At 40.8% G+C, this 57,671-nt stretch carries 61 protein-coding genes and 1 pseudogene (2 of these 62 only partly in view); 46 read left to right on the forward strand and 16 right to left on the reverse strand.

The window, feature by feature from the left end; all coding sequences use genetic code 11:
• A protein-coding gene (locus LQ188_RS15770; protein ID WP_230177367.1) for a DegV family protein crosses the window boundary here: on the reverse strand, positions 1-81 show its 5' end (the start). The gene continues 786 nt to the left of window position 1, outside the view; only the first 81 of its 867 coding nucleotides appear in the window; it begins with the start codon at positions 79-81; the stop codon falls past the left edge of the window.
• A gap of 157 nt (positions 82-238) precedes the next feature.
• Here LQ188_RS15770 and LQ188_RS15775 point away from each other — a divergent pair, with 157 nt between their 5' ends.
• Positions 239-1,081: a YitT family protein gene (locus tag LQ188_RS15775; protein ID WP_230177369.1), complete on the forward strand. Its 843-nt coding sequence runs from the start codon at positions 239-241 to the stop codon at positions 1,079-1,081.
• 135 nt (positions 1,082-1,216) lie between these two features.
• Positions 1,217-1,465 (forward strand): annotated as a pseudogene (locus LQ188_RS15780) (general stress protein); the annotation flags it as partial.
• Between the two features lie 47 nt (positions 1,466-1,512).
• On the opposite strand, the gene LQ188_RS15785 reads toward LQ188_RS15780, so the two are convergent.
• From LQ188_RS15785 to LQ188_RS15795, 3 genes are all read right to left on the reverse strand, one after another.
• Positions 1,513-1,704 carry a DUF3813 domain-containing protein gene (locus LQ188_RS15785; protein ID WP_101224136.1) on the reverse strand — a complete coding sequence of 64 codons (192 nt, stop codon included), beginning with the start codon at positions 1,702-1,704 and terminating at the stop codon, positions 1,513-1,515.
• Positions 1,704-1,856: a hypothetical protein gene (locus tag LQ188_RS15790; protein ID WP_202190617.1), complete on the reverse strand. Its 153-nt coding sequence runs from the start codon at positions 1,854-1,856 to the stop codon at positions 1,704-1,706. Before LQ188_RS15790 ends, LQ188_RS15785 begins: the two co-directional genes overlap by 1 nt.
• A 102-nt stretch (positions 1,857-1,958) precedes the next feature.
• Positions 1,959-2,774 carry a Cof-type HAD-IIB family hydrolase gene (locus LQ188_RS15795; RefSeq protein ID WP_101224135.1) on the reverse strand — a complete coding sequence of 272 codons (816 nt, stop codon included), beginning with the start codon at positions 2,772-2,774 and terminating at the stop codon, positions 1,959-1,961.
• 230 nt (positions 2,775-3,004) lie between these two features.
• Between LQ188_RS15795 and LQ188_RS15800 the strand changes: the two genes are divergently transcribed.
• From LQ188_RS15800 to moaA, 3 genes are all read left to right on the forward strand, one after another.
• Positions 3,005-3,793, forward strand: a complete 789-nt coding sequence (locus LQ188_RS15800; RefSeq protein ID WP_230177371.1) for an alpha/beta fold hydrolase — start codon at positions 3,005-3,007, stop codon at positions 3,791-3,793.
• 95 nt (positions 3,794-3,888) lie between these two features.
• On the forward strand, positions 3,889-4,197 hold the full coding sequence (locus LQ188_RS15805; RefSeq protein ID WP_034314562.1) for a metal-sulfur cluster assembly factor: 309 nt from the start codon (positions 3,889-3,891) through the stop codon (positions 4,195-4,197).
• A gap of 107 nt (positions 4,198-4,304) precedes the next feature.
• A complete protein-coding gene (moaA, locus tag LQ188_RS15810) occupies positions 4,305-5,318 on the forward strand; it encodes a GTP 3',8-cyclase MoaA (protein WP_230177373.1) in 1,014 nt (337 codons plus the stop codon).
• Between the two features lie 228 nt (positions 5,319-5,546).
• Here moaA and LQ188_RS15815 read toward each other — a convergent pair whose 3' ends face one another.
• Positions 5,547-6,236, reverse strand: coding sequence for a Crp/Fnr family transcriptional regulator (locus LQ188_RS15815; protein WP_230177375.1), 690 nt, complete (start codon positions 6,234-6,236; stop codon positions 5,547-5,549).
• A gap of 232 nt (positions 6,237-6,468) precedes the next feature.
• On the opposite strand from LQ188_RS15815, the gene argC reads away from it, so the two are divergent.
• The 8 genes from argC to LQ188_RS15855 all read left to right on the forward strand — a co-directional run bounded on the left by argC (position 6,469) and on the right by LQ188_RS15855 (position 16,227).
• The gene (gene argC / locus LQ188_RS15820; protein ID WP_230177377.1) at positions 6,469-7,506 is read left to right on the forward strand and encodes an N-acetyl-gamma-glutamyl-phosphate reductase; all 1,038 of its coding nucleotides are present in this window, start codon (positions 6,469-6,471) and stop codon (positions 7,504-7,506) included.
• A gap of 16 nt (positions 7,507-7,522) precedes the next feature.
• Positions 7,523-8,755 (forward strand): bifunctional ornithine acetyltransferase/N-acetylglutamate synthase, encoded by a 1,233-nt coding sequence (gene argJ / locus LQ188_RS15825; RefSeq protein WP_101224130.1) that lies wholly within the window; start codon positions 7,523-7,525, stop codon positions 8,753-8,755.
• Positions 8,756-8,767: 12 nt separating this feature from the next.
• Entirely contained in the window at positions 8,768-9,541 is a 774-nt protein-coding gene (argB, locus tag LQ188_RS15830) for an acetylglutamate kinase (protein WP_230177379.1), read from the forward strand.
• Positions 9,538-10,689 (forward strand): acetylornithine transaminase, encoded by a 1,152-nt coding sequence (locus tag LQ188_RS15835; protein ID WP_230177381.1) that lies wholly within the window; start codon positions 9,538-9,540, stop codon positions 10,687-10,689. The genes argB and LQ188_RS15835 overlap by 4 nt, the downstream gene beginning before the upstream one ends.
• Positions 10,690-10,770: 81 nt before the next feature.
• Positions 10,771-11,853: a carbamoyl phosphate synthase small subunit gene (locus tag LQ188_RS15840; RefSeq protein ID WP_101224127.1), complete on the forward strand. Its 1,083-nt coding sequence runs from the start codon at positions 10,771-10,773 to the stop codon at positions 11,851-11,853.
• Complete coding sequence (locus tag LQ188_RS15845) at positions 11,846-14,965, forward strand: carbamoyl phosphate synthase large subunit (protein WP_230177383.1); 3,120 nt, start codon at positions 11,846-11,848, stop codon at positions 14,963-14,965. The genes LQ188_RS15840 and LQ188_RS15845 overlap by 8 nt, the downstream gene beginning before the upstream one ends.
• Positions 14,962-15,921 carry an ornithine carbamoyltransferase gene (argF, locus tag LQ188_RS15850; RefSeq protein ID WP_048686903.1) on the forward strand — a complete coding sequence of 320 codons (960 nt, stop codon included), beginning with the start codon at positions 14,962-14,964 and terminating at the stop codon, positions 15,919-15,921. The genes LQ188_RS15845 and argF overlap by 4 nt, the downstream gene beginning before the upstream one ends.
• 126 nt (positions 15,922-16,047) lie before the next feature.
• Positions 16,048-16,227, forward strand: coding sequence for a YjzC family protein (locus tag LQ188_RS15855; protein WP_034314546.1), 180 nt, complete (start codon positions 16,048-16,050; stop codon positions 16,225-16,227).
• A 53-nt stretch (positions 16,228-16,280) separates the two neighbouring features.
• Here LQ188_RS15855 and LQ188_RS15860 read toward each other — a convergent pair whose 3' ends face one another.
• Positions 16,281-17,039, reverse strand: coding sequence for an IclR family transcriptional regulator (locus tag LQ188_RS15860; RefSeq protein WP_101224125.1), 759 nt, complete (start codon positions 17,037-17,039; stop codon positions 16,281-16,283).
• Between the two features lie 392 nt (positions 17,040-17,431).
• On the opposite strand from LQ188_RS15860, the gene LQ188_RS15865 reads away from it, so the two are divergent.
• The 5 genes from LQ188_RS15865 to clpB all read left to right on the forward strand — a co-directional run bounded on the left by LQ188_RS15865 (position 17,432) and on the right by clpB (position 24,261).
• Positions 17,432-18,379, forward strand: a complete 948-nt coding sequence (locus tag LQ188_RS15865; RefSeq protein ID WP_101224124.1) for a fumarylacetoacetate hydrolase family protein — start codon at positions 17,432-17,434, stop codon at positions 18,377-18,379.
• A gap of 1 nt (position 18,380) precedes the next feature.
• Entirely contained in the window at positions 18,381-18,872 is a 492-nt protein-coding gene (locus LQ188_RS15870) for a DinB family protein (protein WP_230177385.1), read from the forward strand.
• A 30-nt stretch (positions 18,873-18,902) separates the two neighbouring features.
• Positions 18,903-20,015: a cupin domain-containing protein gene (locus LQ188_RS15875; RefSeq protein WP_101224122.1), complete on the forward strand. Its 1,113-nt coding sequence runs from the start codon at positions 18,903-18,905 to the stop codon at positions 20,013-20,015.
• 123 nt (positions 20,016-20,138) lie between these two features.
• The gene (locus tag LQ188_RS15880) at positions 20,139-21,341 is read left to right on the forward strand and encodes an FAD-dependent monooxygenase (protein ID WP_353616232.1); all 1,203 of its coding nucleotides are present in this window, start codon (positions 20,139-20,141) and stop codon (positions 21,339-21,341) included.
• Between the two features lie 331 nt (positions 21,342-21,672).
• The gene (gene clpB, locus LQ188_RS15885) at positions 21,673-24,261 is read left to right on the forward strand and encodes an ATP-dependent chaperone ClpB (RefSeq protein WP_101224120.1); all 2,589 of its coding nucleotides are present in this window, start codon (positions 21,673-21,675) and stop codon (positions 24,259-24,261) included.
• Between the two features lie 82 nt (positions 24,262-24,343).
• Here clpB and LQ188_RS15890 read toward each other — a convergent pair whose 3' ends face one another.
• Positions 24,344-24,535, reverse strand: a complete 192-nt coding sequence (locus LQ188_RS15890) for a YjzD family protein (RefSeq protein ID WP_048686917.1) — start codon at positions 24,533-24,535, stop codon at positions 24,344-24,346.
• 296 nt (positions 24,536-24,831) lie between these two features.
• Between LQ188_RS15890 and LQ188_RS15895 the strand changes: the two genes are divergently transcribed.
• The 3 genes from LQ188_RS15895 (at position 24,832) to LQ188_RS15905 (ending at position 26,890) form a co-directional block, all read left to right on the forward strand.
• Positions 24,832-25,554: a hydrolase gene (locus LQ188_RS15895; RefSeq protein WP_101224119.1), complete on the forward strand. Its 723-nt coding sequence runs from the start codon at positions 24,832-24,834 to the stop codon at positions 25,552-25,554.
• Between the two features lie 102 nt (positions 25,555-25,656).
• Complete coding sequence (locus tag LQ188_RS15900) at positions 25,657-26,490, forward strand: hypothetical protein (protein ID WP_230177388.1); 834 nt, start codon at positions 25,657-25,659, stop codon at positions 26,488-26,490.
• A 217-nt stretch (positions 26,491-26,707) separates the two neighbouring features.
• On the forward strand, positions 26,708-26,890 hold the full coding sequence (locus LQ188_RS15905) for a ComZ family protein (RefSeq protein ID WP_034314525.1): 183 nt from the start codon (positions 26,708-26,710) through the stop codon (positions 26,888-26,890).
• A 44-nt stretch (positions 26,891-26,934) separates the two neighbouring features.
• Here LQ188_RS15905 and LQ188_RS15910 read toward each other — a convergent pair whose 3' ends face one another.
• Complete coding sequence (locus tag LQ188_RS15910) at positions 26,935-27,156, reverse strand: hypothetical protein (protein ID WP_230177390.1); 222 nt, start codon at positions 27,154-27,156, stop codon at positions 26,935-26,937.
• Positions 27,157-27,357: 201 nt separating this feature from the next.
• Between LQ188_RS15910 and LQ188_RS15915 the strand changes: the two genes are divergently transcribed.
• The 4 genes from LQ188_RS15915 (at position 27,358) to LQ188_RS15930 (ending at position 31,355) form a co-directional block, all read left to right on the forward strand.
• Positions 27,358-28,293, forward strand: a complete 936-nt coding sequence (locus LQ188_RS15915) for a beta-ketoacyl-ACP synthase III (protein ID WP_101224116.1) — start codon at positions 27,358-27,360, stop codon at positions 28,291-28,293.
• A 51-nt stretch (positions 28,294-28,344) separates the two neighbouring features.
• Complete coding sequence (fabF, locus tag LQ188_RS15920; RefSeq protein WP_101224115.1) at positions 28,345-29,583, forward strand: beta-ketoacyl-ACP synthase II; 1,239 nt, start codon at positions 28,345-28,347, stop codon at positions 29,581-29,583.
• Between the two features lie 137 nt (positions 29,584-29,720).
• Positions 29,721-30,491 (forward strand): DUF2268 domain-containing putative Zn-dependent protease, encoded by a 771-nt coding sequence (locus LQ188_RS15925; protein ID WP_230177391.1) that lies wholly within the window; start codon positions 29,721-29,723, stop codon positions 30,489-30,491.
• Between the two features lie 108 nt (positions 30,492-30,599).
• A complete protein-coding gene (locus LQ188_RS15930) occupies positions 30,600-31,355 on the forward strand; it encodes a YjbA family protein (protein ID WP_034314514.1) in 756 nt (251 codons plus the stop codon).
• A gap of 33 nt (positions 31,356-31,388) precedes the next feature.
• Here the strand turns inward: LQ188_RS15930 and trpS are convergent, their stop codons facing one another.
• Entirely contained in the window at positions 31,389-32,375 is a 987-nt protein-coding gene (trpS, locus tag LQ188_RS15935) for a tryptophan--tRNA ligase (protein ID WP_101224113.1), read from the reverse strand.
• Positions 32,376-32,941: 566 nt separating this feature from the next.
• On the opposite strand from trpS, the gene LQ188_RS15940 reads away from it, so the two are divergent.
• Entirely contained in the window at positions 32,942-34,087 is a 1,146-nt protein-coding gene (locus LQ188_RS15940) for a putative glycoside hydrolase (protein ID WP_230177444.1), read from the forward strand.
• A gap of 51 nt (positions 34,088-34,138) precedes the next feature.
• Here the strand turns inward: LQ188_RS15940 and LQ188_RS15945 are convergent, their stop codons facing one another.
• On the reverse strand, positions 34,139-34,327 hold the full coding sequence (locus LQ188_RS15945) for a hypothetical protein (protein ID WP_101224111.1): 189 nt from the start codon (positions 34,325-34,327) through the stop codon (positions 34,139-34,141).
• A 96-nt stretch (positions 34,328-34,423) separates the two neighbouring features.
• Between LQ188_RS15945 and LQ188_RS15950 the strand changes: the two genes are divergently transcribed.
• The 6 genes from LQ188_RS15950 (at position 34,424) to pepF (ending at position 42,837) form a co-directional block, all read left to right on the forward strand.
• A complete protein-coding gene (locus LQ188_RS15950) occupies positions 34,424-35,005 on the forward strand; it encodes a GNAT family N-acetyltransferase (RefSeq protein WP_230177392.1) in 582 nt (193 codons plus the stop codon).
• A 1,339-nt stretch (positions 35,006-36,344) separates the two neighbouring features.
• Complete coding sequence (gene spxA / locus LQ188_RS15955) at positions 36,345-36,740, forward strand: transcriptional regulator SpxA (protein ID WP_034314502.1); 396 nt, start codon at positions 36,345-36,347, stop codon at positions 36,738-36,740.
• 494 nt (positions 36,741-37,234) lie between these two features.
• A complete protein-coding gene (mecA, locus tag LQ188_RS15960; protein WP_034314498.1) occupies positions 37,235-37,903 on the forward strand; it encodes an adaptor protein MecA in 669 nt (222 codons plus the stop codon).
• 113 nt (positions 37,904-38,016) lie between these two features.
• The gene (gene cls, locus LQ188_RS15965) at positions 38,017-39,525 is read left to right on the forward strand and encodes a cardiolipin synthase (RefSeq protein ID WP_230177393.1); all 1,509 of its coding nucleotides are present in this window, start codon (positions 38,017-38,019) and stop codon (positions 39,523-39,525) included.
• A 98-nt stretch (positions 39,526-39,623) separates the two neighbouring features.
• Positions 39,624-40,832: a competence protein CoiA family protein gene (locus LQ188_RS15970; RefSeq protein WP_230177394.1), complete on the forward strand. Its 1,209-nt coding sequence runs from the start codon at positions 39,624-39,626 to the stop codon at positions 40,830-40,832.
• Between the two features lie 187 nt (positions 40,833-41,019).
• Positions 41,020-42,837, forward strand: a complete 1,818-nt coding sequence (pepF, locus tag LQ188_RS15975; protein WP_101224107.1) for an oligoendopeptidase F — start codon at positions 41,020-41,022, stop codon at positions 42,835-42,837.
• Between the two features lie 928 nt (positions 42,838-43,765).
• Here pepF and LQ188_RS15980 read toward each other — a convergent pair.
• From LQ188_RS15980 to LQ188_RS15995, 4 genes are all read right to left on the reverse strand, one after another.
• Positions 43,766-44,632: a ClpXP adapter SpxH family protein gene (locus tag LQ188_RS15980; protein ID WP_230177445.1), complete on the reverse strand. Its 867-nt coding sequence runs from the start codon at positions 44,630-44,632 to the stop codon at positions 43,766-43,768.
• A 23-nt stretch (positions 44,633-44,655) separates the two neighbouring features.
• Positions 44,656-45,060 (reverse strand): globin, encoded by a 405-nt coding sequence (locus LQ188_RS15985; protein WP_048686552.1) that lies wholly within the window; start codon positions 45,058-45,060, stop codon positions 44,656-44,658.
• Positions 45,061-45,292: 232 nt separating this feature from the next.
• Positions 45,293-45,949 carry a lytic transglycosylase domain-containing protein gene (locus tag LQ188_RS15990; protein WP_230177395.1) on the reverse strand — a complete coding sequence of 219 codons (657 nt, stop codon included), beginning with the start codon at positions 45,947-45,949 and terminating at the stop codon, positions 45,293-45,295.
• A gap of 30 nt (positions 45,950-45,979) precedes the next feature.
• The gene (locus LQ188_RS15995; RefSeq protein ID WP_101224105.1) at positions 45,980-46,558 is read right to left on the reverse strand and encodes a CYTH domain-containing protein; all 579 of its coding nucleotides are present in this window, start codon (positions 46,556-46,558) and stop codon (positions 45,980-45,982) included.
• Between the two features lie 318 nt (positions 46,559-46,876).
• On the opposite strand from LQ188_RS15995, the gene LQ188_RS16000 reads away from it, so the two are divergent.
• From LQ188_RS16000 to LQ188_RS16010, 3 genes are read left to right on the forward strand one after another with little or no spacing between them, the layout of a single operon-like run.
• Complete coding sequence (locus LQ188_RS16000; protein WP_034314484.1) at positions 46,877-47,497, forward strand: GTP pyrophosphokinase family protein; 621 nt, start codon at positions 46,877-46,879, stop codon at positions 47,495-47,497.
• A gap of 49 nt (positions 47,498-47,546) precedes the next feature.
• Positions 47,547-48,341: an NAD kinase gene (locus LQ188_RS16005; protein ID WP_053534153.1), complete on the forward strand. Its 795-nt coding sequence runs from the start codon at positions 47,547-47,549 to the stop codon at positions 48,339-48,341.
• A 17-nt stretch (positions 48,342-48,358) separates the two neighbouring features.
• A complete protein-coding gene (locus LQ188_RS16010; protein WP_230177396.1) occupies positions 48,359-49,252 on the forward strand; it encodes an RluA family pseudouridine synthase in 894 nt (297 codons plus the stop codon).
• A gap of 95 nt (positions 49,253-49,347) precedes the next feature.
• On the opposite strand, the gene prpE is transcribed toward LQ188_RS16010, so the two are convergent.
• Complete coding sequence (prpE, locus tag LQ188_RS16015) at positions 49,348-50,091, reverse strand: bis(5'-nucleosyl)-tetraphosphatase PrpE (RefSeq protein WP_230177397.1); 744 nt, start codon at positions 50,089-50,091, stop codon at positions 49,348-49,350.
• Positions 50,092-50,213: 122 nt separating this feature from the next.
• Between prpE and mgtE the strand changes: the two genes are divergently transcribed.
• The 11 genes from mgtE (at position 50,214) to LQ188_RS16070 (ending at position 57,368) form a co-directional block, all read left to right on the forward strand.
• Positions 50,214-51,584, forward strand: a complete 1,371-nt coding sequence (gene mgtE, locus LQ188_RS16020) for a magnesium transporter (RefSeq protein WP_230177446.1) — start codon at positions 50,214-50,216, stop codon at positions 51,582-51,584.
• Positions 51,585-51,718: 134 nt separating this feature from the next.
• Positions 51,719-52,492 carry an enoyl-ACP reductase FabI gene (gene fabI, locus LQ188_RS16025; RefSeq protein WP_101224102.1) on the forward strand — a complete coding sequence of 258 codons (774 nt, stop codon included), beginning with the start codon at positions 51,719-51,721 and terminating at the stop codon, positions 52,490-52,492.
• Positions 52,493-52,798: 306 nt separating this feature from the next.
• On the forward strand, positions 52,799-53,113 hold the full coding sequence (locus LQ188_RS16030; RefSeq protein ID WP_101224101.1) for a hypothetical protein: 315 nt from the start codon (positions 52,799-52,801) through the stop codon (positions 53,111-53,113).
• Between the two features lie 11 nt (positions 53,114-53,124).
• A complete protein-coding gene (locus LQ188_RS16035) occupies positions 53,125-53,697 on the forward strand; it encodes a hypothetical protein (RefSeq protein WP_101224100.1) in 573 nt (190 codons plus the stop codon).
• A 14-nt stretch (positions 53,698-53,711) separates the two neighbouring features.
• Positions 53,712-54,077, forward strand: coding sequence for a DUF1360 domain-containing protein (locus LQ188_RS16040; RefSeq protein WP_101224099.1), 366 nt, complete (start codon positions 53,712-53,714; stop codon positions 54,075-54,077).
• A 351-nt stretch (positions 54,078-54,428) separates the two neighbouring features.
• Positions 54,429-54,866, forward strand: coding sequence for a YhcN/YlaJ family sporulation lipoprotein (locus LQ188_RS16045; protein WP_363320595.1), 438 nt, complete (start codon positions 54,429-54,431; stop codon positions 54,864-54,866).
• Positions 54,867-54,883: 17 nt separating this feature from the next.
• Positions 54,884-55,354, forward strand: a complete 471-nt coding sequence (gene spoVAC, locus LQ188_RS16050; protein WP_230177400.1) for a stage V sporulation protein AC — start codon at positions 54,884-54,886, stop codon at positions 55,352-55,354.
• 3 nt (positions 55,355-55,357) lie between these two features.
• Complete coding sequence (spoVAD, locus tag LQ188_RS16055) at positions 55,358-56,383, forward strand: stage V sporulation protein AD (RefSeq protein WP_230177402.1); 1,026 nt, start codon at positions 55,358-55,360, stop codon at positions 56,381-56,383.
• Positions 56,384-56,399: 16 nt separating this feature from the next.
• On the forward strand, positions 56,400-56,756 hold the full coding sequence (gene spoVAE / locus LQ188_RS16060; RefSeq protein WP_063577046.1) for a stage V sporulation protein AE: 357 nt from the start codon (positions 56,400-56,402) through the stop codon (positions 56,754-56,756).
• Between the two features lie 102 nt (positions 56,757-56,858).
• Positions 56,859-56,999: a YjcZ family sporulation protein gene (locus tag LQ188_RS16065; RefSeq protein WP_101224097.1), complete on the forward strand. Its 141-nt coding sequence runs from the start codon at positions 56,859-56,861 to the stop codon at positions 56,997-56,999.
• Between the two features lie 114 nt (positions 57,000-57,113).
• Positions 57,114-57,368 (forward strand): stage VI sporulation protein F, encoded by a 255-nt coding sequence (locus tag LQ188_RS16070; protein ID WP_034314458.1) that lies wholly within the window; start codon positions 57,114-57,116, stop codon positions 57,366-57,368.
• A gap of 197 nt (positions 57,369-57,565) precedes the next feature.
• Here LQ188_RS16070 and LQ188_RS16075 read toward each other — a convergent pair whose 3' ends face one another.
• Positions 57,566-57,671, reverse strand: partial view of an ATP-dependent helicase gene (locus LQ188_RS16075; RefSeq protein ID WP_101224096.1) — the 3' end only. It continues 2,168 nt past the right edge of the window; the window shows 106 of its 2,274 coding nt (coding positions 2,169-2,274); the start codon falls outside the window, past its right edge — the gene reads right to left on this strand; the stop codon is at positions 57,566-57,568.

A 57,671-nucleotide genomic window follows, 5' to 3' on the forward strand; every position in this document is an offset into this window, starting at 1 on the left:
AGGGATTAATGAAACATTGTTTTCCTTATAGAAAGACAACGGCAAATCACATGCACTATCTGCAAGAATTGTGATAGCCATAATACACCTGCTTTCTTTTTACAATTTTTAGAAAAATGAGTGGTCACTCTACTTTTTAGTGTAGCACGTAACGGTGAAAATTCAATCTCTACGTAAATAGAATAAATAATTAAGGGTAAAAAGATAATAGAATAAGGGTGAAATGGAGGTTTTTAGAATGTTTAGTGGTGAAATGAAGAAAATTATCATAGTTGTGGTCGGAGCATTGCTTAATGCCATTGCAATGAACTTTTTTCTAATACCGGCAAACGTATATGCAAGCGGCTTTACGGGAGTTGCCCAGCTTCTATCAAGGATGATTGGTTCTTTTGCTCCTTTTAATGTATCGACAGGTATTCTATTGCTTTTATTGAACATTCCAGTAACGATCATTGCTTGGCGAAAGGTTGGAAAGTCTTTCACTTTTTATAGTTTCCTCAGTGTTGCCTTGATGTCCTTCTTTATGGAAATCATTCCGATTACACGCTGGTCACCTGACATATTATTGAATGCGGTATTTGGCGGAGTCATTGCTGCAGTAGGTGTGGGGATCACATTGAAATACGGTGCATCGACTGGAGGAATGGATATTATCGCCATGCTTCTTTCACGTAAGAAAGATAAACCTGTAGGTACTTATTTATTTCTGCTGAATGGCGTGATCATTGTTACGGCAGGTGCTGTTTATGGACCGGAAAAAGCTTTGTATACACTTGTTACCCTTTATACATCGACACGTGTCGTGGACGCGATACATACGCGTCATGAAAAGCTTACGGCCATGATCATTACAAAGAAAAGCGAAGAGCTTAAACAGGCAATCCACGCTAAATTAGTTCGCGGAATTACAAGGGTTCCCGCAAAAGGTGCGTTCACTAACGAAACTAAGGAAATGTTATTGATTGTCATTACAAGGTATGAACTGTATGACCTTGAACGGATCATCAAGGAAGTGGATCCACACGCTTTCACAAACATCATAGAAACGTCAGGCATTGTTGGAACTTTCCGCAGGGAATGATATTAACAAAAAATCTAGGCCATTACACTTCTATTACAAAAGGGAGTATTTGGGCGTAATAAGTTTATTGCCTGTACAAAACGGCTAATTCTTATATTGTAGCGCCAATTTAAAATCTTAGAAGGAGTGATGAAAATGGCCAATGACGAAAAAATGAGCAGACAGGAAGCAGGCCGTAAAGGCGGGGAAGCCACATCTAAAAATCACGACAAGGATTTTTACCGGGAAATTGGGCAAAAGGGCGGAGAAGCCACATCGGATAATCATGATAAGGAATTCTATCAAGAAATTGGACAAAAGGGTGGGGAAGCCACTGCTGATTCCCATGGTAAAGACTTTTATAAAGAGATCGGTGAAAAAGGCGGTAAGGCACGAAATAACAATTGAAACAAGCGAAAGCCTCCAGGAATCCTGTCCTGGAGGCTTTCACGTTATTTAGAGTGGTTTTCCAGCTCTTCCTGAAGTTCTCGCAGTTGTTCTTTTTCGGCCTCGTTCGTATTGGCAAAGGCTGATGAAAGAGCGTTTTTAGCGATTTCCTCTGTCTTTTGCTGGTCACCGTCATGCTCAGAGTGGAGAGCTTCTTCAACAAATTCCCTTGCCTTTTGAAATAATTTGTTTCCCATTAGAAGCCACCATAGCTTTGTTCAGACATAATTCTTAACCTGTCTTTTTCTGCTTCTTCAAACGTAGTGTGATAAGGGATTTTTTCAGCATGCTTGGCAACACTTTCTTTGCCCTGCTGTACAAATCGTTTAGATTTACTGCTTTTACCCATTCTTATCTCCTCCGATTCTGAGCGTTTCGACAACGGAGTGGATCTGTTGTCCATATTAGTTTGGCTTGAAAGGTCGATATTATGAAGGTAAAAAATGACGTATTAGGCTTTTATATTGAATTTTTCTTCGAGGAAGACGGCTATACCATCTTCTTCATTCGTCAATGTAGTCGTATTTGCTACCGTTTTTACTGGTGAGATCGCATTTCCCATGGCCACCCCGGTTCCCGCGTATTCAAGCATTTCCAAATCATTATCTTCATCACCGAAGGCGATTATCCTATTTTGAGGAATTTCCAGATAGTTGGATACCCGTTTAAGCCCTACGGCTTTACTTAACCCGCTTTTTATTATTTCGATGATATGAAAAGGCTCTGCCCAGCGGCGATGATCGACCAATTCTGCATGAACATCGGATAAATGCTGGCGAATCTGTCCTACGAATTCACTATCTGTGTGAATTAGCATCGAAGTTGGGGAATCCTGAAGGTAATTGCGCAAGTCACCTGTCTTCATGATCGGATTTCCTACATTGAACATGTTCATCAATTTTTCATCATGATAATGGACATAAACTTCATCCCGGACTTCTGCGATGATGTTGTGATATTTAAACTGATCACATGCTTCGACAATCTCTTTCGCAACATTTATATCCAGTGGAGAGTGGTATACCCCCCAGCTTGTATGTAATGGGTGATGGACGAAAGCACCATTGAAATTAACGATTGGTGTATTCAACCCCAATTCCCGGTAATAAAGTTCACTTGAGCGAAAGGGACGCCCGGTGGCGATCATAACTTCGTGTCCATCTTCTTTTAATTTCAGGAGTGTTTTTTTAGTCCTTGAAGAAATTGTTTTGTTATCTGTAAGTAAAGTACCATCAAGATCCAATACGATCAAATGTTTCTCAGCCATGTACACACCTTCTGTTCTTTTTGATTTCATTATATGTGAATATTGTTAAGCCTATTTTAAAGTAAATGTAAATCTTTTTCATTCTTTATGCATTCCTGTATGATATTACTATATCCAGGATTAAGATAATTAAAGCGAAGCTCAGGTTTAAAGGAATGAAATGATGAATGCCAATGCCATTTTGATAATGGTATTGGAAAGACCGGAACAAATTATTCGGAGGGGTTAACTTGATAATAATTGAAAAAGAACTAATTGGAAATATTCCTGTCTTGCACCTAGGTGAAGAAACCACTTTCAAACAGGAATTGCCGCTTATTATTTTTATACATGGTTTTCAAAGTGCAAAAGAGCACAATCTACACTATGCTTATTTATTGGCTGAAAAGGGGTTTCGGGTGCTTCTACCCGATGTGATTCATCATGGGGAAAGGGAAGCCGGTTTAAGTGATTCTCAAATGATGCCCCGTTTTTGGGAAATGGTTTTACAGACAATCCAGGATTTATCTTTGCTGAAGGATGATTTATTATCCCGAAAATTAATTGATCCCGACAGAATTGGCGTAGCGGGTACCTCCATGGGGGGAATAGTGACTAATGGGGCCCTGGCTGCTTATGAATGGATTTCCGCCGGAGTCAGTTTAATGGGTAACCCATCATATGTCGCGTATGCAGAGCTCCAAATGGAGGAGATTAAGAAAAGGAAAGTTAATTTCCCAGCTACTGATGAGGAAGTTGCCAAGGTGATTGAACAGCTCAAGCCATTTGATTTGAGTCTTAATCAGGATAAGCTTTGCAACCGTCCGCTTCTTTTTTGGCATGGTGCCAAAGATCCGGTTGTGCCTTATCAACATGCATACCGTTTTTATGAAGGGGTCAAACCAGGGTATGATAAGGCAGATGAAAAAATTGATTTTATCCTTGACCCCAAGGCTGGACATAAGGTCAGTAGAGAAGGAGTGCTAAAGACAGCAGACTGGTTCGCGAAACATTTACTGTCAGCTGTGCAAAATGCTTAAGTACTTACACAAAATCTGTTATGATGCTTATACGGACATAATGATGAAACCGATAATCTAAAACGAAGAGATTATCCATAAAAGGAGTGATCGAAGTGGATCAAGATACAAAAGACATTATTTTGGGAGCTTTGGAGCAGGTCATTGACCCTGAGCTTGGTATAGATATCGTTAATTTAGGCTTGGTATATGATGTGGATATGGATGAGGAAGGTCTGACTACGGTGACGATGACATTGACAGCAATGGGCTGTCCGATGGCTGGGACGATCGTAGATCAAGTTAAATTGGTTCTGGAAGATATCCCCGAGGTCAAGGAAACGGATGTGAAGATTGTCTGGAGTCCGCCATGGACGAAAGACAAAATGTCCAGATATGCTAAAATTGCATTAGGTATCAAATGATAACTCTGTAATAGAAATAAAAAGCCAGTCAAAAAAAAGTGAATCCATTCAAGGAGCCACTTTTTATGGTCTGGTTTTTTCTAATACTTTCGGCTAGGAGTGGTTAATTGAACAGTCAAATTAAAGATTCATTGGACAGGCCACTAAGGGATTTAAGGATTTCAGTCATAGATCGCTGTAACTTTCGCTGCCAGTATTGCATGCCTGCTGAAATTTTTCACGATAATTTTCAGTTCCTGCCTAAAAGTGAGCTATTATCTTATGAGGAAATTGTAAGGCTTTCTAAAATATTCGCAAGCTTAGGGGTAAAAAAACTAAGGTTGACTGGCGGGGAACCATTACTACGGAGAGATCTTACCACTCTGATTTCAAGTCTCGTTAAAATTGAAGGTATTGAAGATATTGGACTGACCACAAATGGGGTCTTCTTGAAAAAACATGCCGTGAATTTGAGGGAAGCTGGTTTGCAAAGGGTGAATATCAGCTTGGACAGCCTCGATGACGACCTTTTCAAGAAGATGAACGGCAGGGATATCGGCATAAAGCCAGTTATTGAAGGCATCGCTGCTGCCAAGGAAGCAGGGCTTGGCGTAAAAGTGAATATGGTTGTGAAAAAAGAAACCAATGAATCTCAAATCCTGCCGATGGCCCGATTTTGTAAAGATGAGGGCATTCAATTACGCTATATAGAATTCATGGATGTCGGACATACAAATGGCTGGCAGTTGAAGAATGTCATTACGAAAAAAGAACTGCTTGCGATGCTCCAAACCGAATTCGATCTTGAACCGGTTGAAGAAGATTATTTTGGAGAGGTGGCAAAACGCTACCGTTATAAAGGCACTAATGCAGAAGTGGGCTTCATAACCTCGGTATCCGAGTCTTTTTGTTCAAGTTGTACACGTGCACGTCTTTCTGCTAATGGAAGTTTATATACATGCCTGTTTAATGGAAAGGGAAATGACTTGAGGTCATTGCTCCGTTCCGACATGACAGATGAAGAATTGACCGGGTTCATCATTTCACTTTGGAACCGTAGGGACGACCGCTATTCGGATGAGCGGGCAGCGGGAACGGTGAAGAAACAGGAAAAAATCGAAATGTCATTCATTGGCGGGTAATCCGTCCGAATGAGTAAAAAAAGGGATGGCAGTTATGCCATCCCTTTTTTTGAATAGTTGTCAGGAACTGATGTCAGTCATTTTATACTTTTTTTATGCATTTTTATATAGGACACAAGGCAATGAAAATAATTCAATGGTCCTAGGGATGGATTTAGCGTGAAATAAACTCCAATCATTTTAAGAACAGTAAGGCATTATGTATTGCTGCTTTTTTATGGGAAGGATTCAATCGATGGTACAGATTTCTATTGGACAGTTTTCACAGTCGATTTCCTGTTTCAAATAGTCAAAGTTAAGAATCGTAATGCGTCCCTTTTTAATGGAGATGACATTGTTTTTCCTTAATTGAGCAAGCATTCGATTGACCACCTCGCGGGATGTGCCGCAAAAATTGGCGAGTTCTTGGTTTGTAAAGGGAAGGTTGATAACTTTACCGTCTTCTGCTTCAGTGCCATAGCTATTTGATAAACGGATGAGGGTTGAGTAAAATGCACCTTTCTTACCGTGCAGGAGCATATCGCGGAATTTAGCCTGGTTTTTACGGTTTTGAGCGGATAACCATGTCATCATCTCGACTGCAAGATGGCTATCGGAGGCGATTTTATCTTCTAATGCTTCTTTGGAGATAACCGCAACAGTTCCATCTTCCATCATTTTTGCATTCATCATATATTTAGGATTTTGAGAAAATAAGACGGTTTCCCCAACCAAATCATTCTCCGAACTAATGCGTATAGTCAATTCCCGACCATCGGGAACAACCTTGCTCACTTCCACTTTCCCTTTAATAATGTAATACAAATCACTTGCTGGGGTGCTCTCCTGAAAAAGGTAGCGCCCTTTTTCCATATGTTTAACTTGTTGTTTATTATCTAAAATTGCATGCATCCGATTAGATAACGATAATTCATTCATGCATATGACCACCTTTCAGATAGCGTTATTACTCAATTACTACCTTTGATTTAAACGGAAAAAACCCTAGTAGTCAACAAGTTTGGATAATTCTAGGATTTTCGTTGGATAATTTTTCATGTAAAATTTATGTTTTAAATTTTATAAAAATACATTTGATTTTATTTTTATTCAGTCATATAATAATAGAATCAAAGAATGACAGGGACCTGAAATTATAGGAGATGGTTTTATGAACGTATCAATAGTAGGTGCAACGGGTTATGGAGGAATGGAACTAATAAGATTTTTGAATAATCACCCGCAATTTAAAATAAAATCATTGCATACTTCATCCCAATTTGGTCGAAGTTTATATGAAGATAATGCACATTTAATGCATATGAAAGATACATTAGAAAAAATTGATCCGGAAGCGATTGCAAAAAAATCCGATATTGTATTTCTTGCAACTCCTTCCGGTGTTTCCTCGCAATTGATTTCGGAATTTTCTGACCTTGACATTAAAGTGATCGACCTATCAGGAGACCTCAGGCTTCAAACTCCAGGTGAATACGAGCACTGGTATAAAAAGCCGGCCGCGCCTCAGCATATTATTGAAGAGGCCGTATACGGGTTGGCTGAATGGAATGCCGAAGCAATCAAAAAAGCGACGATTATTGCAAATCCTGGGTGCTACCCAACCGCTTCACTATTAGGTCTTGCCCCTTTATTCACTGAAGGATTGGCGGGAGCAGCTGCCGATGTGATCATCGATGCAAAATCCGGGGTTTCAGGGGCGGGTAAATCACCTTCGGCAGTTACCCATTATAGTGAAATGAATGAGAACTTTAAAATATATAAGGTAAATCAACATCAACACATACCTGAAATCGAACAACAGCTTGGGCGATGGTCAACAGGTATACAACCTATTACCTTTAATACACATCTTGTTCCAATGACGAGAGGGATTATGGCAACGATGTATATTAAGGTAAATCGGGAAACCTCAAATGTTGAATTAAAGGATTTATACGAAACCGTATACGAGAACCACCCATTTGTCCGAGTACAGCCCCTTGATCGCTTTCCATCCACGAAACAGGTATATGGATCGAACTTTTGCGATATTGGCGTCGATTATGATGAAAGGACAGGTAAGGTAACGGTGGTTTCGGTAATTGATAATTTAGTGAAGGGTGCTGCAGGGCAGGCCATTCAAAATGCAAATATATTAATGGGACTAGAAGAAACGGCAGGACTATGGAACAGTCCGATATATCCGTAAACTTTGGAGGGAAACAATGAATACACTACAGCAAGTTGAAGAAATCAAACATATTCAAGAAGGAAACATTTTAATGCCCCAAGGGTTCAAAGCGTCAGGTGTCCATGCAGGATTACGCTATTCTAAAAAGGACGTTGGCATCATTTTTACCGATGTCCCAGCATCAGCCGCTGCCGTTTATACACAAAATATAGTTCAAGCAGCTCCAATCAATGTAACGAAAGACAGCATTGCCGTTACTGGGAAACTACACGGCATTGTAGTGAATAGTGCTTGTGCGAATGCTTGTACAGGTGAACAGGGTTTAAAAGATGCAAAGGAAATGAGGAAGCTTGCTGCTCAAAAGTTCGGTTTGGAGGACCATTCATTTGCAGTGGCTTCAACAGGAGTCATAGGGGAATTCATGGAAATGGAAAAGGTAAGGAAAGGCATAGCGTCATTGCAGCCAGAAAATACACCCGAAGCTGCTGAAGCTTTTGGTACAGCCATTTTAACAACGGATATCGTAACGAAGAGCTGTGGTTATGAAACAATCATTGACGGCAAAACCGTGAAAATGGGCGGTGCTGCAAAGGGCTCGGGAATGATTCATCCAAACATGGCCACAATGCTCGGCTTCATTACGACGGATGCTGTAATTGAACCGGCTGATTTACAGCAGGCACTATCCTCGATTACCAATGATACATTCAATCAAATCACGGTTGATGGCGACTGTTCAACGAACGACATGGTGTTGGTGCTCGCGAATGGAGAAGCGAACAATGAACCTTTGACACCTGACCATCCGGAATGGTCCATCTTCCTGGAATTATTAAAGCAAACTTCGGAAAATCTCGCAAAACAAATTGCGAAAGACGGAGAAGGTGCCACAAAACTGATAGAAGTGAATGTTCATGGCATGAATACGAAGCAAGATTCACAGATGATGGCGAAGACGATCGTTGGGTCAAATCTAGTGAAAACGGCAGCTTTTGGAGCGGATGCAAACTGGGGACGAATCATTGCTGCGATGGGAAGAAGCGGAGTGGTATTCAATCCCGATCAAACAACGATCGTTTTTGGTGACATTGTCGTACTTAAAGATGGTGAGCCAATAATGTTTTCTGAGGAAGATGCCAAAGCATACTTGGAAAATGAAAGTATCATCATTAATGTTTATTTGAAAGATGGTAATGAATCAGGCACGGCATGGGGCTGCGATTTAACCTATGATTATGTGAAAATAAACGGAAGCTATCGTTCGTAAGAGGTGAAAAGTATGGACATATTAGTCATTAAGTGCGGCGGCAGCATCATTAACGAGTTATCGGAGTCGTTTTTCAATAGTGTCAAAGAGTTACAAAACCGCGGCTACAATATCGTCTTTGTGCATGGAGGCGGCCCTGATATAAATTCAATGCTTGAAAAATTTGAAATTGAACCTGTATTTGAAGATGGGTTAAGAAAAACGACCACTGAAGTGTTGGAAATTGTGGAACTTATGCTGGCAGGCAAATCAAACCGAAGCCTCGTTCATAAATTGGAGGCTCATGGCATCAAGGCAGTCGGGTTAAATGGCTCAGACGGCGGAATTCTCACAGGTGATTATATCGATGAAAAGAAACTTGGAGCTGTTGGTGAAATACAACAAGTCAATACGGAATTATTCGGGCTTTTATTCGAAAAAGGTTATTGTCCGGTATTGACGCCCATTTCAACTACCGAAGATGGCACTAAATTAAATGTGAATGCCGATATGGCTGCAGGATCTGTAGCGAAGGCACTATCGGCCGATATGTGTTTATTTGTAACCGATGTTAAAGGGGTCTTGAAGAACGGGCAGATCATCGAGAAATTGAATGAAACGGAAACGAAGAATATGATCATGGATGGAAGTATCCATGGGGGAATGATCCCGAAGGTCAATACAGCGTTGTCGGTGCTGAATAAAGGGATTGAAGAAGTGATGATCGTTAGTGGGAAAGATCATTTTTATCAAGGCGGTCAATTCATCGGTACGAAATTTCTTCAGGAGGAAGGGGTATTACAATGAGTTCTTTATTTCCAACATATGCAAGGTGGAACATTGAGCCAAGAAAAGCGTCAGGATTGAAGATTACGAGTGTAACAGGTAAAGAGTATTTGGATTTCACATCCGGAATCGGGGTAGTGAATCTTGGACATTGTCATGAGAAGGTAAAAACGGCCGTCACGGAACAGCTTGATAAATATTGGCATGTATCGAATATGTTTCAAAGTTCCATACAGGAACGGACAGCAAAAATGCTGGCTGATGCCTCTGGTTTAAGTCAGGTATTCTTTGCCAACAGCGGTGCCGAGGCGAATGAGGCAGCTATCAAACTAGCACGTAAAGCTACCGGGAAAAGCAAAATTGTCACATGTCAGCAGTCTTTCCATGGCCGTACGTTTGCAACGATGGCTGCAACGGGGCAGGAAAAAATCAAGACTGGTTTCGGACCGATGCTAGCTTCGTTCGAATATGTTCCATTTAATGATAATGAAGCGATGACAGCAGCCATTGATGAAAATACGGCAGCTGTAATGATTGAAATCGTTCAGGGAGAAGGCGGCATACATGTTGTACAGCAATCATATCTGGACGCTATTCAAACTAAATGCCAAGAACACGGAGTTCTCATCATCATAGATGAAATTCAGACGGGGATAGGGCGTACAGGGAAGCCATTCGCATTCCAGCATTTCAATATCCAACCGGACATCATCACTTCTGCAAAAGGACTGGGAAATGGCATGCCAATCGGGGCGATGGTTGGGAAGGAAGCGCTGTCTGAGTTTTTTAACCCTGGAAGTCATGGATCCACTTTTGGAGGTAATCCCGTCAGTGTCTCAGCAGCTGAAGCCGTGTTAAAGGAAATTTTCCATTCAGGGTTTTTAAAAGAAACCGTTTCAAAGGCTGAATACCTTAAAAGCCAATTGGCAAAAGCATTGAAGGGCATGGAAGAAGTGAAAGAGATTCGCGGTCTGGGAATGATGGTTGGAATTGAGTGTAAACAAGATGTTCAGGTGTTTTTAATGGAACTGCAAGAAGAGGGCTTACTTGTATTGAGTGCAGGTCCTAAAGTACTTCGTTTACTCCCATCCCTGACAGTTACCGAATCGGAGATCGATAGGGCGATAAATAAAATTAAAAAAGTATTGGCAATAAAACAAACTGTCTAAATTTATTGAATTTTTATAGAACAAAATGAATAATTATGCTATTGTATATATAAATATACATCATCTAAAGAGGTGAAGATCATGAAAAGCTATCTATATTTAGAGAATGGTTCCGTCTTTGAAGGGGAACTGCTGACTAAATCTACTGAAAAAACGATCACTGGAGAGATTGTCTTTTTCACAGGAATGACCGGATATCAAGAAGTGTTGACAGATCCTTCATATAAGGACCAGATTGTCATCTTCACATACCCGCTAATCGGAAATTACGGAATCAATGAACATGATTTTGAAAGTAAGAAGCCGCATGTTGCCGGTGTGATTGTATATGAAGGGAATATGAGCCATTCCCATTATCAGGCTGAATATTCACTTGGTGAATATTTAGACAAGTGGAACATCCCTCTTTTAAGCCATGTTGACACAAGAGCGGTCGTTAAGAATATAAGACAGGAAGGTTCCATGCAGGCAGTCATCACAGCAGAAGAAAAATATACTGTCGCACCTGGCCTGATTGGTTTATCAGCCCATGTAGCTGAGGTATCCACAAAGGTTATCGAGAGCTTTGGGGAAGGCGACAAGCACGTTGTGATGATGGATTTCGGTTATAAAAAATCCATATTGGATTCATTGGTCGAGCAAGGCTGCCGAGTCTCTGTCGTACCATTCGATACGGAATTCGAGCAAATCAAGGACTTGAAGCCAGATGGCATTTTGCTTTCAAATGGGCCTGGGGATCCAAAACAGCTTGAATACCTCTTAGGAAACATTAAAAAGATCATTACGAATTTTCCAACGATGGGCATCTGCCTCGGTCATCAATTAACGGCCCTTGCCTTAGGCGGAAATACAAAAAAAATGCTGTTTGGACATCGCGGTGCGAATCAGCCCGTGGTCGATTTGAAAACGAAAAAGGTGTATATGAGTTCGCAGAATCATAGTTATGAGGTTGATGAACCGAGCCTGCAAGGAACATCACTGCAGGTGAGGTTCAGAAACGTGAATGATAACACGGTTGAGGGGCTCATGCATGAAGACTTGCCAATCTTCACTACCCAGTACCACCCAGAGGCTAATCCAGGACCTATCGAGAGTTCATTACTATTCAACGACTTTTTACAAATGATAAATGATTATAGCGGGAGAGAAAAAGCTTATGCCTAAGGACGACACGATACAGACCATTTTAGTGATTGGTTCGGGGCCGATTGTCATCGGGCAGGCCGCCGAATTCGATTATGCAGGTACACAGGCCTGCCTTGCTTTAAAGGAAGAAGGATATAAAGTCATACTGGTCAACAACAATCCAGCAACAATCATGACTGATGATATGAATGCGGATGCTGTCTATTTCGAACCTTTAACAGTTGATGTACTGGAAAAGATCATTTCCAAAGAAAAGCCGGATGGCCTGCTCGCTACATTAGGCGGTCAAACAGGATTGAATCTTGCTTATCAATTGGATGATGCTGGAGTACTTGAAAAATATAATGTCAAATTATTGGGAACCCCGATCGATTCCATCAAAAAAGGGGAGGATCGTGAACTGTTCCGTGAGTTGATGTTTGAAATAGGTGAACCCGTTCCCGACAGTACGATTGTCCATACACTTGAAGAAGCGCTGGCTTTTGCCGACAAAATCGGTTTCCCCATCATCGTTCGTCCCGCTTATACACTCGGCGGAACTGGCGGTGGTATTGCCGATTCACTGGACATCTTTAAGGAACTTGTACGGGGCGGACTTCAAGAAAGCCCGATTACACAATGCTTGATTGAAAGAAGCATAGCTGGTTATAAGGAAGTCGAATATGAGGTTATGCGAGATGGAAACAATACGTGCATTACCATCTGTAATATGGAAAATATCGATCCGGTAGGGATCCATACAGGTGATTCGATCGTCGTGGCACCATCACAGACTTTATCGGACGATGAGTTTCAGATGCTGCGTGCCGCATCCATTAAAATCATTTCTGCTTTAGGTATCATAGGCGGCTGTAACATTCAATTTGCCCTTGATCCGAATAGCAAGCAATATTATTTAATAGAAGTAAACCCGCGCGTCAGCCGTTCATCGGCATTGGCTTCCAAAGCAACAGGCTATCCGATAGCACGCATTGCCGCAAAGCTCGCTGTTGGCTACGATTTATCGGAACTCATCAATCCAGTAACGAAAAGCACATACTCAAGCTTCGAACCTGCTCTTGACTACGTAGCGGTAAAGTTTCCGAGGTGGCCATTCGATAAATTCACGACCGCCAACCGCAAATTGGGAACACAGATGAAGGCGACTGGTGAAGTGATGGCTTTACACCGCAGCTTTGAAGGGGGAGTTCAAAAGGCCGTCGATTCTTTGGAATTGAAAACGATTGGGCTGCAGCTATCATCGCTGAAAAATAAATCGGTTCCTGAACTTTGGGAAAAGCTTGCCGAAAAATCCGATGAACGAATATTTGTCATTTTTGAAATGCTTAGAAAAGGCGTGACGATTGAAGAAATCCATGAAGCGACAGCCATAGATTATTTCTTCCTTAAATCCTTTGCGTCATTGATCCATTACGAATTTGAGATTGAATCTAAGGCAATCGATCAGGTAACAAAGGATGAACTGCAGGCATACAAGGAAAAGGGCTTTTCCGACCGCTATCTTGCTTCCGTATGGAAAGTAAGTGAGATGGAAGTGAGAGCACACCGCAAATCACTGGGCCTTACGGCTGTCTACAAAACGGTTGATACATGTGCAGCCGAGTTCGAATCACATACGAACTATCACTATTCAACATATTTTGGTGAGAACGAACAGAAAAAAACTGATAAAAAGAAGGTCTTGATGATTGGCAGCGGTCCGATCCGCATCGGGCAGGGAATAGAATTTGATTACTGTTCGGTTCACGGTGTTTATGCACTCCAGGATGAAAATGTTGAAACGATCATGATCAATAATAATCCGGAAACGGTAAGCACGGATTTTGCGACGGCAGATCGCCTTTATTTCGAACCGTTGACTCTTGAATATGTTCTTAATGTAATAGAAGCGGAAGATATTAAAGATGTTATCGTCCAATTTGGTGGGCAGACTGCGATAAACCTGGCAAAAGGCCTGGAAGAATACGGTGTCAATTTGTTGGGGACTTCCTTCGATACACTTGATCAATTAGAAGATCGTGATCGTTTTTATCAGCTTCTTCAAAAACTGGATATCCCGCATGTACCGGGTTCTATGGCTAATGGTGATGAACAATTAATTGCAAGTGCAGAGGCAATCGGCTTTCCGGTGCTTTTACGCCCATCCTATGTAATTGGCGGCCAGGGAATGGAAATCATCCGCTCCAAGGAAAGCTTGTTGAATAGAATGGCAAATGGAACGGCACTTGTCTATCCAGTGTTGATCGATTCCTATATTCCAGGAAAGGAAGCCGAAATCGATTTGATTGCGGATGGAAATGATGTATACATTCCCATCATTGCCGAACATATAGAGAAAGCAGGCGTCCATTCAGGGGATAGCATGGCATTATTGCCAGCTCAATCCTTAACGGATGATATCAAAGATAAAATGACCCTTTATGCTGAAAAACTAGTTAGTGAACTTGGTTATAAAGGACTTATGAACATCCAATTCGTGATTGAGGGAAATAGTGTTTATGTATTGGAAGTGAATCCTCGTGCAAGTCGGACAATTCCAATCATCAGTAAAGTGACCGATGTTTCCTTGGTGCAAATAGCGACAAAAATATTGCTTGGGAAATATTCATTGTCGAACGCGTTCGAAAAAACGGGCTTAATGGATGAAATTCCATATGCAGTCGTCAAATATCCCGTATTCTCTACATTTGCACTAAGCGGACTTGATTCTAAAGTAGGTCCGGAAATGAAATCAACGGGTGAAGGGATCGCCATCGGGGAAACGGTAAATGAAGCTTTGACAAAAGTATTCCATGCTCAAAAATCTAAACATACTACTGGTGTTTATCAATCAGAATCTGTCCAATTAAGTGAAGATTTGTTAGACCAAATCAAAGAAGCAGGTTTGATATTGGGGAATTCGGATTTTGATAAATGGTTAAATGAAGGAAATGCGGCGGTAGTTTTGGCATATGGAACGACAGAGGAAGATAAGAAGCTAAGGTTACTTGCAGCAAAATACCGACTGCTTGCATTTACGGAAGAAGAGACGTTCAAGGCCTATCTACAATCGGTAGAAAATGCTGATCCAGGGGTGAACTCACTTCAGGAATGGCTTGTACCATATTCGAAAGGAGTGTCACACGTATGAGTTCAATGACGGCACCGACACAAGCGAAGATTTTAAATGGAAAAGATTTTTTGACCATGAAGGAGTCTACACCAACGGCAATTGCAGATTTGTTAAAACTGGCGCAGACCATTAAAGGCAAATTGCAAGCTGGTGAAGAATATACGCCTTTAAAAGGCAAAACGCTGGGGATGATCTTTGAAAAATCGTCTACCCGTACCCGTGTTTCTTTTGAAGTGGGCATGATGCAGCTTGGCGGACATGCTTTGTTCCTGAGTGGCAATGACTTGCAAATTGGACGTGGTGAAACTATTTCCGATACTGCAAAAGTCCTTTCTGAATATATTGATGGCATCATGATTCGTACCTTTGAGCATGAGAAAATCCTGGAATTGTCAGAAAATGCTTCTATCCCAGTCATCAATGGGTTAACAGATCTTGCCCATCCTTGTCAGGTGCTTGCTGACTTCTTGACGATCATCGAGATAAAAGGGCAGCTAAAAGGCTTGAAGATGAGTTATATCGGTGATGGCAATAATGTCGCCAATTCATTAATGGTAGGCTGTGCAAAAATGGGAATGGATTTTTCCATTGGATGTCCTGACGCCTACAAACCTGATGAAAAGGTCGTCGCATATGCTAAAAAGGTGGCAGAAGAGACTGGCAGTGAAATTTTGGTGACAACCTCAGCTTCGGAAGCAATAAAAGATGCAGATATCGTCTATTCCGATGTTTGGACCTCCATGGGGCAGGAAATAGAGAATGGTATTCGCTTGGAAGCTTTTAAAGATTATCAAATAAATGGTGAGCTAGTTAAACTTGCTAAAGAAGATTACTTATTCATGCATTGCCTGCCTGCACATCGGGAGGAAGAGGTTACGGCTGAAGTCATCGATGGACCTAATTCCGTCGTTTTTCACCAAGCCGGAAATCGTCTCCATGCCCAAAAGGCGGTCCTAGTGGACTTAATGTCTTAACCAAAAAAAGGCGTCTGCTCTCTGAGCGGACGCTTTTTTGATTCAAGCCGCTTTCCTAATTTTTCTGACATGAAAGGAAGGAACCTGGTAATAATAACAGGGAAAGCATGTAAAGGGGTGAGATCTATGGGGCAAAATCGTCAATTTAAGCCAGGTCAGAAGGCTCCGAATAATGGGACCTACGTAGAAATCGGTGAAACGGGCAGTACGGTAGTGAATCCGAAAATGGTAAAGCTTGATGCAGGGGATTCTTTTCCTGAAACATCCAATCATAACCGGATATGGACATATAAGCGGAAGCCATGAAACATCTAAAAGCAGGAAAAAGGAATGATCGCAATCCTTCTTCCTGCTTTTTTCTATTCAGCGGAATAACCGAATATATTCGAGATTTCCAAACAGCACTTCCTTAAATAATGGCTTAAAGGATCTTCATAATGATCAGGAATGCTCTCAGTGAACCCAACGGCAGTGATCGCCCCCAATAATTCCGAATTATAATTAAAAACCGGAATGGACATGGATGAAACGGATGGTACAAGTGGCTCTTTGGCAAAAGCTATTTTGTATTTCCGAATTTCATCATATTCATTTGTTTCTTTAAGGAACGAGCCTGTAACATTACGATCTTTTTCAATCCATTCCGCCGTCAATGAAGGATCCTGAAATACAGTGAATACCTTTCCGGAAGAGGATGATGGCGGGAGTCGCGTACCTAACTGTGCCCCGATGTTTAAGTTTTGGTTGGAATTCCATATTTTTGCAGTTATTGGTCCGTCGTATGTCCAAACGGAAAAAAGGACCGTGCAAGAAGTATGGTGACTGATTTCCTGTAAATAAGGAGTTATTCTGCTCGTTACATCCTCATTTCCTATCGCTGCCATTCCGTATTGAATCAATTTGCTCCCAAGATGATACATACCGGTTGTCTTATCGCGATATAGTAGCTCCAGTTGAGTCAAAGTATTCAAATACTTATAGAGGTTACTTTTCGTTATTTCCGTTAATTCCTGTATATCAGAGAATCTTAAAGGAGTTCTTTGGGAAGCAAGTAAATCTATGATGCTCATCCCTATTTGTAATGATTGAATCGTCGAACCGGATTTTACGATTTCCATAAATCAATCTCCCTAATCTGTTTTAATTTAGGTCTAGTATATCAGAATCTGTAAAATTTAAATGAAAATTAGCAGAAAAACCGCCGGCTGCTTGAATCTATCGATATCCTTTTCTATTAAAAAAATAACTTTAGCACAGTTTTTATTGATTCCGAAGTGCTGATAATGGTGTAGATGATAACATTTGTACAAAAATTTGCAATACTTTCTTGACAATATTCCGAAAATTGAGTTATCATTTATATAAATAGTGAACAGTGTTATCTATAAGTGAAATTAAGAAGATGTACAGTCATTCAAATACTGGTATTCGAAGCGAATCCAGCTGAATCAGGATGGTGGCATCAAAAAGAGGTATTAAAAAAATCCAGATAAATAAAGGAGAATGAAATATGAAATTAGTAACTTTCAGCAGTCAAGGCTTTAAACGTATTGGTGCAATTTACCCGAATAATGTAGTAGTTGACTTGAACTATGCCTATCAAGCGCTTCTTGAAAGCGAGGGGAAACTTCGCAGTGAACAAATTGCTGACGCGTATGTCCCTGCAACAATGGAGGAGTTTTTACAGGGAGGGAATGAAAGCCTTTCCATAGCGCGAAAGGCTGCGGACTACGCTATTAACAATCGTGATTCCTTCAGACATAAATTGGTACATGAAATTGAAAATATAAAGCTTGAGGCCCCTGTCCAAAAGCCAAGCAAAATTATTTGTGTCGGACATAACTACCGTGAGCACATTGCTGAAATGGGGCGTGAACTGCCGCCATTCCCTGTGGTATTCGCAAAGTTCGCCAATACAGTAATCGGTCCCCAGGATGATATACCGTTTTTCCCAATCTCTGAACAACTGGATTATGAAGCGGAATTCGCTTTTGTAGTCGGACAAAGGGCACGTAATGTTTCTAAAGAAGATGCTCTTGATTATGTAGCTGGTTATACAATTGCGAATGATGTCACTTACCGTGATATCCAGCGGCGCACACTTGAGTGGCTACAAGGGAAAACGGTTGAAGGAAGCGCTCCGATGGGGCCTTGGTTAGTCACTTCCGATGAACTTTCCGATCCATCTGGCTTAAATGTCCGATTAACGGTAAATGGTGAAGAACGCCAAAAAACGAATACATCCAACTTCGTATTCGATGTGAAGTATCTAGTTGAATTCTTATCGAACTTAATGACTCTTGAACCAGGTGACATCGTCCTCACAGGAACACCGGGTGGGGTAGGAGTAGCACGTGATCCACAAGTGTTCTTAAAAGATGGTGACGTTGTCAAAATCGAAATAGACAAAATAGGTTATCTTGAAAACCGTGTGCGACGTGTCGGGGAGGGAAAATAAAATGGCTTATCAGGAAATCGGGACATCAATCCAATCGGTTCAACAATCAATCGACCACATTCTTGAGACAGCGGCAAACCTACCGGAAGAAACGATTCGATTTAAAACAGCAGAGGATGAATGGTCAATCATGCAGATACTTTCCCATTTAGCTGAAGCCATTCCTTATTGGTTAGGTGAAGTGGAAACTGTAATAGCGATGCCAGGAGCCGAATGGGGGCGTGGATTGCAAGATCCAGCCCGTTTGGCAGCAGTCACCGATACAGACAAACTTGCTGTCGAAGATGTCATGAAGCAAGTGGAGGAGCTTAAATATAAAGTGGAGAGCAGTCTCGGGAATTTAGATGAAGAAACACTATCCAAAGAATCGCCACACCGGAATTTCGCTAAATTCGGAAACAAACCAGTTTCTTATATTGTCGATCACTTCATCGATGAGCATGTTTCAGGACACTATGATCAAATAAAGCGAAATCTTTCTAAAATCCAGTGAGGCAAGATAAAAAAGAAAGTAGGGATTAATATGGCTGAAAAATCGGAATACATGAATAGTACAATCGTAAAAGATTTTACAAAGGATATTCAGCAGTATAACCTTGGTCCGCTGTGGGAAGCCATTCCCGCTCTGATGGACCATGAACCTAAACCTCATGCGCATGCTTATTTATGGAAAGAAGAGCTTTTGACAAAAAAATTGATGGAAGCAGCTGAAATATTCACACCTGACCGAGGTGGGGAGCGCAGGGCCATTTATTTTCAGAATCCTGGACTCACTTATCGTCAGCCTTGGGGATGGGCTTCGACAACACAAACGCTATATGCAGCGGTCCAGCTATTGCTGCCAGGTGAAGTGGCCCCTTCCCACCGTCACTCCCAAAGTGCACTTCGTTTCATCACGAATGGTGAAGGTGCCTACTCCATCGTGCAGGGAGAAAGGATCTTCATGGAAGAAGGAGATTTCTTGATCACGCCTAAAAACCTATGGCATGGTCATGGACATGTTGGCGATAAACCGATGATTTGGATGGATGCCCTTGATATCCCAACCATCTATTCCATAGGCGGCACTTTCTTTGAACCATATCCTGATCGGATTGAAACGCCTAAACGGCCCGATAATTTTTCAGAGCTCCGTTATCAAGGCGGAATGGTTCGTCCAGTATCCGACCGTTATTCACAAGTGGCACCGCTTGCCAACTACAAGTGGAAAGGGACCAAAGCAGCGATAGAAGGATTAATGAATTTCGAACCGGACCCATATGATGGTTTCGCCGTGGAATATATCAATCCATCAAATGGCCAAACGGCCAATCCGACGATGGGGGCATGGATGCAGAAGCTTCCGAAAGGTTTCCATACGAAAGCACATCGCCATACCCATTCCACAATATATCAAGTGCACCAAGGATCAGGCTATACGGTCATTAATGGAGTGCGCTTTGACTGGTCCAAGGGTGATTATTTCGTCGTTCCAAATTGGGCATGGCATGAGCACGTTGCAGAAGCGGATTCTTACTTATTCTCGGTAAACGACCTACCAATAATGGAGAGATTCGATTTGGAGCAGCAACAGGCATTAGACGCAAACAATGGTTACCAAAAGGTTGAAAGTGAATTCAAGCCTGTTTTGGTTTGAAAATAATCTGTTTGGAATCTTCAGCTTAGGTCCTGATGAATATATGGAATGCCAGTCGAATGAAAACGCTTACTGTGTGTGGTCCGCAACATTGGCTAATAGCAACTAATATAGGGGGAATTTATGATGTACACAGAAAACAAACCATTCATCGTTATCGGTGGGGGAATTGGCGGATTGGCAACTGCTTTAGGAATCGCAGAAACAAAACAGTATGTAAAAGTCCTTGAACAAGCTCCCGAGTTTGGCGAAATCGGTGCAGGCATTCAGCTCGCAGCAAATGCCACCAACGTCTTGCAGCGTTTAGGCGTCATGGATAAAATCAATGAAATTGCAGTATTTCCAAAAAGGTTGGTGCTGATGGATGCATTTTCCGGAAAAGAGCTTTCCGCTTTGGATTTAGGTGATGTTTATAAAGAAAGATATGGAGCTCCATATGTTGTTTTGCATCGGTCCGATTTGCATAAAGTACTGGCTGAAGCATGTGAAAAGAACCCGTATATCGAACTGGTTACGAATCAAACCATTATTGAGACAGTAGAAAATGAAGGTGAAGTGACGGTTACTTCTGCCAACGGGTCCCAACATTCAGGAACTGCTGTCATTGGAGCCGATGGATTATGGTCCAAGGCACGGAAACTTTTTGTGGAAGATCAGCCGGTCTGCTCACAATATGTTGCATACAGGGGAGCGATCCCGATGGAAGAGGTTACGAGCCATGGAGATTTAGATGATGTTTATATGTGGATTGGCCCAGACCTTCATCTTGTTCAATATCCGGTTAGAAGGGGAGAACTGTACAACCAAGTAGTGGTTTTCAAAAGTTCTCAATATACGGAAGAAAACGAAAAAACAGATCAGTGGGGAACCCCGGAAGAAATGGACCGTGTGTTTGCCGGAACTTGTGAGCTTGTTCAGAATGCGATTTCATTCATTCAAAGGCAACGCCGTTGGCCAATGTATGACCGTTTACCAATTGATAATTGGACAAAAGGAAGAATTACGCTTATGGGAGATGCGGCACATCCGATGCTTCAATACTTGGCACAAGGAGCTTGCCAGGCTTTAGAAGATGCAGCTTATTTGTCGGATATGCTTCATAAGCATGGGAATGACATTGAACAGGCATTTTTGGAATATCAAGAGGAACGCATACCGCGCACGGCTAATGTTCAATCGAGCGCAAGAATGTGGGGGGAAATCATCCACAACACGACCGATGCAGGCATTCTGCTCCGAGATACGATCCTTGCAGGTCGGACGGATAAGGATTTCCAATTCATCGATGAATTTCATGGTTATAATAAAACGGCCGTGAAAGCATAATCCGTTTTGTTTCATCCATGCATCTAAAAGTTAGAACAAAGATGATTGGAGCGGGTGTACGAGACCCCGCAGGCGTAAAGGCGCCGAGGGGGCTCCCGGACCGCCCGCGGAAAGCGAGTGCCTGGATAGGAAATCAACCAAATTGTACAAACGGAAAAAGCCTTTCTTCTATATGAAGAAGGGTTTTTTCCGTTTATTTTCCATACTCCTGCATTTTTAGTAACTTTTCTTTACATGGGGAAAATTAGAAGTATAATGAAAATATAAAGGTCAAATTTGGTCAAACCGAGTGGGAATTCGTTCATGATATAGATGAATGGGAGGTTTTAAGATGGATATTAATAAAATGACGGAGAGAACCCAACAGGCGTTCATCGGCGGCCAGGAGCTAGCCAAAGATAGAGGGAATCCCGAGCTGACGGAGCTTCATTTATTAAAAACATTAATGGAACAGGATGAAAGTTTATTAATCAGGATTTTATCGGAATCTGGTAAACCGATGAATCTATTTGATATAGAGCTAAATAAGGAACTGGATCGATTACCGGAAGTGAGCGGGAGTGTTTCCCAGGTTTACATGTCATCCTCCCTGCAGCAAATGTTGACGGCTGCCGAAAAGGAAATGCAGATGTGGGAGGATGAATACTTATCTGTCGAACATATACTCCTTGCGTCGCTGCAGGACAATAAAACGAATGTGAACAGGCTTTTTTCATCATATGGAATTGATTATGATAAAGCAAAACAGGTAATAAACGATATAAGGGGGAATCAGCGAGTGACTAGTCAAAATCCTGAAAGCACTTATGAAGTACTGAAAAAATACGGGAGAGATCTCGTTGCTGAGGTTAAATCGGGGAATGTCGACCCCGTAATCGGCCGTGATACGGAAATCCGTAACGTCATCAGGATCCTTTCACGTAAAACGAAAAATAATCCTGTATTAATAGGAGAACCCGGAGTAGGTAAAACAGCCATCGTCGAGGGGCTGGCACAAAGGATAGTCAGGAAGGATGTGCCTGAGGGATTAAAGGACAAGACCGTTTTTTCACTGGATATGAGTGCGCTTGTCGCTGGCGCCAAATTCCGCGGTGAATTTGAGGAACGCCTAAAAGCGGTCTTGAATGAGATCAAGAAGAGTGACGGTAAAATTCTATTATTCATTGATGAATTGCACACAATTGTCGGTGCAGGAAGAACGGATGGCGCCCTTGATGCCGGAAATATGTTAAAGCCGATGCTTGCACGCGGTGAGCTGCATTGTATCGGTGCAACGACCCTTGATGAATATCGGCAATATATTGAAAAGGATCCGGCTCTGGAACGCCGTTTCCAACAGGTTCTGGTTCCCGAACCGGATGTTGAAGATACGATTTCAATTTTGCGGGGATTAAAGGAACGGTTTGAAATTCACCATGGCGTCAGGATACACGATCGGGCGATCGTTGCGGCCTCTGTCCTTTCGAACCGATATATAACGGAGCGATTTTTACCGGATAAAGCAATAGATCTTGTGGATGAAGCATGTGCGATGATCCGAATGGAAATCGACTCAATGCCATCCGAGTTGGATGAAATCACGAGAAAAGTCATGCAACTTGAAATTGAAGAGGCCGCCTTGAAGAATGAGGAGGACCCTCAAAGCAGGGCGAGACTGGAAGTGCTTCAAAAAGAACTATCAGAACTTCAGGATCAAGCGAATAGCATGAAATCGAAGTGGCAAATGGAGAAATCAGCGCTTCAAAAGGTGCAGGATCAACGTGAAGAGCTTGAGAAATTGCGTCATGAACTGGAACAAGCAGAGAATGACTATGACCTTAACCGGGCAGCTGAACTTCGGCATGGAAGGATTCCGCAGCTTCAAAAAGAATTGGACGCAATGGAAGACGAATTGGAAAAGGAAAAACAGGAATCACGATTGCTTCGCCAGGAAGTGACGGAGGAGGAAATTGCCTCGATTGTTGCAAGGTGGACGGGGATTCCGATTAGCAAGCTGGTGGAAAGTGAAAGGGAGAAGCTGCTTCGCCTATCTGATATCCTTCATGAACGCGTAATAGGTCAAGGAGAAGCGGTGGAACTCGTATCCGATGCTGTTTTAAGAGCAAGGGCTGGAATTAAAGATCCAAACAGACCAATCGGCTCATTCATTTTTCTTGGGCCAACGGGTGTAGGTAAAACCGAATTGGTAAAAGCTTTGGCAGAAACGTTATTCGATAGTGAGGAACATATGATTCGAATCGATATGTCGGAATATATGGAGAAACATTCAGTGTCCCGCCTTGTTGGTGCACCTCCTGGATATGTTGGATTTGAGGAAGGCGGCCAACTTACGGAGGCTGTTAGGAGAAACCCATATTCAGTCATATTATTGGATGAAATTGAAAAGGCGCATCCGGAGGTCTTCAATATTTTGCTGCAAATGCTGGATGATGGAAGGATAACAGACTCCCAAGGAAGAACAATCAACTGTAAAAATACGGTGATCATCATGACTTCCAATATCGGATCCCATTTCTTATTGCAGTCCAACCGGGTGGATGGCGGCATTGAAGAAGAAATAAAAGATCAGGTCTTTAAAGAGTTAAGAGGGCATTTCCGTCCGGAATTTTTGAATCGCGTTGATGACATTGTTTTATTCAAACCTCTGACGAAACAAGAAATCGTGGAAATCGTAGATAAAATGGTTCATCAATTACAAGTAAGGTTAACTGAACAAAATATAGATCTGAATGTTACTGAAGCGGCTAAGGAATTCATTGCGGAACAAGGATATGATCCGGTATATGGGGCAAGACCGCTGAAGCGATTCATCCAAAAGCATCTGGAAACGAAAATCGCCCGTAAAATCATTGCCGGGACTGTTGAGATTAAAGAAGGAATAACGATTGATTATGATCATGATGAATTGGTTCTCATATAAAAACGTTGAAATGTAGTTTACCCGTAAGCAAAGTACGGTATAACAAAAAGGACATCCTATAAAGGATGTCCTCTTTTGCTTCTTAATGTTGATGAGAGTCTTTAGCTGGCCCAGCAGGCATGATAGCCGGGATGATGCAAATCAGGATAGCAGCAGCTAATCCTAAAATCGTTCCCTGCGCAGCATCGTATGAAACTCCGATCATGGAAGAAACAACATATACAGTCATATGCACTAATAAGAATGTCCAAAAAATTGTCCAAGCATAACGCATCGAATTTCACCTCATTCCACTACATTCATTTTTATCTTACCATAATTAATATACAGTTAAAACGTGTTTTTAATAATAACCTTTAAATAATTCAATACATTAATTCATAAGAGAACTTTTTCAGGCAGACTAGTTGGTTTCAAACTTCAAAAGGGAAATCATAAGGAAAAAATAAAAGCAAAAACTCCGTGCTTGGTTAATTTAAGAGTAAGAAGTTAGGCGTTTCCACTGACCCTTTCTATTTTTCGTCATAAATTAATATAGTAGTAGTAATATTCCTTAAAGGAGTTTGAACGATGGAACAGCGAACTTTTCAAATTGATGACCAATGGAATATCATCTATTATCCAGAGCGGCCCAGTGGTTTTTCCGTAATGGTAATTGGAGACCGTAGTCATTTTGTCGAAAAAGACAGCAGCTTTTGGCTGCAGCATCCTGGCAGGCTGCAGATATTGGAATATTTAAAGGAATACGGATACACGCTATTTTCATCCAATTTTTATGGAGCCAACTGGGGCAGTCCTAAAGCACTCGAGCTTTCCCTTAACCTATATATTCTGTTCTTGAAAAAAGAAATAATCAATCAAAGGGTTCATATATTGGCAGAGGGGACAGGCGCACTCCTTGCCTTAAAGTTAATGAATCAACTTGGTAATAAAATACGGTCCGTCGTGTTGATAGATCCGGTTTTTTCCTTGAAAGCACAACTGGAGAAAGAAAAGGAAAATAAGTTCTTCTATAAAAAGTGGCTGTCCGAGGTCGCTGCTGCATATGAGCTCGATCCGGCAGAATGTGAACAGCATATACTGGACACTGAAGATTCAATGATCGCAGAGAATATCCCCATGAAAGTGATTCAGGTTTTTGGAAGCTTACGGAAAGAGCAAGCCTCCCTTTATCGGCAAATCCAGCTGGCTAGAAAAGCAGACTTGCAGCTGACTTATATACTGCCCGAAAAACGTTATAAAATCCCCTATCAAATACAGAAGTTTTTCAATGAGAATGAAGAGACTTTATGAGAAGAGATATATTTTTACAATGGTTTGCATACGATACAGCATCTAAAAAAACTAGACGTGCCGGGTAAAGTGGGCTTGATGGCATACGAGGAGGCTGTATTTATGCAAACAAACATTGTCATTGGCACTTATCGATTCGTGGGATTCTATGTGACTCAATTCTTTTTGAACCAAGGTGAAGAAGTAATCGGAATCGATTGGGATGATTCCGAAGCAAGTCAATATATTAAGGAAGAAAAGGAACTTGAAATAGGCAGGAATTCAAATTATTTATACTTTCCGATAAATAAACTTAAATTATTGGATATTTCACAGCAGGACACGGTGTTCATATCTTGTTACGATATTAAAAGCGGAAAAATGGACAAAATCGATTTTGTAATAGGAGAAATCGTTTCATTCATCGAGAAATGCAAAAAAAATGGCAAGAATGAAACGCCAAATTTCGTTCTTTTCATGCCCATTGAAAAAGATGTCAGTATATTTCAGTCGATATTAAGCTCGATTCGTGGAATGGATTCTGCAAAAATCATATTTTTACCGACGATTTATGGACCTTGGCAATCGGAAGGCATGAGCTTTGAAGCTGGAATCAATCAGCTTGGACAGTCTGATATCAAAGCGGCAATTGCTGCCGAATATAACGGAGATGCTCTCTACATCACTGATTTTGTAAATGCTTTGGAAGCGGTGCTTGCCACAAGTTCCGATAGGGACATCCAATTGTGCAGCAGTATCGACGATCATTGGGATAAATGTGCCAAGTTAATATTTGGTGAAAGTATGGATTCATTCACTTCCCAATCAACAACGAAAATCAATAAAGGAACATTATTTGAAGTGCAATGCAAAATGGAACCGGAAGAAGGCATTGCATTACAGAGAAAACATAATAAACGATTAAACTTACTTAAAACGTGGAGAAAGCGTGATTGACATTTTTGTTATTTGGGAAGGACAAAACTGTATATTTGCCTCTAATCTATATGTCTTGTACTATAATGTTCAAGGATAGGAATTACATCAAAAGATATTCATGATTTTATATGTACGCCCTTTACGAAAGGGTTCAGTGGAATTATGATAATATTGAGCTTATTTTGGCATCAAAATGATCAATTGATGAATATTCAAAAGATAGGGGGAAATGCGAATGAGTTCAGATAAAACTCTTGAATTTATGGGAATCGCCATGAAATACTTCCCAGAGGCTAAAGCGAAGCTTGAAGCAAGCGGGATTCCATTCTCAATGGAGATGGCAGAGCCATTCATGGAGCTCTTTAAAAGCGTTATGCAAGAAGCTTATGAGCTTGGTAAACAAGATGCTCAACGTTAATTAAAAGGCAGGCTGTCCGTTAAAAGGGCAGCCTATGAATTTTTTTATTCTTTTTTCAAGAACTTGGCGATCAAGGGGCTCAGATTGATTTTATCAATGGTCGGTTTGTATTGACTGTATAAGCCCATCAATGTTTCAACGCTCGCCATCAATTGCATGTAATCAACCTGCGCTTCCTCTTGCTCCGGTTCATTTTTCCTGCCAAACATCAAATTAGAAAAATGATCATCCGTGTTTCTCTCCCGGTTGCGATTGAAGATGTCCAAAATGAATTCCTCCTATTCTCCTTTTATTTATAATGTATGTCCCCAATTTCCCTTGGCATAGGCGCTTGTCCGACTTCCGAAAGAGATTTCTTTAGCTTTTCAAATTGTTAACTCTTGCAAGGAAGTCTTTTTTTATATAAAATTAGTACCAGGTAATAATAGATGATTATAATAACTCATAAAATATAAGGGGATGGCAAGATGAATGCTGGAATACTAGGGCTTGGCCGCTACTTACCCGACAAAATCGTTACAAATGCGGACCTAGAGAAAATTATGGACACTTCCGATGAGTGGATTCGGACTAGGACGGGTATTGAGGAAAGAAGAATTGCCAAAGATGATATTGATACATCAGATATGGCCTATGAAGCCGCAAAAGCTGCATTGAAAAATGCGGAAATTTTGGCTGAAGAGATAGATTTAATTCTTGTAGCCACTGTTACACCGGATCAGTCGTTTCCTTCAGTCGCTTGCATGATTCAAGAGAAATTGGGAGCGATGAAGGCAGCAGCAATGGATGTAAGTGCTGCATGCGCCGGTTTTATGTATGCAATGATCACGGCACAGCAATTTATTAAGACAGGTGCATATAAGCATGTGCTGATTGTCGGTGTTGAAAAACTTTCGAAAGTAACCAATTGGGAAGACCGCAATACTGCTGTACTTTTTGGTGACGGAGCTGGTGCAGTTGTACTTGGACCTGTATCTGAAGGCAAAGGAGTCCTTTCCTTTGAATTAGGCGCAGATGGAACCGGTGGGAAGCACTTATTACAAGAAGGAGATTTCATTCATATGAATGGCCGTGAAGTATTTAAATTTGCTGTCCGTCAGATGGGTGAATCCAGCCTGGGTGTCTTGGACAAAGCTGGTTTGACTAAAGAAGATGTGGATCTGCTTGTCCCGCATCAAGCTAATATACGAATTATGGAAGCCTCTAGGGAACGCTTGGATCTCCCGCTTGAAAAAATGACAAAAACGATTCATAAATATGGAAATACTTCTTCAGCGTCCATTCCAATGGCCCTTGTGGAAGAAATGGAAGCAGGAAGAATCAAGGATAATGACTTAATAGTCATGGTCGGTTTTGGTGGTGGCCTTACATGGGGAGCGATCGCTCTTAGGTGGGGTAAATAAAAGAAGAAGCAAAACGTAAGAGCTTTAAAAATAGGAAGGAGCCATTTTTAAATGACTAATCGCCGTGTAGTTGTAACTGGTATTGGAGCAATCTCTCCAGTTGGTAATGATGCAGAAACTGGATGGAAAAATATAATCGAGGGGAAATCGGGGATAGGACCTTTAACTCGTTTGAATGCTGAAGAATATCCCGTTAAAGTGGCTGCTGAAATCAAGGATTTTGATATAGAAACATATATAAATCGTAAAGAAGCACGCAAAATGGACCGTTTTACCCATTATGCAATTGCAGCTTCCGTTATGGCATATAATGATAGCAAGCTGGAAATAACCGATGAAAATGCTGCACGTGTCGGGGTCTGGATCGGTTCGGGTATCGGCGGGCTGGAGACACTAGAGACACAGCATGAAAACTTTTTAAACAGAGGATACAAACGGGTAAGCCCATTTTTCGTACCAATGATGATTCCGGATATGGCAGCTGGCCAGGTTTCTATCTTACTGGGTGCAAAAGGAATCAATTCATGTACGGTAACAGCCTGTGCAACAGGAACTAATTCAATTGGTGATGCGTTTAAAGCCATTCAGCGGGGCGATGCCGATGTGATGATTACAGGCGGGGCCGAAGCGCCAATCACAAAAATGTCGGTTGCAGGCTTCTGTGCAAATACGGCTTTATCGACAAACCCTGATCCACAAACGGCTAGCCGTCCTTTTGATCTTAACCGTGATGGTTTCGTAATAGGCGAAGGAGCTGGAATCATTGTTCTGGAAGATCTTGAACATGCATTGAATAGAGGAGCCAAGATTTATGCTGAAATAGCTGGCTATGGCTCAACTGGAGATGCCTTCCATATTACCGCTCCGGCACCAGGTGGAGAAGGCGGGGCAAGAGCGATGAAAATTGCAATCGAGGATGCAGGTTTGAATCCGGAAGACATCCAATATGTGAATGCCCACGGAACGAGTACGCCTTACAATGACAAATACGAAACGATGGCAGTCAAAGAAGTCTTTGGCGACCATGCTAATAAACTTGCAATAAGTTCCACTAAATCGATGACGGGCCATATGTTAGGGGCAGCAGGCGGTGTGGAAGCGATTTTCACGATTCAGGCAATCAGGGACAGCATTTTGCCTCCAACCATCAATATTGAAACACCAGACCCTGAGTGTGATTTGGACTATGTCCCGAATCAAGCAAGGAAGGGCGAAATCAGTGCAGCCATCAGTAATTCACTTGGATTCGGTGGGCATAACGCAACTATCCTTTTCAAAAAATATCAATAAGTTTGAAGGAAGAGCAGATCTTTAGGGATTTGCTCTTTTTATGTTGAAGGGAAAATTGCAAATACAAGGGATATAAAATGTGTCAACCGCCTTCTTTAAATCATACGATAGTCAATAGAAGCGGAGGTGTATGGGAAATGGGAGTCATTTCAACCAATGAATGGATGAAGAAGGATTTCAACCGCCCGGTCCAGATGATGGAAAGAGTTAAAAGTACATTCAACAATACCCTTGATGCGGACATGATTTATCATCATTTATTGAAGCATGGCATGTATTCGCCGAATCAAAAAACAAAACAAACATGGGAAGACTTAAACGAAAATAATGTCTGGGAAAAAACACAAAGCTTGTTTACAGCTTATAAGAAGCTATGGGGTGGGCCTGATGTTCCCATATATATTTTTCCGCTGATGTCTTCAGGGATATGGAATAAAAAAGTTGAAACGAAGTCAGGGCTGGCATTTAAAGATAAACTATTCCTTTTTTACGGAAAGGGGATAGCCGAAAAGGAAATGGAGGCGCTGTTGATTCATGAATATCATCATATTTGCCGTCTGCATCATTTGAAAAAGGACCAAAAAGAATTCACTCTCCTGGATACGATGATCATGGAAGGACTGGCGGAAAGAACGGTGGGGAAATATTTAGGAACAAAATTTTTAGCAAATTGGACTAAGTTATATCAGGAAGATAAACTAAGAGAATTTTGGAGCAAGCATTTAGAGGAAAAGCACACGATAAAACGTACAGATCCTCTTCATGATGCACTTCTGCTCGGGATGAAAGGATATCCATATATGCTTGGATACTGTAGTGGCTATTACCTGGTGAAAAATTCTGAGAAACTCTCTGTGAAAAAATCGTTCATTATTCAATCTGAAGAATTCCTATCTAAAAAGAGTTAATATATACGTTCTTTTTTTCTTAATCTGTTTTCTAGAATAGGAATAAATTGTATGGTTCCTGCCTATACTGATTGACAAACAGAAATTTGTTTAAGTGAGGGATGAATGATGCTATATCTTCATGATGTATGGGTTAACTGGTTTGAAGGAGAAGAAAACGGCTATAATATTTGTCATTTTCATGAATGGAGGAAGGATGACGGGATCGAACTACTAGATCAAGTTCCTTTGTTGAAAGTGTCATCAACATTGTTCCACTACATAGAAAACGACTTGTCAGAATTACCTAAGCCACTGCTGAATGATGTATATCAAAAAGCATATGCAAGGAAAAATCATGAACGAATTCAGCTCGACTATTGTTTTATCGTGACTGACGGAAATGGAATCTTAGCTGTTGATACGATAGGCTATCATATTCCGATTAGGAAAAGCAGAATAATTCCTCGGCAGGAACAAATTGTTTATGACATGATAGAAAACCATGATGAGATGGATTACACCTTTACTGAAAAACCTACATCTGAGAAAGAATATCATATTTTGTCGCCGTCTCCCTTATTCATGAACGGTTTGACAAGAAAAGAAAGACAGCTTAAGCAATTGCTATTCATGGCCATGGACCAATTATTCACGGCGAAAAACACTGCTGAAATCCGCTATTGGTATACAGAATGGGCTCCTGAGAAATATGAAAGCATTCAAGAAATGGATTTTCAGATAGCTTGGCTTGAATTATATGAAGAAATGAAGGAAGGCTGGTCAGAGAAGCATCTTCAACTTTGTGAAAACCTTGTGAAGGGGCAGCCTTTTTTTGAAAAGCTGTGGCAAGTGGAGGCTGGCGATAGCCCATCGATATTATGAAAAAAAGACGATCCGTTGAGGATCGTCTTTTTTTTATCTCTTTCTGCCAAGTCCCATGCCATTATACATTTTTCTGATCATTTTATTGGCTTCAATGTTCGCCTTTTCTGCACCGCGGTCCAGAATTTCATCCAATTCAGGCGAATCGATCAATTCATTATAGCGTTCCTGAATTGGCAGGATTTCTCCAAGAACCACCTCAGCCAAATCACTTTTAAAGTCACCATAACCTTTGCCCTCATACATCTCTTCAATTTCTGTATAGGTTTTTCCACTGAAGATGGAATATATGGACATAAGGTTGGAAACACCCGCTTTGTTTTCCTTATCGTAACGGACAATTCCTTCCGAATCGGTAACTGCGCTCTTGATGTTTTTTTCGATTTGCTTAGGATCATCCAATAAGGCTATCGTTGCCTTTTTATTAGGATCGGATTTGCTCATTTTCTTGGTTGGTTCTTGAAGGGACATGATACGGGCCCCTTCTGTAGGGAGGCTGATTTCCGGGATTTTAAATATATCATTATGCTTTTTATTGAACCGTTCAGCCAAATCGCGTGTCAATTCAAGATGCTGTCTTTGATCTTCCCCGACAGGAACCACATCTGTACCATAAAGGAGGATATCGGCAGCCATCAACGGCGGGTAAGTAAGCAGTGCTGCGGAAACCCCTTCTTTGCCAGTTGATTTGTCTTTAAATTGCGTCATTCTCTCAAGTTCCCCAATATAGGATATACTCTGTAAAATCCAGCCTGCCTGGGCATGTGCTGGTACTTCTGATTGAATGAAGATGGTATTCTTTTCAGGATCTAAGCCAATGGCCAAATATAAAGCGGCCAATGTTTTAATGTTCTTCCTTAACTTAATGCGATCCTGTGGAACTGTAATTGCATGCTGGTCAACAATACAAAAGAAACATTCATATTCATTTTGTAAGTTAACGAATTGTTTCATTGCTCCGATGTAATTTCCTAAAGTAACGGAACCAGATGGCTGAATGCCGGAGAAAATCCTTTTCAACTGCTAGTCACTCCTCTAAATGCGTTTATTGATAAATGGATATTCGCTCTTCATTATTGTAAGGATAAATAGAAAATGAATCCACTTTCTTTGAAAGAAATGTGCATATTCCTGTGATGGGGAAATGCTCATTTAAATCTTGTGGAGGGCCGTTTTGTCCAGTATCGATGCCATTTTTAAGAATACGAAATGTCCACTATACTGTATTTTAGCATTTATTCATATTAAATGTATAATCGAAACGGCAAACAAGCCAATAGAACGGATTTTCCGCTTCTTTTTTTAGATATGGAAGAAATGAAGGGTTCAAGGAAAATCAATCCGTTTAACATATTTCACAATGAGCGGACCATTTTAGGGAAGGATACTCACAAGGGAATAACCGCGTTGTTGAACGTATTCTCATTTTGTAAGTCAGTTTTTTTTAATTATTTATAATATATAGGAGTAAAGTTTATTGTTTGTGGTATTAAAGAAAGGGGTTTATTATATTTGTTGAATATTGATGACTGATGGCGAATGAGGTGGAGAAAATGAAACCAATGTGTAAATGGTTGATGACAGGAATGTGCATATTCCTGATTCAACAGCCAGTTCATGCAGAAGGCATGAACGAAACCAGGCAGGTGGCATTAGAAAATAAAGAATTGCCTGCGAGCGTACCGCGTTTTGTTTTTGATTCGGGGTTGAAATTCGACTATCCGGATGCTGTGCGCGGAATATATGTGACAGGGCCTGCAGCGGGCGGCAATAAATTGAATGAACTTATTAGATATGTAGATGAAACCGACTTGAATGCAATGGTCATTGACATTAAGGATGACAAGGGGAACGTTACGTTTAAAACCGAAGATCCAGATTCTCCATATGCTGGGATTGGTAAAGACTACATAAAAAATCCAAGGGCAATGCTGAAAAAAATGGAGGATAAACAGATTTATCCGATTGCGAGGGTAGTCGTCTTTAAAGATTCACTTTTGGCCAAAGAGAAGCCTGAATTATCTTTTTTAGATGGCGAAAAGGTTTGGAGGAATGGTCGAGGGGAAGCCTTCGTTAACCCATTCTTAAAAGAGGTGTGGGATTATAATGTCGGTATTGCCATTGAAGCGGCAAAGATGGGGTTTAAAGAAATTCAATTTGACTATGTCCGTTTTCCCGAAGGATTCGAAAATAAAGAAGATGATTTGAAATATGATGTCGGTGAATATGATGAAGCGAAAGTGAGTCATACAGCCAAAAGGGTTCAGGCAGTGACAGATTTCGTAAGTTATGCGAGGAAACAACTGGAGCCATATGATGTGGAAGTATCTGTGGATATTTTTGGATATGCAGCTACATTGCCTGAAGCTCCCGGAATAGGGCAAAACTTCACAAAAATCTCTGAGAATGTCGATGTAATTTCCTCGATGATCTATCCGAGTCACTGGACATCTTATTTTGGTATCGATAAGCCTGATTTGGAGCCTTATAATCTCGTTAAGGAATATGCGAAATTGGAGAACGGGAAGCTGAAGGAATTAAAAACCCCACCTACTTCAAGACCTTGGCTACAAGATTTTACTGCCTCATATTTAGGTGAGGGGAATTACCAAAGATACGGAAAGGAAGAAGTGGAAGCCCAAATAAAAGCATTGAATGATAATGGTATTGATGAATACTTATTATGGAATGCGGCAAATCGATATACAAAGGGAGTAGACTATACCCCATGAAAAAAAGGATGACCTTGGAAGAGCCTTCCGGTCATCCAATTTCTCTCTGAATTACCGCTTTTTATTCCCGCCAACTTTACTCCACCCTGACTGAATTCGTTTCGATTGATCGAAAATATGAGAGTGACGTTTCCCGCCAAACCATTTTTCGCCGATGCCATTCGTCACAACGCCATTCACAGCTGTAATGCCAATAACGCAAGCAGCGACTAAAAAAAAGTCCAAAAAGTAACTGATCATCAAAACCCTCCTAATATTTTCAAGCTATTCAAGTTCTATTGTAGTGGATAAGAAAAAATCTGGAAAGTATAATCTAGCAAATGAGGAGATTAAATTATGAATTGGTATGATAAGCTGAACCAGTATTTCCCTATTGAAGAAATGAAGTCCAAAGAACATATAGAAGTTCTTTTAGAAGATAAGCAGGAAATATATAAAAAGGATGAAGGTCCCGACCATGTTTTATTATATGTGGAAGGAGAAGAGTTTATATTCGTTGATTACCTTTTTGTATCAAAGAATTCAAGGGGTCAGGGACTAGGAAGGAAATTAATTCAAAAATTGCAAAAAAAGCAGAAAACGATCTTGCTGGAAGTAGAACCAGTACAAGAAAATGATGACGATACATTGAAAAGGCTGAAATTTTATAAAAGGGAAGGATTCCAGCATGCCTCTTCAATTACCTACAGCAGAAAATCCCTTGCCACCAAGGAGGATACGCCTATGGAAATCCTATATTGGCCAGCAAACCCATCGGTTGATGAAGAAGACGTATATGATTTCATGAAAGATATTTATTCTGAAATCCATACCTACAAAGATGATGACCTATATGGGAAATCTTATCAAGATGTAGAGGATGTACTAAGCTTGAATGCAAGTCAGGAAACGGATATTTTTAAAGAGATGGAAATTTAGAAAAAAGGGGCCGGGCGCCTAACCGGCCCTTTTTAGTTTGTCGGAAAAAGTACGGTATAGAGGTCGAATAAAGTACGGTATAGAGGTCGAATAAAGTGCGGTGTAGGTCGAATAAAGTACGGGGAAGGTCGAATAAAGTGCGGTGTAGGTCGAATAAAGTGTAGTGTAGGTCGAATAAATTCGGGGAAGGTCGAATAAAGTACGGTATAGGTCGAATAAAGTGTGGTGTTGGTCGAATAAAGTGCGGTGTAGGTCGAATAATTCGTGGAAGGTCGAATAAAGTACGGGGAAGGTCGAATAAATTGCGGTGTAGGTCGAATAAATTCGTGGAAGGTCGAATAAAGTACGGTATAGGTCGAATAAAGAGTGGTGTAGGTCGAAAAAATTCGTGAACGGCTGAAAAAAGTGCAGTGATGGAAGAAAAAAATTCGTGAACGGCTGAAAAAACAGCTCAGTACGTCGAAAAAGAACAGTAAGGGCCGAAAAAAGTGCTCCAGCAGAAAACATCTGGAACGTTTTTTAAAGAAAAATTGAGGCAAACTGTTCTTTCTTAAAATTTGTCCATAAAGGAGGTTCGGAATGGTCTCACCCCAACCTCGATTATAAAAGGTTATCGTTTAGGCTTTTTACTATTCTATGAAAACCCTCAATAGATTGAAGGAAATTGCGACACTTCTGCTGAAAAACTGGCTAGCCGGGACCCCGGAGTCGCGTGCTTTGATGCGGCTTGCAGACAGTCGGCGGGAAAGGGAGCGGATTTCTGAAAACAACTGTTATGGTTTTTTCGAGTGCAGCCAAACTGTCTTTTCTTATTGTGCATTTTTTGCAGGCAAATGAATATCTATAACTTCTCGAATGGTAGATTACTCACTTATCGCCGATTTTTTCGAATTACTTTTTTACTTTTGGAAATATATGTGCTAAAAGAATGGTTTTTCTTGTAAAAGGAGGAATTTGCTTTTTATTAAAGAAAATATATTAACATGTACTTGTTTATTGACAAAGATAGGGGGTAAATAAAAGTAACGAGTTAATAAAAAAATCATGAGGGCCGAATTGAGAGTTAACTGAGAATGGCAGGTAGGTATTTTCAATTAGAAAAAGCGGTTTTAATGTATTACATAAAAAACAGAAAAAGCTATAGTACAGGCTAAACTAGAAGTTTATAAGGATTTTTCCAAATATCAAAAAGGGTATTCATTTTAAATAATTTAGTGTATAATAAAGAAAATGAAATACTTAATTAAAATTATTTCAAATTAGAGTGGTACTTATGAATACTAATAGTAGATTTCCCCTCATAGATCACCGATTCTATATTTAGGGAGTGTGAGTAAACATGGTAACATTATATACATCACCTAGTTGTACTTCATGCAGGAAAGCAAAAGCATGGTTAGAGGAACATGAGATTGGATATAAAGAAAGAAACATTTTTTCAGAACCGTTAACGATTGATGAAATTAAAGAAATTCTTCGAATGACTGAAGATGGAACCGATGAAATCATTTCAACACGGTCAAAAACTTTCCAAAAGTTAAACGTAAATTTAGAGAGCCTGCCTCTTCAAGAACTATATAAATTGATCAAGGAAAATCCAGGTCTGTTGAGACGTCCAATTATCCTTGACGAGAAACGGCTTCAAGTTGGTTATAACGAAGATGAGATAAGACGCTTTTTACCACGTAAAGTTCGTACCTTCCAGTTACGGGAAGCACAACGTATGGTCAACTAATAAGGTCTTTCAAGCTCTGCCAGGAAATGTGCAGGGCTTTTTCTTTATACATAACCGATTTTCCGCTGATTTTTTTTACTTAATGACGGGTAACATAACAGGATTCATAGGGGACAGGAGACGTTTCGGATTTGCAGCATGTTCCTTGAACCGGTCATCATTTAAAGAAAAAATAAGAATGCACACCATCATGCCGTGTATATAATAAGGCATAAATGGCAGGAAGTTTAAAATTGAAGAAAGCATTAGGATAGTTGCATGCGGATGAATTTTTTTATAGAATGAATGGAATATTAGGCAAACAATTGTTTTTTAGATAAGTAATGTTTTTTATTTCCCTTCTTCAAGGTTTTGTCATAAAATGATGTAAAATAGTCTGTTTTAATGGCTATCATGATTTACAGTATTCACTTACGGGTAAAGAGCTTTTAAGAGCAATTTTCGCTTGGGGGTTATTATCCCTTCAAAATGAGATAGGAAGGGAGAGGGGAATCATGGAAATCGAACGCATTAATGATGATACAGTTAAATTTTATATTTCCTATATAGATATTGAGGAAAGAGGCTTTGATCGCGAAGAAATTTGGTACAGCCGTGAGCGAAGTGAGGAACTTTTTTGGGAAATGATGGATGAAGTGCATCAAGAAGAAGAATTCATGATTGAAGGACCTTTATGGATTCAAGTTCAAGCCCTTGAAAAAGGCTTGGAAGTTTTGGTCACAAAAGCCCAGCTTGCCAAAGATGGTCAGAAACTCGAGCTGCCTCTTTCAGATGATAAGTTAAGGGATTTGAATGTATCAGACAAGATGGATACGCTTCTTGATCAACATTTTCATGGGAAAGATGAAGAAAGCGGTATGACATTCGAAGATGGTATGATTGAATTCATCACGACTTTCGAGGATTTTGAAGATGTCATTTCATTAAGCAAGCGTCATGGCTTGGATGACTGGACGACTAAACTTTATGTTTATCAGAATAAATATTATCTTTATATCGAATTTTCCGAGGCAGAAATTGATGAGGAAGAAATCGATAATGTTCTAAGTCTTTTATTGGAATATAGTCAGGAGTCACCTATAACGGTGCACATGCTTGAAGAGTACGGGAAGATAGTTATCGAAAATGATGTATTCACAACGGTCGATAAATATTTCGCATAGACTGTTGAGGCCGATTTCAGTAGAAATCGGCCTTTTCGTCCAAGAATGAGTGTTTTACCTCAGCAGGGAGGTTTTTATCATGTGCCTGTGTTTGTTAATTGGAGGTAGTCTAGGTGAAGAATATAGTTGGCATCGGTCTGCTAATTCTCTTGTTGGTCGGCTCTTGGTATTTTCTAATAAATGGTGTCGATGGCAGGGTGATTTTTTATTCCAGCCTTGTATTGACCCTTTTCTTGGTGATAATTGGATTCAACATTTTCCTGGAAAACAGAGATCCCATCGAGACCATAACATGGCTGGTTATTTTTTGCGCTTTCCCATTCATCGGTTTCATTTTTTACTTTTTGTTTGGCCGTCATTTTCGGAAAGAAAGGATATTTCGCAAGAAGTACTTTTTGGATAAACAGAGTTTCGTTAAAATAGGCGGCGAGGCGGAGTATAATGACCGAATTAAGGAAATGGGCGAGAACCCTCAGCAGTTAATCACTCTTGCAAATAGGCTGGGTAATAGCCCTATTTCATTTACGACTGAAACCCGGGTTTTAAGGAATGGTGATTCAACATTTTCCAATATCATCGAAGAATTAAAAAAAGCCACACATCATATTCATTTGGAATATTATATTGTTAGGGATGACCGCATTGGCGGTCTGCTAAAGGACATCTTGATACAGAAAGTAAAAGAAGGGGTAGAGGTCAGATTTCTCTATGATGCGGTTGGTTCCTGGAAGTTAGCTCGTTCATATATCGATGAACTGAGGAGTGCGGGAGCTGAAATGGTTGCTTTTGGTCCGTTGCATCTCCCTTTATTAAATAATACATTCAACTTTCGCAACCATCGTAAAATAATTGTGATAGATGGCTCTGTCGGATTCATCGGCGGCCTCAATATTGGGGATGAATATTTGGGACAAGATCAGAAATTCGGTTCTTGGCGGGATACGCATCTTATCATAAAGGGGGAAGCGGTCAGGACTTTACAGCTCATATTTCTGCAGGATTGGTATTATAGCACCAATAATAGTTTTTTAAGTGATGAATATCTCATGGTTGGCCTGCCGAACCATCATGGACATGGCGGAGTTCAATTGATTGGCGGCGGGCCGGATAGTGAGTGGACGATCATTAAAAGCATTTTTTTTAAAATGATCGCTTCGGCAGAAAAGTCAGTCTGGATTGCCTCTCCGTATTTCGTTCCTGATGACGATATCTTTCAAGCGTTGAAGGTAGCTGCCTTAAGTGGTTTGGATGTCAGGCTGCTCGTACCGAAGAACCCCGATAAACGTATCGTATTTCATGCTTCGAGAACTTATTTTCCCGAATTGCTCGCTTCCGGAGTTCGTATATTCCAATATAATGAAGGCTTCATGCATAGTAAAATCATCATCGTTGATGACCAACTGGCGTCAATTGGGACAACCAATATGGATATGAGAAGCTTTCACCTGAATTTCGAAGTCAATGCTTTTCTCTACAGGACGGAAAGTACTCGGCAGTTGGTGAATGATTTTTTGGAAGATATAAAGGTATCTCAAGAAGTGGAGATTGATGCGTTTTCCAAACGGAATTTCGGTTTGAAAGTATTGGAGTCCACATGCCGATTGCTTTCACCCCTTCTTTAGATAGCAACTTTACTTTATGCCGATGAGGCATTTTTTTTTTGCGGATTAAAAGGAATCCTAAGCGAAGCAGGCGAATGTAGTGGATGAGGAGGAGATGTATGCTAACCGCGATAAAGAAAGATGGAACTTGGATTACCCTCCCTGAAAAGATATCGGCAAACGAGATTGATGAATGGAGAAAATCGGCAGATTATTACTGTCCATGCTGCAAGATGGAAATGACCATCAAAGCGGGAAACGTCAGGATTCCTCATTTCGCACATAAAAATAGTTCTTCATGCCGTGCTTCTTCAGAACCGGAATCCGCCTATCATTTAATGGGAAAAAGAAAATTGTTTCAGTGGTTATTATCACATGGTTACCAAGTGGATCTAGAAGCCTACCTTCCTGAAATTAAGAAAAGGGCTGATATTTTAGCTGTAATAGGAGGCAATCGCTATGCAATAGAATTTCAATGCTCAGTTATCCCCGAGGTGGAATTCATGGAAAGGACAAGAGCCTACCAAAGCATAGGCATCAAGCCAATCTGGATCCTCGCTGCAAAACGCTTAAAAAGGAAAAGTTTGTATGAATTCAGTTTAACCCGCTTCCAATGGCTCTTCGTCACCGGCAGCTTCCATCATCCGTTTCTTTGGATGTATTGTCCGGAAACTGATCATTTATCAGTATTGAAGAACCTCACTCCGTTTACCCCTAGAACCGTCTTAGCCGAATTGACAACAGCTTCTTTAAAGCTCCTTCCCCCAAATCGGGCATTGCCCCGAAATTGCTTTGTTTTCCCTTTTCTGCCTGCGTGGAGATATAAACGAAATGGCTGGTCCCTGCATCGAGTGAAAACAGCACGCAGATGCGATCCTTTTTTCGAAGAGCTTTATTCACATCATATTACACCAGCGACACTTCCCGTTGAAGTGGGTGTTCCCGTCAGGGGGATGCTGTTGATCGAAACTGCCTCGATCGAATGGCAGGCATGGTTATACATGGATGTGTTTCAAGAGAAACGAACAGGGGAAAAGATTTCTATGGCTGATATTATCTGCATTTTTAGAAAGCGCTCAAAAAAAGGGGAAATAAAGTTCAGACCATTGCCATTGCTTCATGAAAAACCAATCGAGTATCCTGTAGGTCAATATATCATGATTTTGGAGCAATTGGGTTATCTATCAAAGCTGGAAAAAGGGGTTTTTAAAGTTGAAAGGGAATTTACCCTGCCCTTCACCAGTGATCAAGCTCAAATTTTGGAAAAAAATTTCTATGATAAGCATAAATTGATGATGGAAAAGGGGAATATCCAGTATAATCAGTGATAACATCTCTATTTATCTTGAATTCAGATGAAATGGCAGGATTATTTTTGTTAATGGAGAAATAGTAATAAGAACTGGGAATTAAAAGCTTTAAAAAGAATGAACGCCGAATGAAGCATTGCGGCGTCTATCCGGTTTACGAGTAAGCCCAATGGCAAGTTTCTATAGAATGAGGAGGAATTTTTTTATGGCACAGGAAACAAAAACGAATACATTACCCTCAAGAAGTGAAATAGCTCCTGAAGATACTTGGAGACTGGAAGATATCTTCGCAACCGAGGAAGATTGGGAAGCTGCCTTCAAAGCGGTAAAGGAAGACCTCAAGAAGGCGGAGGCACATAAAGGCACGTTGGGTGAAAGCGCAGAGAAATTATTCGCGGCGCTTCAACTCCAAGATGAAGTATTCGAGAAGCTAGGGAAAGTTTATTCTTATTCACATATGCGCAATGATCAAGATACAACCAATCCTTTTTATCAAGGGATGGAGGATCGGGCAAAAGCTTTATATGCCCAGGCAGCGGCTGCGTTTTCATTTATGGTTCCTGAACTATTGAGTATTGACGAAAGCAAAGTGGAAGGGTTTTTGGAAGAAAAAGAAGAATTGAAATTGTACAAGCATTCTTTAGAGGAAATCAATCTTCAGAGACCACATATCTTATCTGCAGAGCAGGAAGAATTATTGGCGCAGGCATCAGAAGTACTCGATGCATCGGGCAATACTTTCGGTATGCTTAACAATGCCGATTTGAAATTCCCGACCATCAAGGATGAAAAGGGAGATGAAGTGGAAATAACTCACGGAAGATATATCAGTTTTCTTGAGAGTGAAGATCGCCGTGTACGTGAGGAGGCATTTAAGGGGGTATACAGCAAGTATGGGGAGTTCCGCAATACATTTGCTTCAACCCTGTCTGGTGAGGTGAAAAACCATAACTTCAATGCCACTGTTCGAAAATATGATTCAGCACGCCAAGCGGCATTAAGTAATAACAACATTCCGGAGACTGTATACGATAATCTCGTTAAAACGGTCAATGACAATTTGCCTTTACTTCACCGTTATCTTGACTTACGTAAAAAAGTACTGCAATTAGATGAACTTCATATGTATGATCTATTCACTCCTCTTGTTAAAGAAGTGAAGATGGAAGTGACTTATGACGAGGCCAAGGATTATGTCCTTAAAGGACTTGCTCCGCTTGGGGAGGATTATTTGAATGTTTTGAAAGAGGGGTTTGAAAACCGGTGGGTCGATGTGCATGAAAACAAAGGGAAACGAAGCGGTGCCTATTCTTCTGGTACATACGGGACGAATCCTTATATTTTAATGAACTGGCAAAATAACGTCAATAACTTATTCACGCTCGTTCATGAGTTTGGACATTCGGTCCATAGCTACTATACACGTAAATATCAGCCATATCCATACGGAAATTATTCAATATTTGTAGCGGAAGTTGCATCGACTTGTAATGAAAACCTGTTGAATGATTATTTACTGAATTCAATCGAAGATGAAAAGAAACGCATTTATTTATTGAATCATTACCTGGAAGGTTTCCGTGGCACATTGTTCCGGCAAACGATGTTTGCAGAGTTTGAACATACCATACATTTAAAGGCTCAAAATGGGGAAGCGTTGACAGCGGATATGCTTACTAAGGAATATTATGAGCTGAACAAGAAATACTTTGGCGAGAACGTGACCATCGATGAGGAAATCGGTTTGGAATGGGCGCGTATTCCACACTTCTACTATAATTACTATGTTTATCAATATGCGACTGGAATCAGTGCAGCAACAGCATTGAGCAAGCAAATTCTTGAAGAAGGAGAGCCTGCTGTCAAAAGGTATCTGGAGTTCTTGAAGTCAGGAAGTTCCGATTATCCTATTGAAGTACTCAAAAAGGCTGGTGTCGATATGACAAAAGCCGAGCCTGTACAAGAAGCCATGAATGTATTCGAAGAAAAATTAAATGAGTTGGAAGAGCTTTTGAATAAATAGGATGTGAAAAGGGACCCGAGCACTGCCGGGTCCTTTTCATCATATATGATGTCCGTCATAATCCTTTAAAACGATTTCTCTGATTTAAGCTATGAAGAATTATAAAGAAAACAAAAAATAAAATAGGGGAGGTAAAATACAGAGGAATGAGGTTCATGATACCGAGTAGCTGGACAAATAGCGACCCTATCAAGAGTATGAGAAGAATAAAGACTTTCAATTTGGTCACCTCCAACCTGGTAGCAGAAAAAGCTCATCTGCTCTTTATTAGATAGTATGTTTTAGAATAAGCAGTATTCTAAGAATATGACAATAATGTGAAGTTGCGCACAAAGTTCTTGCAATTAAGGTATGTAATCTGCTATAGTACAGATATAGAAGTTATCACATCCCAAACATATACCCCTTTGTTTGTTCGTCGTGAAATTTCTCCCATCCCCTTATTCGTATAAATAGATGAAAACCCCAGCAAATTTAGCGGTTTGCCGGGGTTTTTCATTTGCATGAAAAGTAAAAAGAATTAAATGATCGGCTTTAACGGAAGTTAAAAAAGGCTTAGGCAATACAAAAAAGATAATGTGATTCGTTTCACAAATAGATTTATTCCATTTTAAATCAGATATTAAGAGGATATCTAAAACTCTTATAGCTTTAAATAAAAAGGGTTTATATTTAGCTATATATCGGAATGGATAATAAAAAATGACCAAAATATATATTGTGAACAATTTGTGAAAAGTTACACATATAGTTGAAACGCAAATGGGTTATCTGTTATATTATTTATTGTGAAGTGAATCACAAACAAACTTATACCCCTTTGTTTGATCGTGAAAAATTTCTCCCATCCCCTTATTTTCTTATAAAAAGCCATGCAATCTTTTGATTGCATGGTTTTTCCTTTAAAATAACAAAGAAGCAGTCAAATTCATGACTGCTTCTTTGTATATCTCCAAAACGTTCCGTATTTAGCAGGTATCTTCTCTGCAACCTGTTTTAAAACAAGCTTTTTCATTTCCAACTCGACATTATTCTTATTCATATTATAAACGGTTTCAATTTCCTTCGTGGCCACTAGTTTGAAACAGCTTAGAAACTCTTCGAGAGAGGGGGGGGTTGCAGGGGCTGGAAGACCATTCAGCATATCTTCTAAAATTTGAACATATACCTCGTAAGAATAGACACCTGAAACCTTTATTCCCTCTTCTTCAATATTTTGATTGAAAAAGACAAGGGAAGGTATTTCAGTCACTTCCATTTCGCTCGTGATTTTCATGTCACATTGAAAGCCTTTGGCTGCACTGGAGGAATTGATGTCATAAAGGAATTCTTCCACATCCAGTCCAACCATCTTGGCACATTCGGTCAAGACTTCGATATTGGATATATCCTTTTTTCCTATGAATACATATTCTTGAAGCTGCCTTAAAAAGCGAATGGCCAATTTACGGCCCTGCAATTCCGCTGCTTTTATTGCGATGGAAGCTGTATATGGAGAAGAGATTGGGTTTTCAGACCAAAGGCTTCCGTCGCAGGACATTCCCGAGCGGCTGGCTGTCTTTTCCCAAACTTGAGCAATGTTTTCATAATTTTTATTTTTCCCCATATTAAGAGAATCGATTTTACCGCTTAAAACATGGCGTAAACTGAACAATTGGCCATATTCTATCTGTAATTTCCTAATAATTGGTTCTAAGCCCCAGCATTCGGGACAAAGCGGATCAACAAAAACATAAATTTCAATTGGCTTTTTTCCTATATCATAGCAATGCTGCGTCTTGATCCAATCGGAAATATTGAAAACTGGTTTTTGTGCGCTCAACTGCCTTCTCCTTTCCCGTCAGTTCCGGATGTATTGATCATATGCTGCGCCGTCAAATAGAGGCGGTGATAGAAAAACTCCCTAATCTCACCCTCAAGGCCAACTTCGTCCATAGCTTGATACATGCATGAGAGCCATGCTTTCGCACGTTCTGGTGTAATTTCGAAAGGTATATGTCGAGCCCGCAACATAGGATGGCCATGCTCTTCTGTATATAAAGAGGGACCGCCTAAATATTGAGTCATAAATTGTTTTTGTTTACGGACCGTTTCTGTTAAATCGTCAGGGAATATTGGCTGCAGATCCGGGTGTTGACTAACGTTGGAGTAAAACACATCAATTAATTTGTGTAATTGCCCTTCTCCAATTAATTCATATGGTGTAGGGTTCCCTTGCATCATGTTGATTACTCCTTTTAAAGAAAGATGGTTGATATTTATTCATATTTTATCAATGACGTCATGATATAACAAATATATAGCTTAAAGAAAATTTTACATCTGTAGTATGACACATGCGAATGATCCGGAAATGACAGGTTTTGGGGAGCTTTACGATTTGTTAACAATTCGTGGAAAAAGAATATAGACATGAAAAAACTGACCCTTCACAAATAAACAGGGTCAGCTTGCTTTAGCTTGAAAATGTGCCATAAACTTTCTGAACATAGTTCTGAGTTTCTTTAAAGGGAGGGATGCCGTTATATTTATCTACATTTCCAGGCCCTGCATTATAAGCAGCAAGGGCAATCTGGATGTCCCCGTCATAACGTGCCATCATTTCACTTAAATATTTACTCCCGCCCATGATGTTTTGTTGCGGATCGGTTGCATCATCCACCCCAAGGCTTTTTGCAGTTGCTGGCATTAACTGCATAAGGCCAGTTGCACCCGCATAACTGGTGGCTTCAGGGTTAAAGTTTGATTCTTGTTTAATGACGGACTTAATCAGTTTTTCCGGGAGATTATATAAGCTGGCCGCCTGGCTGATGATATGATCATAGTTTGGTGCTGTTTCACTGCTCTCATTGTCAGCAGGGGCAATGGATACCGGGTTGATGTTCATGGGTGTCATGCCGCCGGGTTGAAGGAAGGACTTCGTTTCCGCTTCCACGCGTGATAAAAGGGAACCCAATGTCTGTGAAGCGCCTTCAAGAGCATCAACCGAAACCAGTTCCGAGAGCATGTCCTGGAAAATGGATCGAGATGAATTTGCATTTGTGTTGTTGCCATTTGTGAATTGCTGGATTGCCTGCAATTCCATGAACGTTTTGAAATCTTGGATCTTCAACTCTCCACCTCCGAATGGGTTCAAACAGGATTATTTTTGGAATTTGGCGCGATAAAACCTCTTCACTTTATTTTCGGTTTCCCTTACTGGAATTTGAAGGGTTTCAAGGAGGGTCAGGAAATTTTTTTTCCCGGCGTTTGCATCCGTCACTTCATATTCAAGCTCAAAGTCTTCCTGATTCAAATACGAACTATGATCTAAAACAAGTAAGCCCTCTTTGTAAGGAAATTCAAAACGGTCCGTCTTTAATGTCCCAAAGCAGGTAAAGTCTTTTGGATCAATTCCGCATTCAAGGATAAGAAGTTGGATCTCGCCATCAGGGAATGTGTTATGATTCAGAAACGCATATGCGGTTTCTTCAGAGATATCTTGATTAGTTTCCAATAATCCTTCTGTAGCGGGCTGTTTTAAAGTCAGCTCGTAACGCCCGTTTTTCTCGCGGATCCTAAGGGCAGAGTCTTGATTTTTTAAAGTGAATCCGAGTGTATCGAAGTAATGATTTTTCTGTGTTTTAAAGTTCGATGCCCCGACATGAAAGTGTTCGATCAGTTGATGAAATTCTTTTTCGCTTAAGAGGTTTTTAAATTCAATTTCAATATGCTGGTTCATGTGTTCCATCCTTTCTGGCTGATTCTTAGGTTAATCATATAAGAACCATTCGAGCTGTCAAATTGAATGCAATAATTTTTTGCTATTGTACTTGAATATTTAGGAATCAATTGCAGGATATGATAAAATATAAACGTTGAGCATGAGAAATTGGTATATCGTATATATAGGAATTTAATACATACTTTTTGCTAGAAAGATTTAATAGGATCCAGTGGTGAATTGGCATAAGGTCATGTGACTGCTGGATTTAGGAGAGCGTTCTGCCCATACCAGAGTTGAACAGGCGCTTTTTAGATAGATATAGGTGGTGTGGCAATGGAGAGTTGGGACGATTTCTTGGCGCCTTATACTCAGGCTGTCGAAGAATTAAAGGTTAAGCTTAAAGGATTAAGGAAACAGTTTGAGAGAGAGAATATTCACTCACCGATCGAATTTGTAACAGGCAGGGTAAAGCCGATTGTCAGCATTTTGGATAAGGCGAGCCTGAAGGATATTCCCATTGATAAATTGGGAACGGAAATACAGGATATTGCAGGGCTTCGGATGATGTGCCAGTTCGTGGATGATATCGAACAGGTAGTTGAACTATTACGAGGCCGCAATGACTTCGAGATAGTCGAGGAGAGAAATTATATTTCCCATAAAAAAGCAAGCGGCTACCGTTCTTATCATGTTGTAATCCGCTATCCGGTCCAGACGATCCATGGCGAAAAAAATATCCTTGCCGAAATTCAAATCAGGACCCTTGCGATGAATTTTTGGGCGACGATCGAACATTCTTTAAATTATAAATATAAAGGCATTTTCCCGGAAGATATACAACTGCGACTCAAACGTGCAGCTGAAGCTGCCTTCCTGCTTGATGCTGAGATGTCGCAAATCCGTACGGAAATCCAGGAAGCACAGCGTCTTTTTTCCCGGAAGAAAGATTCTTGAAAGCATAAATGGGTAAACGAGAAGAAATCTAAATTGAAGGTGGGATTACATGAAATTTGCGATTACGTCAAAAGGAGATGCGAAATCGAATACTTTAATGCAAAGGATGCGAACGTATCTTCAGGACTTTCATTTGGAATATGACGAAGATCAGCCGGATATTGTCATTTCTGTCGGTGGTGATGGCACTTTATTATATGCTTTTCACCGTTATAAGAATCGATTGGATAAAACCGCCTTTGTTGGTGTACATACAGGACATCTTGGTTTTTATGCAGATTGGACCCCTGATGAAATTGAAAAATTGGTGATTGCTTTAGCAAAAACACCATTTCAAATTGTGGAATATCCACTGCTCGAAACGATTGTCCGTTATCAGCATGGTGGACGGGAAGCCAGATTTTTGGCTTTGAATGAATCGACAGTCAAAAGTGTTGAAGGGACGCTCGTCATGGACGTTGAAATTCGCGGCCAGCATTTCGAGACGTTCCGTGGAGATGGTTTATGCATTGCGACGCCATCTGGAAGCACGGCGTATAATAAGGCGCTTGGAGGGGCCATCGTCCATCCATCAATCGATGCCATCCAGATTACCGAATTGGCATCCATTAATAACCGGGTGTTTAGGACGGTAGGATCCCCACTTCTGCTGCCGGCACATCATACTTGTATGTTCAGGCCGGTCAATGCGGTCAATTTTCAAATTACCGTCGACCATTTGTCCTTGCTTCAGGAAAATGTAAAGTCAATACAGTGCCGAGTGGCAGATGAGAAGATCCGATTTGCCAGATTCCGCCCTTTTCCTTTCTGGAAAAGAGTGCATGATTCATTTATTGCTAATTAAGGAGATAGACTCACCTCATGTCAAATCAAAACTTTTCTTTGACCTGGTCGGTTTTTGAAGAGGATTCTGGCTCTTTATTGCGAGAGTTTCTCAACAAATGCGATATTTCAAAACGAGCATTAACGGATATTAAGTTTAAAGGTGGATATATCCAGTTGAACGGCGAAGAAGTAACCGTAAGGGAACGGATAGAGACAGGCGACATCATCACCGTCATATTTCCGCCGGAGCAGGCAAGCGAAGGCCTTTTGCCGGAACCCATCCCCCTGAATATCAGGTATGAAGATGAGTTTGTATTGGTTGTGGCAAAGCCCCCTTCCATGAATACCATTCCTTCCCGCGAGCATCCCCACGGCAGTTTGGCGAATGGCTTGGCGGGCTATTATAGGAAGACGGGAATACAGGCAACGATCCATATAGTTACACGTCTTGATCGGGACACATCCGGTCTGGTTTTAATTGCCAAGCACCGGCATATCCATCACCTTTTGAGTGAACAGCAAAAATCAGGACAGGTTAAACGAAGATATCAAGCCATAGCTGAAGGAATCGTTGAAGGTCCTGTAGGAGAGATAGTGGCGCCAATCGGACGAAAATCGACCAGCATCATTGAACGGGAAGTCAGGGAGGATGGCCGGTATGCCAGTACCCTATTTAAGGTATTGGCACACACAGAATCCCATACATTCCTTAATTTGGAACTCCAAACAGGGCGTACACATCAAATCAGGGTCCATATGGCGCATATAGGTCACCCGCTGGCTGGTGATGATTTATATGGTGGTAACAGGAAAGGAATCCCTCGCCAAGCCCTTCATTGTTTTGAATTGAAATTTTTACATCCTTTCTCCAAGAAGATGATGTTGTTTCAAGAAGGGTTACCAGAAGATATGGCCCGTCTGCTCGAGTGAAGTTGAGCCTTTTAACCGGTGCATTGTAACGAATTCAAACTTATGAAAAAATCCATAGACGCAAAAAAACTCACCAAGATGGCGAGTTTTTTTGGTTAATCAAAAGATGTCCTGAATTTTTCCGCAATATATGGCATGGTTGAAGGCACCTCTTGAAGCTCCATTTCGGGATAACGGACAGCGGTCAGTTTTCCACCAAAGACGCAGCCTGTATCAATATTGTATGTATGATTGACTCGTCTAGCTTCAGGAACTGGTGTATGTCCATATACGATCCATGTTTCCCCTTTATATGTTTGGGCCCAATCCTTCCTGACGGGAGACCCATCGGGATGTTTGGAGCCATTGATATCACCATAGAGGACAAAGGTTTTTACTTTACTGCTATATTGACCAATATAGTCACTGCGAATTCCTGCATGGGCAATGATCAATCTCCCTTCATCAATCAGGTGGTAAAGTGGGGATCGTTCATACAGATCCATGAATTTTTTTCGGATCTTCTTCTGCTCCCGGATGTTCAGTGATTCATATTCAGCTACAGTAGTCTCTAAACCGTGTGATATTTGAACTTTATTTCCTGAAAAGTAACGATATAATTTATTGCAGTGGTTACCTGGGGCATACCTTGCTATATTTTGGTTAATGACTAATTCATGGACAATCTCGATTACTTGAAGGGAATTTGGGCCGCGATCGGTTAAATCCCCTACAAAGCCGAGAATCCTTCCAGAGGGATGTATAGGAAACCCAGTCTCCCACGTATAGCCCATTTTTTCGGTCAGCTGCCTGAATTCAGCGAAACATCCATGAATGTCCCCGATGATATCGATGTTCATTTGACACATCCTTTGTTTGTTTTGTCTATGGTTATGGTATTAGTATAGTATTATTTAAAAAAATAAAATATAAACGAGGAAATGAAAAAATATGTTTTAGGAGGTGTATGGTTATGGAGGAGATGAAGGACCGGGAGCGGGAGAGCAGTCAAATGAATAACGAGCTTTTGCTTGAAGCACTTAAAACGGAAAATTTGGATCAGTTTCGTACGGAGTTCCTTGAAATGCATCCATATGATCAGGCTCAATTTTATACAAGCTTGTCAGATGAAATCAGATCCGTCGTTTACACATATTTGTCACCGGAAGAAATGGCGGACCTTTTTGAAAATATAGAAATAGATGAAGAGGATTACGAAAGCCTGCTGGCTGAAATGAATCCCTCTTATGCAGCCGATATGCTTTCCAATATGTATGCGGATGATGCGGCTGACGTCCTGAATGAAATCAACGATGAGCAGGCCGTCAGCTATTTGACCATCATGGATGATGAAGCGGCAAGTGAAATCCAGGAGCTTCTGAACTATGAGGAATCTACGGCAGGAAGCATCATGACGACAGAGTTCATTGCCATTGAAGCAAACGAAACGGCTCGATCAGCCATGCAGATCTTAAAAAGGGAAGCTCCGGAAGCGGAAACGATATATTATGTGTTCGTTACCGATCAGGATAAGAAGCTGCTTGGTGTATTATCGCTCAGGACATTGATCATAGCTGATGAAGATGCTTTAATCGGTGATTTAATGGATGACAGGGTAGTTTCCGTACCTGTATCTGAAGACCAGGAAGAGGTGGCACGAAAAATAAGGGACTATAACTTCCTTGCCGTGCCTGTCGTCGATTTCCAAAATCATTTGTTAGGGATTATAACCGTTGATGATATCATTGATGTCATGGATGAAGAGGCATCTGATGATTATTCCAAATTGGCGGGTGTATCAAATTTGGACAATGTTGATAAGAGTCCCTTTTCTGCTGCCAAGAAACGGCTGCCTTGGTTGATCATCCTTTTGTTTTTAGGTTTATTGACCGCCAGCCTGATTGGCCGTTTTGAGGAGACACTTAGCCAAAAAGCGATTCTTGCTGTATTTATTCCATTGATAGGCGGAATGGCTGGCAACACAGGAACTCAAGCATTGGCTGTTGCAGTACGGGGAATTGCAACAGGGGACTTGGAGCAGGATAGCAAGTGGAAGCTAGTTTTGCGAGAGGCTGGGACAGGCCTCATCACCGGCCTGACATGTGGAATAGCCATCAGTTTAATCGTATATATTTGGCAGGGGGATTTAATGCTCGGTTTATTGGTCGGCATATCTATTTTCATTACATTGATAGTCGCCACACTCGCGGGATCGCTTGTACCGCTCCTCATGCATAAAATGAAGATCGACCCGGCAGTAGCTTCCGGACCATTCATCACAACCATCAATGACATTATCAGTATCCTGATTTACTTCGGATTAGCTACATTATTCATGGGTTATTTACTATAAGCTAAAGAAGGCTTTTTTTGAAGTGTTATTCCCTAGTGGCTTCAGAAAACGGTGTTTTTATCAAAGGAAATTTGATATACTGTCATTAGTAGCAGGTACTAATAACTTGTATTAAAAATAGGAGGTCACATACGATGACTTTTTCATTAGAAGGAAAAACGTTTGTCTTAATGGGTGTTGCGAATAAAAGAAGTATTGCATGGGGAGTTGCCCGTTCCTTACATAAAGCAGGTGCAAAGCTGATCTTCACTTACGGAAAAGACCGTACGGAAAAAAGCGTTAGGGAACTATCTTCTACATTGGAAGGGGAGCCCTCCATCATTTTACAATGTGATGTAACGAAGGATGAAAGCATTGAAAAATGTTTTGCGGCGATTAAGGAAGAAACAGGTATCATTCATGGCGTGGTACACAGTGTCGCATTCGCTAACAAGGAAGAGTTGGACGGGGAGTTCGTCAACACGAGCCGTGAAGGGTTTTTGCTTGCCCATAATATCAGTTCATTTTCTTTAACCGCTGTAGCTAAAGCGGCGAAGGAAATCATGTCGGAAGGTGGCAGCATTGTCACAATGACGTATCTTGGCGGTGAACGGGTCATGCCTAATTATAATGTAATGGGAGTGGCCAAGGCCTCACTTGAAGCCAATGTCCGTTACCTGTCAAGTGATCTTGGCAAAGATAACATTCGAGTGAATGCAATTTCAGCTGGACCTATCCGTACCTTATCCGCTAAAGGTGTTCGTGACTTCAATACAATTTTAAAGAAGATTGAGGAAGAAGCACCGCTTCGTCGTACAACGACTCCTGAAGAAGTAGGGGATACGGCAGTATTTTTATTAAGTGACATGTCCCGCGGGATTACCGGGGAAAATATCCATGTGGATTCGGGTTATCATATAATTGGATGACAATATAGGAGGGGGGCCGATATCGGTCCCCTTTTTTTGTTGATTCTCCACTCTGCAGGTATTTTTAGTGACTGCATCCTCAATTGAAATCTTTCCGATTTTTTCATCTTCGAATGTTTTAGTTTTCTCAGCTAATCCCCAACATCCTTAAGCTTGGTTAGTGTCCTTTTTTTGGGGAGTGTCACATCTCCAGCATAAAGAAGGGTGAATTTCATATAAATGATACATAGAGCGGATATTCATTGTTTGCGTGAATCAGCATAAACCTGCTTTCAACCCAATTCGTGAAAAAGAAGGAGGGGCATCATGGACGTGAAGAAAGTTGGTCTGCCTCGTGCTGATGGAAAACAAACCATACAAAATACGCTGAAGAGACATATCAATTTACATGAAAAAAATATCAGCACTTCATATACCCCCGAGGAATTGGTGGAGCTATTGTCCCGACTTCCAGCCTTTGCACCTAAGCCTGTTTGTAAGTTCATCATCAATGACCGTACACTATTCGGGAAATTGGAACAAAAAAAAGAATCCAGTTTGTTCATAAGGCATAAATTCGGGAAAAAAGTTGTCCAATACCAAATGGAACAGCTGCAGTCCGTGGATATTCTGAAATATTAAGGAGGGTTTTCATGTCAGGGAAAAATGACGATAAAGAATCGAAACCACTTATATATGTCGATCAAGCAAAAATATCAGATCTGCGTGGGAATATGCAAAGTGATTTTCGAACGAAAAAAGCTAAACCTCAAGACAGCGTTGAGCCGGAACTTCAGGAAGAAGACGAGAATAAAGAAGAAAAAATCGAACAGGTCAAACGCGAATTTGGTGTTTATGATGCCATGAAGGAAATTGAAAAGGAGATTACGGGTTTAAGGAAAATCACCGAACAATATGTCCCTGAGCAAAAGCCGGTTGAAGAAATGAAACATCCTGAACAAATAATACAGGAAAATGAAAAGCCAGTTAAGAGAAAAAGGAAAAAGGTGGAGAAGAAAGATTCTTCCCGGGACATCATTTCCCGCCTATCCAATCATCAAGGTTTTCCAAAGCCACTATGTGAGGCTGTTATTAACGGAGAAACGCTTCAATTTCATGTGTTGGGAATGAAGGGGGAATCAGTGAAGATTAAAAGAGGGAACCAAATCCGTTTCGTCGGTCTGCCTGATATTATCGATGCCAAAATAATTGAAAAATCCAAGTGAAGGAGCAATATTAAATGTTTCCCCCACAAAGTGAATTTACTTTATTTATCATATTAGGCTTGGCTTCCTTCAGGCTGACACGTTTGATCGTCTTCGATAAAATTATGGAGCCGTTGCGCCGCCCCTTTTTTAAAGAGATAGAGGAAAAAAATGAAGCAGGAGAAGTGGAAATATTTTTAATTCCCAAGGAAAAGGGCCTGCTTGGCTTGTTTGGCCAATTGCTAAGCTGTTTTTGGTGCGTGGGTGTCTGGGTCAGCCTTTTTCTGGTTTTTATTTATATCCAACATTGGTTTATAGGTGACGTACTGATATTAATCCTTGCCGTAGCAGCAGTAGGAGCGATTATTGAAGTCATAATCAGCAAAATTATGGACATTTGATTGGAAACAACTTGTCTCTTCGTTCATATAGTATGGTATAGATGTTAAAGGAGGAGTCATAAATTGAATCAGAATCAAAATCCATGGGCTTATGCCAAACCGATCAAAAAAGATCAACCGGTCAAAATCAAGAAAGACTGTGGCTGTAATAATAACAATAAAAATAAAGGATATTGAGTAAAAAAAAACCTTTCCATTCGGAAAGGTTTTTTTATTTCCTAATCCTACCATTCATAAAAAAACAGTTAAATAAGAAAATAAAAAGAGAACGATAAATTAGGATGTGATTCTATGTTCAGACAAGGAAGGTATTTTAAGGCCAGCTTTCTGGTTTTTATAGTTGTTTTGTGTGTGCTTACTGCATGCAGCAATAAGAATGATGGAAAAACGGAGAATTTAGCAATGATAAAACGTACGAATCCTGAACCGATGGATATCATTAATGGGATGGATGAGAAGGATGAAAAAGGACTGATCTCAAAGGTCAAGGAAACAGTTGCTAATGAAGACACCATCTATGACGTGATCGTCGTGAAAAACGACAAAAAGATTATCGTCGCTTATAAAGTTAAGCACTTACAACGTTTTCATATGAAGAAAATTGAAAAGACTGTGACTAAACATCTGGAAGAGAAGTTTCCCAAAAATGATTTTATCGTATCTAGCGATTATAAAATCTTTTTGGAATCGGTAAGATTGAACGAGTTACTTAAGGAAAAAGATGTACCCGAGAAAAAGGCAAGGAAGAAGTTCAAGGAAATTGAAGAACTTCAAAAAGAATTAATTTAGAAGAGAGGTTCAGCACTATGAGCGGCAAGGAGAAAACGACCCCACAGCAGGATGCGTATCAGGAACTCCAAGGGAAGCATGAAATTAAAAGACCGATAGTGAAGAATTGTTTGAAGGCCTTTTTAGTAGGTGGCATTTTCTGCATAGTGGGACAAGCCATTTCCTACTTCTATATTTATTTTTTCAACTTTACGGAACAGACAGCCGGAGGCCCGACCACTGCTACCATGGTGTTCCTGGCTCTTTTGATGACCGGTTTCGGATTTTACGATCGCATTGGCCAGTTTGCTGGGGCAGGAAGTGCCGTCCCTGTCACTGGGTTCGGTAACGCAGTAATTTCGGCGGCCATCGAACATCGGACGGAAGGTTTTGTACTTGGAGTTGGATCCAATATGTTTAAATTGGCCGGATCGGTCATTTTATTTGGAGTATTTTCAGCCTTTGTCGTGGCGTTGATAAAAACGATTTACCTAATGATTGGGGGCTAAGCGGTGTTAAAGGGAAAACAAACATGGATCTTCACAAATAAACCGGTCATCTTGGAAACGGGGGTAACAGGCGGGCCATTTGAAGCTAATGGAGAAATCGCTGGTGATTTCGATATTCTATACGACGATTTGTGGATGGAGCAGGATTCATATGAAAAAGCTCATCGGCATTTGATGGAAAAAGCGGTTGAGCTTGCATTGGAAAAAGGTAAGATCGACAAGGAGCAGGTGCAATTTTTCTTGGCGGGTGATTTAATCAATCAGATTACACCTACAAGCTTTGCAGCCAGAACCAATGGAATTCCATATTTCGGCTTGTTTGGAGCCTGTTCCACATCGATGGAAGGGCTTGCTCTAGCTGCGTTCATCACTAATTATGGCGGGGCTGATTATGTGTTGACAGGCGCCTCGAGCCACAATGCAGCTGTTGAAAAACAATTTCGCTATCCAACTGAATATGGCGGGCAAAAACCACCTACAGCTCAATGGACGATAACGGGAGCGGGAGTGGCGCTTGTTGCTCCTGATGGAAGCAAGCAGGGGGAATTTCCTCATATTGTCTCCGCCACTATCGGTAAGGTCATTGATATGGGATTGAAAGATCCCTTCAATATGGGGGGAGCGATGGCCCCGGCGGCAGTCGATACGATACTTGCCCATTTCAAAGATACTGGTTTGACCCCGGATGATTATGATTTCATCATAACGGGTGATTTAGGTCAAATAGGGAATGAGACAGCTCTTGACTTATTAAAGCAAAAGGGCTGTGACATCAATCAGGAAAAATTCAAGGATTGCGGATTGATGATTTTCAAAAAGGACCAGCCTGTTTTGGCTGGCGGGAGCGGTGCGGGATGTTCGGCAGTGGTATTATACGGTCATATACTGAATGAAATGATTTCCGGCAAATATAAAAAAATCCTGCTGGTCGCAACAGGAGCATTATTGTCACCACTTTCCGTCCAGCAAAAAGATACGATTCCGTGCATTGCCCATGCTGTAGCCATTGAATATGGGATGAATTCATGAAAAAGGAGAGATTTCGATGTTAGCAATGTTTTTTTGGGCGTTTGTCATCGGTGGCTTGATCTGTGTAGTCGGCCAGCTACTTTTCGATGTTGCTAAGCTGACACCGGCGCATACGTTAAGCTTATTCGTTGTAATAGGAGCTGTTCTAGGCGGATTTGATTTATATGAGCCGCTTGTTGACTTTGCCGGTGCCGGAGCAACCATACCGATCGTTTCGTTCGGGAACTCGCTGGTGAACGGGGCGATGATGGAATCGGAAAAACATGGTCTCGTCGGCGTACTGACAGGCATGTTTGAAATTACAAGTTCCGGTATCTCTGCAGCAATCGTCTTTGGCTTCATCGGAGCTTTGGTTTTCAGGCCAAAAGGATGAAAAAAGCGGAAATAGGCAGCCTGGACTAGGACATGGCCTATACATATTTGTCCAGACCTACATATGTTATCAGTAAGCTTTAGCGAGAGCGAGGTGATATGTATGTTTGGTTATGGTGGCTACGGTTGTTGTGGCGGCAGCGGTTATGGATACGGCGGAGGATACGGTGGCGGCGGTTCCACTTTCGCGATAATCGTTGTATTGTTTATCCTATTGATCATTGTAGGGGCTTCTTTCTGCTAAGGAAAATGGAATAGGCAGAAGAAGCCTATTCCATTTTTTTTTTATTTGTATGGGCCTAGCACCATTTTTCTGATAATGCCATAGGATAGGTACAGAAAAGGGAGGGGCTTAGGTATGGATAATAACTTTTTTAAAAACATAGAAGGTAAAACCGGCGTAAATATGAAAGATGTATTAGAATTGGCAAACTCGCTCCAAGGAGCCAATTTCAAAGATGAAACGACTGTTAGAAATGTCATTAAGCGCGTTTCAAAAATCGCGAATAAACCGGTCAATAAAGAAACGGAAGATAAAATCGTTCATTCCATCGTAGCTGAAGGGAATAAACTCGATTTCGGGACGATATCCAATATGATAAATAAAAAGTGAAAAAAGGCCTGCTATCATGCAGGCCTTCAGACTGCAGACAAACTCGAGGAAAGCGGGTTTGTCTGCAGTTTTTTTATTTAAAAAAAGTTGAAGCTTGATTTCATTCCATAAATTTTTAAGTGATTCGGGATGAGGCCATTCCGAACCCTATTTTGTTTTATCCATCCAATTCCATATATGGTTAGCATCAGCTTTGGTCAAAGCTTCAAGAAACGTGATGGATGGGCGGTCCGTCCGCGTCTAGTTTGCAGGATGGAAAGGTAAAGATCCTTTTTGGCCCTGGTTGCCGCTACATAGAGCAAT

This window comes from Peribacillus sp. Bi134 (assembly GCF_918698065.1).
Classification (GTDB): domain Bacteria; phylum Bacillota; class Bacilli; order Bacillales; family DSM-1321; genus Peribacillus.

Bases quoted from the DNA above. Each gene is read 5' to 3' on its own strand.
- argJ (WP_101224130.1), top strand. From the start codon at position 7,523: ATGAATACACTACAGCAAGTTGAAGAAATCAAACATATTCAAGAAGGA.
- LQ188_RS15845 (WP_230177383.1), top strand. From the start codon at position 11,846: ATGCCTAAGGACGACACGATACAGACCATTTTAGTGATTGGTTCGGGG.
- LQ188_RS15880 (WP_353616232.1), top strand. From the start codon at position 20,139: ATGATGTACACAGAAAACAAACCATTCATCGTTATCGGTGGGGGAATT.
- spoVAC (WP_230177400.1), top strand. From the start codon at position 54,884: ATGAGCGGCAAGGAGAAAACGACCCCACAGCAGGATGCGTATCAGGAA.
- LQ188_RS15835 (WP_230177381.1), top strand. From the start codon at position 9,538: ATGAGTTCTTTATTTCCAACATATGCAAGGTGGAACATTGAGCCAAGA.
- LQ188_RS15890 (WP_048686917.1), bottom strand. From the start codon at position 24,535: ATGCGTTATGCTTGGACAATTTTTTGGACATTCTTATTAGTGCATATG.
- LQ188_RS15840 (WP_101224127.1), top strand. From the start codon at position 10,771: ATGAAAAGCTATCTATATTTAGAGAATGGTTCCGTCTTTGAAGGGGAA.
- LQ188_RS16030 (WP_101224101.1), top strand. From the start codon at position 52,799: ATGGACGTGAAGAAAGTTGGTCTGCCTCGTGCTGATGGAAAACAAACC.
- LQ188_RS15865 (WP_101224124.1), top strand. From the start codon at position 17,432: ATGAAATTAGTAACTTTCAGCAGTCAAGGCTTTAAACGTATTGGTGCA.
- LQ188_RS15930 (WP_034314514.1), top strand. From the start codon at position 30,600: ATGCTATATCTTCATGATGTATGGGTTAACTGGTTTGAAGGAGAAGAA.
- fabF (WP_101224115.1), top strand. From the start codon at position 28,345: ATGACTAATCGCCGTGTAGTTGTAACTGGTATTGGAGCAATCTCTCCA.
- LQ188_RS15985 (WP_048686552.1), bottom strand. From the start codon at position 45,060: ATGATGCAAGGGAACCCTACACCATATGAATTAATTGGAGAAGGGCAA.
- LQ188_RS15855 (WP_034314546.1), top strand. From the start codon at position 16,048: ATGGGGCAAAATCGTCAATTTAAGCCAGGTCAGAAGGCTCCGAATAAT.
- spxA (WP_034314502.1), top strand. From the start codon at position 36,345: ATGGTAACATTATATACATCACCTAGTTGTACTTCATGCAGGAAAGCA.
- LQ188_RS15915 (WP_101224116.1), top strand. From the start codon at position 27,358: ATGAATGCTGGAATACTAGGGCTTGGCCGCTACTTACCCGACAAAATC.
- LQ188_RS15875 (WP_101224122.1), top strand. From the start codon at position 18,903: ATGGCTGAAAAATCGGAATACATGAATAGTACAATCGTAAAAGATTTT.
- argF (WP_048686903.1), top strand. From the start codon at position 14,962: ATGAGTTCAATGACGGCACCGACACAAGCGAAGATTTTAAATGGAAAA.
- LQ188_RS16005 (WP_053534153.1), top strand. From the start codon at position 47,547: ATGAAATTTGCGATTACGTCAAAAGGAGATGCGAAATCGAATACTTTA.
- LQ188_RS15795 (WP_101224135.1), bottom strand. From the start codon at position 2,774: ATGGCTGAGAAACATTTGATCGTATTGGATCTTGATGGTACTTTACTT.
- LQ188_RS16065 (WP_101224097.1), top strand. From the start codon at position 56,859: ATGTTTGGTTATGGTGGCTACGGTTGTTGTGGCGGCAGCGGTTATGGA.
- LQ188_RS15775 (WP_230177369.1), top strand. From the start codon at position 239: ATGTTTAGTGGTGAAATGAAGAAAATTATCATAGTTGTGGTCGGAGCA.
- LQ188_RS16000 (WP_034314484.1), top strand. From the start codon at position 46,877: ATGGAGAGTTGGGACGATTTCTTGGCGCCTTATACTCAGGCTGTCGAA.
- LQ188_RS15925 (WP_230177391.1), top strand. From the start codon at position 29,721: ATGGGAGTCATTTCAACCAATGAATGGATGAAGAAGGATTTCAACCGC.
- pepF (WP_101224107.1), top strand. From the start codon at position 41,020: ATGGCACAGGAAACAAAAACGAATACATTACCCTCAAGAAGTGAAATA.
- LQ188_RS15950 (WP_230177392.1), top strand. From the start codon at position 34,424: ATGAATTGGTATGATAAGCTGAACCAGTATTTCCCTATTGAAGAAATG.
- LQ188_RS16010 (WP_230177396.1), top strand. From the start codon at position 48,359: ATGTCAAATCAAAACTTTTCTTTGACCTGGTCGGTTTTTGAAGAGGAT.
- argB (WP_230177379.1), top strand. From the start codon at position 8,768: ATGGACATATTAGTCATTAAGTGCGGCGGCAGCATCATTAACGAGTTA.
- prpE (WP_230177397.1), bottom strand. From the start codon at position 50,091: ATGAACATCGATATCATCGGGGACATTCATGGATGTTTCGCTGAATTC.
- LQ188_RS16035 (WP_101224100.1), top strand. From the start codon at position 53,125: ATGTCAGGGAAAAATGACGATAAAGAATCGAAACCACTTATATATGTC.
- LQ188_RS15815 (WP_230177375.1), bottom strand. From the start codon at position 6,236: ATGAATGAATTATCGTTATCTAATCGGATGCATGCAATTTTAGATAAT.
- LQ188_RS16040 (WP_101224099.1), top strand. From the start codon at position 53,712: ATGTTTCCCCCACAAAGTGAATTTACTTTATTTATCATATTAGGCTTG.
- LQ188_RS15940 (WP_230177444.1), top strand. From the start codon at position 32,942: ATGTGCATATTCCTGATTCAACAGCCAGTTCATGCAGAAGGCATGAAC.
- LQ188_RS15905 (WP_034314525.1), top strand. From the start codon at position 26,708: ATGAGTTCAGATAAAACTCTTGAATTTATGGGAATCGCCATGAAATAC.
- LQ188_RS15995 (WP_101224105.1), bottom strand. From the start codon at position 46,558: ATGAACCAGCATATTGAAATTGAATTTAAAAACCTCTTAAGCGAAAAA.
- LQ188_RS15945 (WP_101224111.1), bottom strand. From the start codon at position 34,327: ATGATCAGTTACTTTTTGGACTTTTTTTTAGTCGCTGCTTGCGTTATT.
- fabI (WP_101224102.1), top strand. From the start codon at position 51,719: ATGACTTTTTCATTAGAAGGAAAAACGTTTGTCTTAATGGGTGTTGCG.
- clpB (WP_101224120.1), top strand. From the start codon at position 21,673: ATGGATATTAATAAAATGACGGAGAGAACCCAACAGGCGTTCATCGGC.
- LQ188_RS15785 (WP_101224136.1), bottom strand. From the start codon at position 1,704: ATGGGAAACAAATTATTTCAAAAGGCAAGGGAATTTGTTGAAGAAGCT.
- LQ188_RS15860 (WP_101224125.1), bottom strand. From the start codon at position 17,039: ATGGAAATCGTAAAATCCGGTTCGACGATTCAATCATTACAAATAGGG.
- mecA (WP_034314498.1), top strand. From the start codon at position 37,235: ATGGAAATCGAACGCATTAATGATGATACAGTTAAATTTTATATTTCC.
- LQ188_RS15870 (WP_230177385.1), top strand. From the start codon at position 18,381: ATGGCTTATCAGGAAATCGGGACATCAATCCAATCGGTTCAACAATCA.
- LQ188_RS15895 (WP_101224119.1), top strand. From the start codon at position 24,832: ATGGAACAGCGAACTTTTCAAATTGATGACCAATGGAATATCATCTAT.
- argC (WP_230177377.1), top strand. From the start codon at position 6,469: ATGAACGTATCAATAGTAGGTGCAACGGGTTATGGAGGAATGGAACTA.
- LQ188_RS15790 (WP_202190617.1), bottom strand. From the start codon at position 1,856: ATGGGTAAAAGCAGTAAATCTAAACGATTTGTACAGCAGGGCAAAGAA.
- LQ188_RS15900 (WP_230177388.1), top strand. From the start codon at position 25,657: ATGCAAACAAACATTGTCATTGGCACTTATCGATTCGTGGGATTCTAT.
- mgtE (WP_230177446.1), top strand. From the start codon at position 50,214: ATGAAGGACCGGGAGCGGGAGAGCAGTCAAATGAATAACGAGCTTTTG.
- spoVAE (WP_063577046.1), top strand. From the start codon at position 56,400: ATGTTAGCAATGTTTTTTTGGGCGTTTGTCATCGGTGGCTTGATCTGT.
- LQ188_RS15970 (WP_230177394.1), top strand. From the start codon at position 39,624: ATGCTAACCGCGATAAAGAAAGATGGAACTTGGATTACCCTCCCTGAA.
- LQ188_RS16070 (WP_034314458.1), top strand. From the start codon at position 57,114: ATGGATAATAACTTTTTTAAAAACATAGAAGGTAAAACCGGCGTAAAT.